The sequence below is a fragment of the Sideroxydans sp. genome, from assembly GCF_054604835.1.
In genome coordinates this window covers 169,058-225,357 of record NZ_JBTSFG010000005.1, presented here as the reverse complement: position 1 = coordinate 225,357, position 56,300 = coordinate 169,058, and the positions used below count along the sequence as shown (strand labels likewise).

General features: G+C 56.9%; 55 protein-coding genes and 8 tRNA genes (2 of these 63 running past the window's edge). 11 read left to right on the top strand and 52 right to left on the bottom strand.

Features of this window, described 5'->3' with window-relative positions:
* The 3 genes from ACYCZ5_RS10160 to gltX form a co-directional block, all read right to left on the bottom strand.
* Window positions 1-47, bottom strand: a tRNA-Glu gene (locus tag ACYCZ5_RS10160) (it extends 29 nt beyond the left edge of the window).
* A 20-nt stretch (window positions 48-67) separates the two neighbouring features.
* Window positions 68-143 (bottom strand) — tRNA-Ala (locus ACYCZ5_RS10155).
* Window positions 144-209: 66 nt separating this feature from the next.
* Window positions 210-1,607, bottom strand: coding sequence for a glutamate--tRNA ligase (gene gltX / locus ACYCZ5_RS10150; protein WP_461544684.1), 1,398 nt, complete (start codon window positions 1,605-1,607; stop codon window positions 210-212).
* Between the two features lie 113 nt (window positions 1,608-1,720).
* Between gltX and ACYCZ5_RS10145 the strand changes: the two genes are divergently transcribed.
* A tRNA-Val gene (locus tag ACYCZ5_RS10145) sits at window positions 1,721-1,795 on the top strand.
* Between the two features lie 134 nt (window positions 1,796-1,929).
* On the opposite strand, the gene ACYCZ5_RS10140 is transcribed toward ACYCZ5_RS10145, so the two are convergent.
* From ACYCZ5_RS10140 to ACYCZ5_RS10080, 13 genes are all read right to left on the bottom strand, one after another.
* Window positions 1,930-2,694: a TatD family hydrolase gene (locus ACYCZ5_RS10140; RefSeq protein ID WP_461544683.1), complete on the bottom strand. Its 765-nt coding sequence runs from the start codon at window positions 2,692-2,694 to the stop codon at window positions 1,930-1,932.
* A 2-nt stretch (window positions 2,695-2,696) separates the two neighbouring features.
* Window positions 2,697-3,704 carry a DNA polymerase III subunit delta' gene (gene holB, locus ACYCZ5_RS10135; protein WP_461544682.1) on the bottom strand — a complete coding sequence of 336 codons (1,008 nt, stop codon included), beginning with the start codon at window positions 3,702-3,704 and terminating at the stop codon, window positions 2,697-2,699.
* 1 nt (window position 3,705) lies between these two features.
* Window positions 3,706-4,314 carry a dTMP kinase gene (gene tmk, locus ACYCZ5_RS10130; protein ID WP_461544681.1) on the bottom strand — a complete coding sequence of 203 codons (609 nt, stop codon included), beginning with the start codon at window positions 4,312-4,314 and terminating at the stop codon, window positions 3,706-3,708.
* A complete protein-coding gene (gene mltG / locus ACYCZ5_RS10125; protein WP_461544680.1) occupies window positions 4,311-5,315 on the bottom strand; it encodes an endolytic transglycosylase MltG in 1,005 nt (334 codons plus the stop codon). Before mltG ends, tmk begins: the two co-directional genes overlap by 4 nt.
* Window positions 5,302-6,108: an aminodeoxychorismate lyase gene (gene pabC / locus ACYCZ5_RS10120; RefSeq protein WP_461544679.1), complete on the bottom strand. Its 807-nt coding sequence runs from the start codon at window positions 6,106-6,108 to the stop codon at window positions 5,302-5,304. The genes mltG and pabC overlap by 14 nt, the downstream gene beginning before the upstream one ends.
* Window positions 6,109-6,121: 13 nt before the next feature.
* On the bottom strand, window positions 6,122-7,354 hold the full coding sequence (fabF, locus tag ACYCZ5_RS10115; RefSeq protein WP_461544678.1) for a beta-ketoacyl-ACP synthase II: 1,233 nt from the start codon (window positions 7,352-7,354) through the stop codon (window positions 6,122-6,124).
* Between the two features lie 35 nt (window positions 7,355-7,389).
* Complete coding sequence (gene acpP / locus ACYCZ5_RS10110; protein ID WP_461544677.1) at window positions 7,390-7,626, bottom strand: acyl carrier protein; 237 nt, start codon at window positions 7,624-7,626, stop codon at window positions 7,390-7,392.
* 78 nt (window positions 7,627-7,704) lie between these two features.
* Window positions 7,705-8,448, bottom strand: coding sequence for a 3-oxoacyl-ACP reductase FabG (gene fabG, locus ACYCZ5_RS10105; protein ID WP_461544676.1), 744 nt, complete (start codon window positions 8,446-8,448; stop codon window positions 7,705-7,707).
* Between the two features lie 10 nt (window positions 8,449-8,458).
* Complete coding sequence (gene fabD / locus ACYCZ5_RS10100) at window positions 8,459-9,391, bottom strand: ACP S-malonyltransferase (RefSeq protein WP_461544675.1); 933 nt, start codon at window positions 9,389-9,391, stop codon at window positions 8,459-8,461.
* Window positions 9,392-9,402: 11 nt separating this feature from the next.
* Window positions 9,403-10,374, bottom strand: a complete 972-nt coding sequence (locus tag ACYCZ5_RS10095) for a beta-ketoacyl-ACP synthase III (protein WP_461544674.1) — start codon at window positions 10,372-10,374, stop codon at window positions 9,403-9,405.
* Window positions 10,332-11,372 carry a phosphate acyltransferase PlsX gene (plsX, locus tag ACYCZ5_RS10090; RefSeq protein WP_461544673.1) on the bottom strand — a complete coding sequence of 347 codons (1,041 nt, stop codon included), beginning with the start codon at window positions 11,370-11,372 and terminating at the stop codon, window positions 10,332-10,334. The genes ACYCZ5_RS10095 and plsX overlap by 43 nt, the downstream gene beginning before the upstream one ends.
* An 82-nt stretch (window positions 11,373-11,454) precedes the next feature.
* The gene (gene rpmF / locus ACYCZ5_RS10085) at window positions 11,455-11,634 is read right to left on the bottom strand and encodes a large ribosomal subunit protein bL32 (RefSeq protein ID WP_459723243.1); all 180 of its coding nucleotides are present in this window, start codon (window positions 11,632-11,634) and stop codon (window positions 11,455-11,457) included.
* Between the two features lie 26 nt (window positions 11,635-11,660).
* Window positions 11,661-12,131 (bottom strand): YceD family protein, encoded by a 471-nt coding sequence (locus ACYCZ5_RS10080; protein ID WP_461544672.1) that lies wholly within the window; start codon window positions 12,129-12,131, stop codon window positions 11,661-11,663.
* 74 nt (window positions 12,132-12,205) lie between these two features.
* Between ACYCZ5_RS10080 and ACYCZ5_RS10075 the strand changes: the two genes are divergently transcribed.
* The gene (locus ACYCZ5_RS10075; protein ID WP_461544671.1) at window positions 12,206-12,790 is read left to right on the top strand and encodes a Maf family protein; all 585 of its coding nucleotides are present in this window, start codon (window positions 12,206-12,208) and stop codon (window positions 12,788-12,790) included.
* A 92-nt stretch (window positions 12,791-12,882) separates the two neighbouring features.
* Entirely contained in the window at window positions 12,883-13,305 is a 423-nt protein-coding gene (gene dksA / locus ACYCZ5_RS10070; protein WP_461544670.1) for an RNA polymerase-binding protein DksA, read from the top strand.
* A 46-nt stretch (window positions 13,306-13,351) separates the two neighbouring features.
* Here dksA and ACYCZ5_RS10065 read toward each other — a convergent pair whose 3' ends face one another.
* A complete protein-coding gene (locus ACYCZ5_RS10065) occupies window positions 13,352-14,275 on the bottom strand; it encodes a histone deacetylase family protein (protein WP_461544669.1) in 924 nt (307 codons plus the stop codon).
* A 74-nt stretch (window positions 14,276-14,349) separates the two neighbouring features.
* Here ACYCZ5_RS10065 and ACYCZ5_RS10060 point away from each other — a divergent pair, with 74 nt between their 5' ends.
* On the top strand, window positions 14,350-17,025 hold the full coding sequence (locus tag ACYCZ5_RS10060) for a bifunctional acetate--CoA ligase family protein/GNAT family N-acetyltransferase (RefSeq protein WP_461544668.1): 2,676 nt from the start codon (window positions 14,350-14,352) through the stop codon (window positions 17,023-17,025).
* A 12-nt stretch (window positions 17,026-17,037) separates the two neighbouring features.
* On the opposite strand, the gene hypB is transcribed toward ACYCZ5_RS10060, so the two are convergent.
* The 8 genes from hypB to ACYCZ5_RS10020 form a co-directional block, all read right to left on the bottom strand.
* Window positions 17,038-17,814 (bottom strand): hydrogenase nickel incorporation protein HypB, encoded by a 777-nt coding sequence (gene hypB, locus ACYCZ5_RS10055; protein ID WP_461544667.1) that lies wholly within the window; start codon window positions 17,812-17,814, stop codon window positions 17,038-17,040.
* Window positions 17,814-18,155, bottom strand: coding sequence for a hydrogenase maturation nickel metallochaperone HypA (hypA, locus tag ACYCZ5_RS10050; RefSeq protein ID WP_461544666.1), 342 nt, complete (start codon window positions 18,153-18,155; stop codon window positions 17,814-17,816). The genes hypB and hypA overlap by 1 nt, the downstream gene beginning before the upstream one ends.
* Window positions 18,148-18,618, bottom strand: coding sequence for a hydrogenase maturation protease (locus ACYCZ5_RS10045; RefSeq protein WP_461544665.1), 471 nt, complete (start codon window positions 18,616-18,618; stop codon window positions 18,148-18,150). The genes hypA and ACYCZ5_RS10045 overlap by 8 nt, the downstream gene beginning before the upstream one ends.
* Window positions 18,618-20,105: a Ni/Fe hydrogenase subunit alpha gene (locus tag ACYCZ5_RS10040; RefSeq protein ID WP_461544718.1), complete on the bottom strand. Its 1,488-nt coding sequence runs from the start codon at window positions 20,103-20,105 to the stop codon at window positions 18,618-18,620. The genes ACYCZ5_RS10045 and ACYCZ5_RS10040 overlap by 1 nt, the downstream gene beginning before the upstream one ends.
* 164 nt (window positions 20,106-20,269) lie before the next feature.
* A tRNA-Arg gene (locus tag ACYCZ5_RS10035) sits at window positions 20,270-20,346 on the bottom strand.
* Between the two features lie 45 nt (window positions 20,347-20,391).
* A tRNA-Arg gene (locus tag ACYCZ5_RS10030) sits at window positions 20,392-20,468 on the bottom strand.
* A gap of 22 nt (window positions 20,469-20,490) precedes the next feature.
* Window positions 20,491-20,583, bottom strand: a tRNA-Ser gene (locus tag ACYCZ5_RS10025).
* Window positions 20,584-20,627: 44 nt separating this feature from the next.
* Complete coding sequence (locus tag ACYCZ5_RS10020) at window positions 20,628-21,860, bottom strand: aspartate kinase (RefSeq protein WP_461544664.1); 1,233 nt, start codon at window positions 21,858-21,860, stop codon at window positions 20,628-20,630.
* Between the two features lie 105 nt (window positions 21,861-21,965).
* On the opposite strand from ACYCZ5_RS10020, the gene recJ reads away from it, so the two are divergent.
* The 5 genes from recJ (at window position 21,966) to ACYCZ5_RS09995 (ending at window position 28,260) form a co-directional block, all read left to right on the top strand.
* The gene (gene recJ / locus ACYCZ5_RS10015) at window positions 21,966-23,648 is read left to right on the top strand and encodes a single-stranded-DNA-specific exonuclease RecJ (protein WP_461544663.1); all 1,683 of its coding nucleotides are present in this window, start codon (window positions 21,966-21,968) and stop codon (window positions 23,646-23,648) included.
* Between the two features lie 12 nt (window positions 23,649-23,660).
* Window positions 23,661-24,929 carry an MgtC/SapB family protein gene (locus ACYCZ5_RS10010; protein ID WP_461544662.1) on the top strand — a complete coding sequence of 423 codons (1,269 nt, stop codon included), beginning with the start codon at window positions 23,661-23,663 and terminating at the stop codon, window positions 24,927-24,929.
* Between the two features lie 37 nt (window positions 24,930-24,966).
* Window positions 24,967-26,071, top strand: a protein-coding gene (prfB, locus tag ACYCZ5_RS10005) for a peptide chain release factor 2 (RefSeq protein ID WP_461544661.1) whose coding sequence is annotated in 2 segments (ribosomal slippage) — window positions 24,967-25,047 and window positions 25,049-26,071 — 1,104 coding nt in all. Because the reading frame shifts where the segments join, the coding sequence is not laid out codon by codon here.
* Window positions 26,072-26,084: 13 nt separating this feature from the next.
* Complete coding sequence (gene lysS, locus ACYCZ5_RS10000) at window positions 26,085-27,587, top strand: lysine--tRNA ligase (RefSeq protein ID WP_461544660.1); 1,503 nt, start codon at window positions 26,085-26,087, stop codon at window positions 27,585-27,587.
* A gap of 10 nt (window positions 27,588-27,597) precedes the next feature.
* Entirely contained in the window at window positions 27,598-28,260 is a 663-nt protein-coding gene (locus tag ACYCZ5_RS09995) for a Crp/Fnr family transcriptional regulator (protein ID WP_461544659.1), read from the top strand.
* On the opposite strand, the gene ACYCZ5_RS09990 is transcribed toward ACYCZ5_RS09995, so the two are convergent.
* The 25 genes from ACYCZ5_RS09990 to ACYCZ5_RS09870 form a co-directional block, all read right to left on the bottom strand.
* Window positions 28,261-30,177: an ATP-binding response regulator gene (locus ACYCZ5_RS09990; protein ID WP_461544658.1), complete on the bottom strand. Its 1,917-nt coding sequence runs from the start codon at window positions 30,175-30,177 to the stop codon at window positions 28,261-28,263. It abuts the gene before it with no gap.
* Window positions 30,174-31,106: an ABC transporter substrate-binding protein gene (locus tag ACYCZ5_RS09985; RefSeq protein WP_461544717.1), complete on the bottom strand. Its 933-nt coding sequence runs from the start codon at window positions 31,104-31,106 to the stop codon at window positions 30,174-30,176. Before ACYCZ5_RS09985 ends, ACYCZ5_RS09990 begins: the two co-directional genes overlap by 4 nt.
* Window positions 31,075-33,207, bottom strand: a complete 2,133-nt coding sequence (locus ACYCZ5_RS09980) for a TonB-dependent receptor plug domain-containing protein (protein ID WP_461544657.1) — start codon at window positions 33,205-33,207, stop codon at window positions 31,075-31,077. The genes ACYCZ5_RS09985 and ACYCZ5_RS09980 overlap by 32 nt, the downstream gene beginning before the upstream one ends.
* Window positions 33,208-33,259: 52 nt before the next feature.
* Window positions 33,260-33,336 (bottom strand) — tRNA-Pro (locus ACYCZ5_RS09975).
* Window positions 33,337-33,397: 61 nt separating this feature from the next.
* Window positions 33,398-33,781, bottom strand: a complete 384-nt coding sequence (locus tag ACYCZ5_RS09970) for a MerR family transcriptional regulator (RefSeq protein ID WP_461544656.1) — start codon at window positions 33,779-33,781, stop codon at window positions 33,398-33,400.
* Window positions 33,762-34,073 (bottom strand): integration host factor subunit alpha, encoded by a 312-nt coding sequence (locus tag ACYCZ5_RS09965; protein ID WP_461544655.1) that lies wholly within the window; start codon window positions 34,071-34,073, stop codon window positions 33,762-33,764. The genes ACYCZ5_RS09970 and ACYCZ5_RS09965 overlap by 20 nt, the downstream gene beginning before the upstream one ends.
* Window positions 34,073-36,430, bottom strand: coding sequence for a phenylalanine--tRNA ligase subunit beta (pheT, locus tag ACYCZ5_RS09960; protein WP_461544654.1), 2,358 nt, complete (start codon window positions 36,428-36,430; stop codon window positions 34,073-34,075). The genes ACYCZ5_RS09965 and pheT overlap by 1 nt, the downstream gene beginning before the upstream one ends.
* Before the next feature lie 2 nt (window positions 36,431-36,432).
* Window positions 36,433-37,443, bottom strand: coding sequence for a phenylalanine--tRNA ligase subunit alpha (gene pheS / locus ACYCZ5_RS09955; RefSeq protein WP_461544653.1), 1,011 nt, complete (start codon window positions 37,441-37,443; stop codon window positions 36,433-36,435).
* A 67-nt stretch (window positions 37,444-37,510) separates the two neighbouring features.
* Window positions 37,511-37,870: a 50S ribosomal protein L20 gene (gene rplT / locus ACYCZ5_RS09950; protein ID WP_461544652.1), complete on the bottom strand. Its 360-nt coding sequence runs from the start codon at window positions 37,868-37,870 to the stop codon at window positions 37,511-37,513.
* A gap of 11 nt (window positions 37,871-37,881) precedes the next feature.
* The gene (rpmI, locus tag ACYCZ5_RS09945) at window positions 37,882-38,079 is read right to left on the bottom strand and encodes a 50S ribosomal protein L35 (protein ID WP_461544651.1); all 198 of its coding nucleotides are present in this window, start codon (window positions 38,077-38,079) and stop codon (window positions 37,882-37,884) included.
* Window positions 38,080-38,213: 134 nt separating this feature from the next.
* The gene (gene infC / locus ACYCZ5_RS09940; RefSeq protein WP_461544716.1) at window positions 38,214-38,735 is read right to left on the bottom strand and encodes a translation initiation factor IF-3; all 522 of its coding nucleotides are present in this window, start codon (window positions 38,733-38,735) and stop codon (window positions 38,214-38,216) included.
* Between the two features lie 20 nt (window positions 38,736-38,755).
* Window positions 38,756-40,669, bottom strand: coding sequence for a threonine--tRNA ligase (gene thrS / locus ACYCZ5_RS09935; protein WP_461544650.1), 1,914 nt, complete (start codon window positions 40,667-40,669; stop codon window positions 38,756-38,758).
* A 96-nt stretch (window positions 40,670-40,765) separates the two neighbouring features.
* Window positions 40,766-41,548, bottom strand: a complete 783-nt coding sequence (locus tag ACYCZ5_RS09930; protein WP_461544649.1) for an ABC transporter permease — start codon at window positions 41,546-41,548, stop codon at window positions 40,766-40,768.
* A complete protein-coding gene (locus ACYCZ5_RS09925; RefSeq protein WP_461544648.1) occupies window positions 41,548-43,332 on the bottom strand; it encodes a CHASE2 domain-containing protein in 1,785 nt (594 codons plus the stop codon). Before ACYCZ5_RS09925 ends, ACYCZ5_RS09930 begins: the two co-directional genes overlap by 1 nt.
* 5 nt (window positions 43,333-43,337) lie before the next feature.
* On the bottom strand, window positions 43,338-44,135 hold the full coding sequence (locus ACYCZ5_RS09920; protein ID WP_461544647.1) for a tetratricopeptide repeat protein: 798 nt from the start codon (window positions 44,133-44,135) through the stop codon (window positions 43,338-43,340).
* On the bottom strand, window positions 44,135-45,082 hold the full coding sequence (locus ACYCZ5_RS09915) for an MlaD family protein (RefSeq protein WP_461544646.1): 948 nt from the start codon (window positions 45,080-45,082) through the stop codon (window positions 44,135-44,137). The genes ACYCZ5_RS09920 and ACYCZ5_RS09915 overlap by 1 nt, the downstream gene beginning before the upstream one ends.
* A 5-nt stretch (window positions 45,083-45,087) precedes the next feature.
* On the bottom strand, window positions 45,088-45,642 hold the full coding sequence (locus tag ACYCZ5_RS09910; protein ID WP_461544645.1) for a P-loop NTPase family protein: 555 nt from the start codon (window positions 45,640-45,642) through the stop codon (window positions 45,088-45,090).
* Window positions 45,643-45,680: 38 nt separating this feature from the next.
* Window positions 45,681-45,757 (bottom strand) — tRNA-Val (locus ACYCZ5_RS09905).
* A 211-nt stretch (window positions 45,758-45,968) separates the two neighbouring features.
* Entirely contained in the window at window positions 45,969-47,354 is a 1,386-nt protein-coding gene (dnaB, locus tag ACYCZ5_RS09900) for a replicative DNA helicase (RefSeq protein ID WP_461544644.1), read from the bottom strand.
* Window positions 47,355-47,455: 101 nt separating this feature from the next.
* Entirely contained in the window at window positions 47,456-47,902 is a 447-nt protein-coding gene (gene rplI / locus ACYCZ5_RS09895; RefSeq protein WP_461544643.1) for a 50S ribosomal protein L9, read from the bottom strand.
* A 10-nt stretch (window positions 47,903-47,912) separates the two neighbouring features.
* Window positions 47,913-48,182 (bottom strand): 30S ribosomal protein S18, encoded by a 270-nt coding sequence (gene rpsR, locus ACYCZ5_RS09890; RefSeq protein ID WP_461544642.1) that lies wholly within the window; start codon window positions 48,180-48,182, stop codon window positions 47,913-47,915.
* Between the two features lie 9 nt (window positions 48,183-48,191).
* Window positions 48,192-48,488, bottom strand: coding sequence for a primosomal replication protein N (priB, locus tag ACYCZ5_RS09885; protein WP_461544641.1), 297 nt, complete (start codon window positions 48,486-48,488; stop codon window positions 48,192-48,194).
* A gap of 6 nt (window positions 48,489-48,494) precedes the next feature.
* The gene (gene rpsF / locus ACYCZ5_RS09880) at window positions 48,495-48,887 is read right to left on the bottom strand and encodes a 30S ribosomal protein S6 (protein WP_461544640.1); all 393 of its coding nucleotides are present in this window, start codon (window positions 48,885-48,887) and stop codon (window positions 48,495-48,497) included.
* 123 nt (window positions 48,888-49,010) lie between these two features.
* Window positions 49,011-51,485, bottom strand: coding sequence for an ABC transporter permease (locus ACYCZ5_RS09875; RefSeq protein ID WP_461544639.1), 2,475 nt, complete (start codon window positions 51,483-51,485; stop codon window positions 49,011-49,013).
* A complete protein-coding gene (locus ACYCZ5_RS09870) occupies window positions 51,482-52,150 on the bottom strand; it encodes an ABC transporter ATP-binding protein (protein ID WP_461544638.1) in 669 nt (222 codons plus the stop codon). Before ACYCZ5_RS09870 ends, ACYCZ5_RS09875 begins: the two co-directional genes overlap by 4 nt.
* Between ACYCZ5_RS09870 and ACYCZ5_RS09865 the strand changes: the two genes are divergently transcribed.
* Both ACYCZ5_RS09865 and ACYCZ5_RS09860 read left to right on the top strand, forming a co-directional pair.
* Window positions 52,149-52,757: an arylesterase gene (locus ACYCZ5_RS09865; RefSeq protein WP_461544637.1), complete on the top strand. Its 609-nt coding sequence runs from the start codon at window positions 52,149-52,151 to the stop codon at window positions 52,755-52,757. The two genes, ACYCZ5_RS09870 and ACYCZ5_RS09865, sit on opposite strands and share 2 nt — an antisense overlap.
* Window positions 52,757-54,790 carry a thioredoxin domain-containing protein gene (locus ACYCZ5_RS09860; protein ID WP_461544636.1) on the top strand — a complete coding sequence of 678 codons (2,034 nt, stop codon included), beginning with the start codon at window positions 52,757-52,759 and terminating at the stop codon, window positions 54,788-54,790. The genes ACYCZ5_RS09865 and ACYCZ5_RS09860 overlap by 1 nt, the downstream gene beginning before the upstream one ends.
* Here the strand turns inward: ACYCZ5_RS09860 and ACYCZ5_RS09855 are convergent.
* Complete coding sequence (locus ACYCZ5_RS09855) at window positions 54,782-55,735, bottom strand: S49 family peptidase (protein WP_461544635.1); 954 nt, start codon at window positions 55,733-55,735, stop codon at window positions 54,782-54,784. The genes ACYCZ5_RS09860 and ACYCZ5_RS09855 overlap by 9 nt on opposite strands.
* Window positions 55,736-55,757: 22 nt before the next feature.
* Window positions 55,758-56,300: the 3' portion of an HAD-IA family hydrolase gene (locus tag ACYCZ5_RS09850; RefSeq protein ID WP_461544634.1), read on the bottom strand. Its footprint extends 114 nt past the window's final position; 543 of the gene's 657 nt are visible here — the last part of the coding sequence; its start codon lies off the right edge, out of view — the gene reads right to left on this strand; it ends in the stop codon at window positions 55,758-55,760.

Here is a 56,300-nt window from a genome sequence, read left to right as displayed (position 1 = left end):
TTATCGCCGTGAAAGGGCGGTGTCCTAGGCCTCTAGACGAAGGGGACTGCGGTACTACTTCTTTTCTTGGTGGAGGTAAGCGGGATCGAACCGCTGACCTCTTGCATGCCATGCAAGCGCTCTCCCAGCTGAGCTATACCCCCCAGGTGGTCCCCGAAAAGAGCGCGCATTATATTGACGCACCCTTACCTTGTAAAGCGCTGGGGCAGTTATTTTGCGAGATTCTTCTCGATGCGCTGCAATACCATCTCACGCGGGAACAATACGACCAAAGCATCGACGGATGGCGCTTGCGTCTGACCGGTGAGCATCACGCGCAAAGGCATGGCAAGTTTGGGCATCTTCAGTCCGTGTTGCGTGATGACTTCCTTGATCAAAGCACTGATCGAAGGCGCCTCCCATGTTGCGGTTGTCAACTTGGCGGCGAAGTCGCGCAGGGCTGGCAAGGCTTCCGCACTGAGCTGTGCTTCCATCAACGCTGCATCGGGATGCAGGTCGATATAGAACACTTCGGCCGCATCGGCCAACTCGTTCAAAGTGGAGACACGCTCCTTATATAAGCCGACCACAGAGGCGAGGGCGGGGCTGTCAACGACGGTGATGCCGCGCGACTCCAGACGCGGACGCACCATGGCTGCCAGCGCGTCGTTGTCCATCTGTTTCATATAGTGGTTGTTCAGCCATTTCAGTTTCTCGGTGTTGAACTGGGCGGCGGACGGCGTGATGTGGTCCAGATCGAACCACTGGCAGAACTGCTCGACCGAGAACACTTCTTCATCGCCATGCGACCAGCCGAGGCGGGCGAGGTAATTGATGACCGCTTCGACCAGATAGCCGTCTTCGTCGTATTGCATCACGCTGACCGCACCGTGGCGCTTGGACAGTTTGGTACCGTCGTCGCCCAGGATCATGGACAGGTGGGCGTAGCTGGGCACTTTAGCGCCCAATGCTTTGAGAATATTGATCTGGCGCGGGGTATTGTTGACGTGGTCGTCGCCCCGGATGACCTGGGTGATGCCCATGTCCCAGTCGTCTACCACCACACAGAAGTTATAGGTTGGCGTGCCGTCGGAACGGGCGATGATCAGGTCGTCCAGTTCACTATTGCTGAATTCGATGTGACCTTTGACCATGTCGCTCCAGCCGACGACGCCTTCGGTCGGGTTTTTGAAGCGGATCACCGGCTTGATGTCTACCGGGATGGTCGGCAGGGTCTTGCCGGATTCAGGACGCCAAGTGCCGTCATAACGCGGTTTCTCACCACGGGCGCGCTGTGCTTCGCGCATGACGTCCAGTTCTGCGGGCGAGGTGTAGCAATAATAGGCATGGCCGGATGCCAGCATCTGCTGGATGACCTCTTTGTAACGCGGCATGCGTTGCATCTGATAGAACGGGCCTTCGTCGTAGTTCAGACCCAGCCAGTTCATACCGTCCAGAATGGCCTGTACCGCTTCCGGTGTGGAACGCTCGACATCGGTATCCTCGATCCGCAGGATGAACGTGCCGCCGTGCTTGCGTGCATAGGCCCAGGAGAACAGCGCGGTGCGCGCGCCGCCGATATGCAGATAGCCAGTTGGACTGGGAGCGAAACGGGTACGGACTGTCATGTTGCTTTCCTGATTCTGACTTTAAATGAAGGCGCGCATTCTACAGTGTTGGATTAGCCTGAGAAACAAATTGACCGGTATGGGCGGCTGTGATTAAATGCGCGCCCTAAATTGGGCGGTTAGCTCAGCGGTAGAGCACTGCCTTCACACGGCAGGGGTCACTGGTTCGAACCCAGTATCGCCCACCAATTTAAAAAGCCAGCAGGCGACCCTTGCTGGCTTTTTCTTTATCTGCTGCTTGCGCATCTTTCATTTTACATAATATACATTATGCGCAATAAACAATAATGTGAGAAATGGCAGGATGCTCAGGTTTGAGCCGTTATCCCAATTTAAACAGTCTGTTGAAGTTCTGGCTCGTAGCCACCCCGACTTCGTCCACCGTGATGTTGCGCAGTCTGGCGATCTCCTCGGCGACATGCTTCACGAAAGCCGGCTGATTGGTTTTGCCCCGATGCGGTGTCGGAGCCAGGTATGGCGAATCTGTCTCGATGAGCATCTTATCCAGCGGGATGCTCTGCGCGACTTCTTTGATGCTGGTCGCTTTCTTAAAAGTCAGAATGCCCGAGAACGAAATATGGAATCCCAGATCGATGGCGGCTTTGGCCACATCCAGACTCTCAGTGAAACAATGCATCACCCCTCCGACCTCGCCGGCCTTTTCCTCGGCCATGATGCGCAAGGTATCGTCCGCAGCCGACCGGGTGTGGATAATGAGCGGCCTGCCGCTTTCGCGGGAAGCGCGAATATGGGTGCGAAAGCGCTCCCGCTGCCATTCCAGGTCGCCGGTCAGGCGGTAATAGTCCAGACCCGTCTCGCCGATCGCGATTACTTTGGGATGTTGGGCCAAAGCTACGAATTGAGCCTGGGTAGGCTCATCGTCCAACTCATAGTCAGGATGAACACCTACAGAGGCATAAAGATTGTCATGCGCCTCTGCTAGCGCCAATACAGCGGGGAAACTGTTCAACTCGACCGACACGCACAGCGCGTGGCTGACCTGGTTGTCTTGCATGTTGGCCAACAGCTCGTCGAGCTGTTCGACCAAACCCGGGAAATTCAAATGGCAGTGAGAATCTATGAACATGGTCAGACAGCAAATAGCTGGCGATATGACATCAACAGGGATTCGAGGAAGAGTCTGGGATTGAGTGGATGGTAGGCGGCCCGGCGCGCTTCCTGCAATTCCTTCTGGAACCGCAACAAGGCTTGCGTGGTGGTGCTTTGCGCCAATTTCTCCAATTCCTTTGATTGTTCAGGGAAATATCGGACGGATCCGACCAGCTTGGCCGAAGTCAGATCATGGCTCCATTGCTGCAGGCAATGGATGATGTGCACCGGAATGCCGCGTTGTAATTTCTCGGCCAGTGCCAATGCATCCATCCTTGATGGCTGGCGGATCGCTTCCAGCAAGGTAGCGCGCTCTTCGGCACCCTCACCCGATTCTGCCCAACCCAGAGCCTGCAACGGGGCGAAACCGGTTTGGGCCAACGCTTGCGCCGGGTTCTTTACCCCCTGTTGCGACAGCCATGCCGTACCGGCTTCCTTGGTAGGCGTGGCGACCGGGAATGCCAGGCAGCGACTGAGGATGGTAGGCAGCAGTTGTTGCGGCTTATGTGAGACCAACAGGAACAACAACTTGTCAGTCGGCTCCTCCAGCGTCTTGAGAAGGGAGTTTGCCGCATTATTGTTCATCGATTCAGCGGGATAGACGACCACAACGCGATAACCACCGCGGTGGGCAGAAAAATTGGCGAAGCCGGACAAAGCGCGTATCTGATCGACCGAGATCTCACGAGACGGCTTTTTGCTGCTCGACTTTTCTTCTGCTTCATCGGAATTAGACAAGGCATCCGGCTGCACCAGACGGAAATCCGGATGGCTTTCCTGCTCGAACCAACGGCAAGCGTCGCAACTTCCGCATGGCATGCCTTGTGCAGTCGGGGCGTCACACAGCAAAGACTGGGCGAAATTCAAAGCCAGATCCAGCTTGCCTATCCCTTGAGCGCCCTTCAGCAACACGGCGTGCGGCAACCTGCCGCGCAAGTTGTTCAGCGCTTGCCAGGATTCAGATTGCCATGGATAGAGTTGTTTCATATCAGAGCGCTGCAAGCACATCTGCAAGTTGTTGCTGAACTTCTTTCAGCGACTTTTCTGCGCGTATCACAGCGTAACGATCGGGTTTTTTCGCGACTCGCGCCAAGTATGCCTGACGTACCTTGTCGAAGAACTCGCCTTGTTCACGCTCGAATTTATCCAGGCTCACATTATTGGACAATCGCTCTCTGGCCACTTCGATAGGAATATCGAACAGTAAGGTAAGGTCAGGCTGCAGGTCGCCGTGCGTCCATTGCTCGAGCTGCTCTAGCTTGGCGACTGGCACCCCCCTGCCCCCGCCTTGGTAGGCGAAGCTGGCATCACTGAAGCGGTCGGAAATGACCCAAGTACCGCGCTGCAATGCGGGACGGATCACTTGCTCTACATGCTCGCGGCGGGAGGCGAACATCAGCATGGCTTCGGTCTCGGCATGCATGGATTCATGCAGCACCAGTTCGCGCAGCTTCTCACCCAGCGGCGTACCGCCCGGTTCGCGCGTCACCAGCAGGTCGACACCCCGCTCACGCAGGGCATTGGCGAACCACTCCAGCCCGGTGCTCTTCCCTGCTCCGTCCACACCTTCAAATGTGATGAATCTAGCTCTATTCATTTTCTCTTCAGTTGGTACTGTCTGACTGCATCGTTGTGCTCTATCAGGTTTCTGGAAAAATGCGAACTACCATCCCCTTTTGCCACGAAGTACAGCTCTTTGCCCAAGGGCGCGTGCATCACCGCCCGTATCGACTCCAAACCCGGCAATGCGATCGGCGTGGGTGGCAAACCGTAGCGAGTATAGGTGTTGTAAGGCGTATCCGCTGTCAGATCACGCCTGCGTAGATTGCCATCGAAGGACTCTCCCATGCCGTAGATCACCGTCGGGTCGGTCTGCAGACGCATCCCCCGCTTTAAGCGATTAAGGAATACGGTGGCGATCATTGGACGGTCGCTGGCCTTGCCGGTCTCTTTCTCAACGATGGAAGCAAGGATCAATGCTTCATAGGGGGAAGTTAGCGGACTCTGCGGGTCATGCTGCAGCCATGCTGCTTCCAGATGGCTGCGCAGGGTGTGATAGGCACGCTTGTATACAGCCAGATCACTGCTGCCGGTTGAAAAATAATAGGTATCAGGGAAGAAGAGCCCCTCGGCAGCCTGCTCGGAAGCGCCGATACGTTGCAGCAACTCGGCTTCCGACAATGAAGCGCTGTCATGCCGCAATTTGGGATGCGCATCCATCAGTTTGCGCAGGTCTTTGAAGGTGGTGCCCTCGATGATGCGGATCTGGATCTGACTCTGGTCGGTCTTCCCTTCGCTGATCATATCCAGCAACCCGTATCGGGAGATGGGCTTATCCAACAGATAGTTGCCGAATCTGATCTGTGTAGCTTTTCCAGTCAAGCGAGCGAGCGCGACAAACGACCATTCGGTCTCGAGCACGCCAGCCTGCTTCAATTTTGCAGCCGTGTGTTTCAGGCTGCTGCCTTGAGCGACCTCGAACTCGATCGGCAGTTGCCCCAAGGGCAAGTCCGAAAACAGGTGATAGCTTATGAATGCCATGACCAAGATCAGAGCAAGAAGCAGTTTGCCTAAGGCGTTCGGTTTAGTTCTTCGCATCATTCAACCAAGTTTGGATAGCCAGCGACATCTGGCGCTGATCAAAGTTTTTTTCTTGTATACGGGCGACCGGCCACAGGCCGAATACGCTATTCACCAGGAATATCTCCTCGGCCTGCAGCAGATCGCCCAATCTCAATCGAGCGACTGCGCATTGCACCCCATGCTGCTCAGCCCAAGCAATCACGCGATCCCTTTGCACGCCTGCCACGCCACTTGCAGACAGATCCGGGGTCGACAATCTTCCGCCGATAACCGCAAACAAGTTGGATCGGGCACCGGAGATGATAAAGCCTTCCTCGTCCTCCAATAGTCCCTCGGCTGCGCCGGCGGCCTGACACTCGGCTGCCGCAAGGACGTTCTCCAGGCGGTTAAGATGCTTTATGCCTGCCAATCGTGGCTGGCGGGAAAGCTTCAAGTCGCACAGATGGGGCGTGATGCCATGCGCATAGAAGGCAGCGTCATACACCGGGGCAGGATGGAAACCGACTACACGGGTGGGAGTGGAACGCAACGAAGGGGCATAACCGCGCTCCCCGATACCACGCGTCACCATGATCTTGACGACGCCGCTTCCTGTCCCGGACAACTGCGCTATTTCCTGCAGGAGGATGTCTTCACCGGGACACTGGATCTGTAAAGCGTGACAGTCGTGATGCAACTTTTCGAAATGTCGCGGCCAGCAAAATGGGCTTCCCTGCTGGACACGGAGTGTTCTAAACACGCCGTCGCCATAGGAAAGCCCACGATCTGCTACTGCAATGGTGTCAGCCGGATTGCCGTTGACCAGCATCACGGTCTGAGGGTCAGACCTTACGGAACACCAAGGTGCCGTTAGTCCCGCCAAAGCCGAAGTTGTTATTCACCGCCACATCGATCTTCATATCGCGCGCGGTATTGGCACAGTAATCCAGATCACATTCCGGATCCTGCTCGAAGATGTTGATGGTCGGCGGGGAAACCTGATGATGGATCGCCAGTACGCAGAACAGTGATTCGATACCGCCTGCACCGCCCAGCAAGTGACCAGTCATCGACTTGGTGGAGTTCACCACCAGTTTCTTGGCGTGATCACCGAAGGCGGCCTTGATGGCATCGGATTCGTTCTTGTCGCCGAGCGGGGTTGAAGTGCCGTGCGCATTGACGTACTGCACGTCGCTTGCATTCAAACCCGCGTCGCGCAATGCATTCTGCATGCTGCGCTTCGGACCGTCCATGTTTGGCGCGGTGATGTGATAAGCGTCAGCACTCATGCCGTAACCAGCCACTTCGGCATATATCTTGGCGCCGCGCGCCTTGGCATGCTCATACTCTTCCAGCATCAATACGCCTGCACCCTCACCCATTACAAAACCATCGCGGTCCTTGTCCCAAGGACGGCTGGCAGTCGCAGGATCATCGTTACGAGTTGAAAGTGCGCGGGAAGCGGCAAAGCCTCCAACCGCCAATTGGCAGACGGTAGCTTCGGCGCCACCGGCAAGCATTGCGTCGGCATCACCATACTGGATCATGCGCATTGCTTCGCCGATGCTATGGGTGCCGGTTGTACAGGCAGAGACCACAGCAAAGTTCGGGCCGCGCAGGCCAAACATGATGGATAGGTTGCCGGAGATCATATTGATGATGGTTCCGGCAATGAAGAATGGGGATATCTTGCGCGGACCACCGGCAAGATAATCGTTCTGCGTTTGTTCAATGTTAGGCAGTCCGCCGATACCCGAGCTTACGCAGACGCCGATACGGTCTGCATTCGCTTCAGTTATCTCGATCCCGCTATCCTTGAACGCTTCTATACCGGCAGCCATACCCAAGTGGATGAAACGATCCATCCGCCGGGCATCTTTTGCCGGAATATATTGCGTCACATCGAAATCCTTGACTTCGCCCGCTATCTGGCTGGCCAATGCGGAAGGGTCGAATTGGGTAATTCGAGCGATTCCAGACTTGCCTGCCACGATGTTTTGCCATGTTGCAGCCACCCCGTTACCTACGGGAGTGAACGCACCAAGGCCGGTCACTACGACTCTACGCTTAGTCAAACTGGACTCCGATGATATTTAGGAATGATTGAAAATTACTTGGAATGCGTGTTGACGTAGTCCAGCGCCTGCTGAACGGTCGTGATCTTTTCTGCGTCTTCATCAGGGATCTCAACGCCGAATTCTTCTTCCAGCGCCATCACCAGCTCAACGGTGTCCAGAGAGTCAGCGCCCAGATCGTTCACGAAGGACGATTCGTTCTTGATCTCGGACTCATTCACGCCCAATTGTTCTGCGACGATTTTTCTAACGCGTTGTTCGTTGTTGGACATTTTGTAGTGCTCCCATTTAGTTAAAGTATAAAAAGCGCGGGCATTCTACCAAACTCGCGCCGAATTCCAAACTACCGCTTACTCCATGTACATGCCGCCATTGACATGTACTGTTGTACCTGTGATATAGGCAGCGCCGGGGCCTGCCAGGAAAGCTACAGCCTCCGCGATATCTTCCGGTTTTCCCAGACGCTTCAGCGGCACATGCTCGACCAGTTTGGCGCGCTGTTCTTCGCCCAAAGCCTGCGTCATATCGGTATCGATGAAACCCGGTGCGACACAGTTCACGGTGATGTTGCGGCTGCCGATCTCTTGCGCCAGCGACTTGCTGAAACCGACCATGCCAGCCTTGGAAGCCGAATAGTTGGTCTGGCCGGGATTGCCGCTGCTACCAACCACCGATGAGATGTTGATAATGCGACCGGTACGCGCTTTCATCATTGCGCGCAGCACAGCGCGGGAAAGACGGAATACAGACTTGAGGTTGGTCGTCAAGACGTCGTCCCACTCTTCTTCGCTCATGCGCGCCAGCAGGTTGTCCTTGGTGATGCCTGCATTGTTGACCAGGATGGAGACTTCGCCGAACTGCTTGCGCAGAGTGTCCAGCACCAGATCTATCTGGGCGGCGTCATTCACATTAAGCGCCAGACCGGTGCCTGTCACCCCCGCAGCGGCCAGATATTCACTGATCGCCTGCGCACCCTTATCGCTGGTGGCCGTACCGATCACGGTCGCGCCCTGCTTGCCCAGCTCCAGAGCGATGGCTTGCCCGATGCCGCGTGAAGCGCCGGTCACCAGAGCGATTTGTCCTTGCAATGTCATAACTCCCCCTTTATGCGAGTGAGGCCAAAGCTGCCTTCAGCGCTTCGCCGTCGTTGATGGCCATGGCCTGCTGATTGGTGTCGATGCGCTTGTTCAGACCGGCCAATACCTTGCCCGGTGCGCATTCCACGTTGTGCGTGATGCCTTGCTTGCCGAATGCCTGCACCGTCTCGACCCAGCGTACCGGGGAATACAACTGACGCACCAGTGCATCCTTGATCTTGGCCGCATCGCTATAGGCTGCGACATCGGCGTTATGCAGCACCGGGACGGCAGGCGCATTCACCGTCACGCTCTCCAGATAGGTGCGTAATTTGTCTGCCGCACCCTGCAACAGACTGCAATGCGACGGCACACTCATCGGCAGCATCAAGGCACGCTTGGCGCCCTTGGCCTTGGCCAACTCCATACCGCGCTCGACTGCAGCAAGATTGCCTGCGATGACCACTTGTCCCGGAGAGTTGTAATTCACGGCCTCCAGCACTTCACCCTGCGCACCTTCAGCACAGACTGCGCGCACGGCTTCATCATCCAGCCCCAGAATAGCGGCGATACCGCCCACGCCTTCCGGTACAGCTTCCTGCATGCATTGCGCGCGATAGCGCACCAAAGGCAATGCATCAGCGAAATCCAAGGCACCCGAAGCGACCAGCGCGGTGTATTCACCTAGGCTGTGACCGGCCATCATCGTCGGCTTGGCGCCGTTCTGAGATTGCCAGGCACGAAATACCGCCACACCGGCGGTCAGCATGATGGGCTGAGTGTTGACCGTGGCGTTCAGGTCGGCATCTTCGCCTTCGGTGACCAACTGCCACAGATCCTGCTTCAGCACATCCGATGCTTCAGTGAAGGTATCGCGTACAGCAGAAAAATCGGCATAGCCGTTCATCATGCCGCGCGATTGCGAGCCCTGACCGGGAAATACGAATGCGAATCGAGTCATTTATATATGCCCTACCACTTGATGAGTATCGCGCCCCAGGTGAACCCGCCACCTACGGCTTCAATGAGTATGTTCTGTCCAGGTTTGATATCCCCGGCGCGGACTGCGGCATCCAGCGCCAAGGGAATGGATGCTGCCGAGGTATTGCCATGCAAGGAAACGGTCTGCACCACATTGTCCATGGACAGACCCAGTTTTCTGGCAGTCGCTTCGATGATGCGGATGTTGGCCTGATGCGGCACCAGCCAGTCTATGTCGGTGCCAGCAAGCTTCTGCTCCTCCAGCAATTCCTCAACAACATCACTTAACACTTTGACTGCAAACTTGAATACGGACTGGCCATCCATGGATATCTTCGGATCTGCCTTGAGCATATCGCGATGGCGACCATCAGCGTGCAGCTTGGCACCGATGATGCCGGGCTCCTCGGAAGCGCGCAAAACGACAGCCCCCGCACCATCACCGAACAGCACGCAAGTAGTACGATCGTTCCAATCCAGCATGCGGGACAGAACTTCGGCACCAACGACCAAAGCCGTCTTCGCCTGACCGCCACGGATATACAGGTCAGCGGTATTCAATGCGTAGACGAATCCGCCACAGACTGCCTGCACATCGAAGGCTGGGGAGCCGTTTCGGATCCCCAGCTTGTCCTGAAGGATGCAGGCGGTACTCGGGAAAGGCATATCCGGCGAAGTCGTGGCGACGATGATCAGGTCGATCTCGTCGGCAGCGATACCTGCGGCTTCGATGGCTTTAAGACTGGCCTGACAGGCCAGATCACTGGACATCTCGCCTTCAGCCGCCACATGGCGCTCGGAGATGCCACTACGGGAAAATATCCAGTCATGCGTGGTATCGACCGTCTTTTCGAGGTCGAAGTTGGTCACCGTATTGGCTGGCAGGTAGCTACCTGTGCCGATGATTCTAGAATAAGTCTTCAAGCAGCCTCCCCTACATTGGCCTGGCGCGCGTTGTGCCATTTTTCTACGTGCTCGCTTATGTGTTCCAGCATACCACCTCGCGCCTCCTCTGCCGCGCGCTCGATCGCGCACTCGAAAGCGAAGGCATCAGCCGAACCGTGGCTCTTGACCACGATACCCTTCAAACCCAGGAAGCTGGCACCGTTATAGCGACGGTGATCGAGACGATGCTTGAAAGCTTTCAATACCGGCAGAGAGACCAAAGCTGCGATCTTGGTCAGTGCATTGCGTCCAAAACCCTCTTTCAGGAAGCCGCCCATCATCTTGGCCACCCCTTCTGCGGTCTTCAACGCGACATTGCCGACGAATCCGTCGCATACCACCACATCCGTGACACCCTTGAAGATGTCATCGCCCTCTACGTTGCCGTAGAAGTTCAGATCGCTGGCCTGCAGCAGTTCCCCGGCTTTTTTGACGGTTTCATTGCCCTTGATGTCTTCACTGCCGATGTTCAGCAGGCCGACAGTCGGATTCTCTTTGTGTTCCAGCGCGGTGACCAGCGTGCTGCCCATCAAGGCGAACTGCAGCAGATGCTCCGCCGTGCAATCGACGTTAGCGCCCAGATCGAGCATGCAGACCTGGCCGGAGTGGGTTGGCAAGTAGGAAGCGATCGCCGGACGGTCGATGCCAGGCAGTGTCTTCAACACGTAACGCGCCGTCGCCATCAGCGCACCTGTGTTGCCGGCACTGACACAAGCGGACGCCTCGTTGCTTTTGACCAGATTGATGGAAACGCGCATGGACGAGTCCTTCTTGCCGCGCAAAGCGGACTGCGGCTGCTCATCCATACCCACCACTTCAGTGCTGTGATGGATACGCAGATTCTGGCGGTCATGAGGAACGCCCAGCTTATCCAGTTCGGAACGGATCGCGTCAGCCAAACCAACCAATACGACGACATCTTCCGCATGCTTGTCGAGATAGGACATCGCAGCCGGTACCGTAACGGATACCCCATGGTCGCCGCCCATGGCATCAATAGCGATCGTGACACCCATCAATCATCCCCAAGTACAAAAAAAAGTCGAACGCAAGCCATCCCTGCAATCGAGGGATGGCTTGTAAGCTTGAACAAAAAACTTATTCTGATTTGGTGTTGACGACCTTCTTGCCACGATAGTAGCCGCTCGGGCTGATATGGTGGCGCAGATGCGGTTCGCCGGTGGATGGCTCGATAGCCAGTGCCGGGGCTGTCAGGAAATCATGTGAACGATGCATCCCGCGCTTGGACGGGGTCTTCTTGTTTTGTTGAACGGCCATGCTAACTACTCCTCGAAAAAACCTACTTAAAATTTATTCTTCAACTGGGCCAACATACCGAATCGGTCGTCAGCCTTTCCCGAACCTTTGCTTGCCAGCTCACAGACACCTTCGTCATGCCTGGGCGCAAAAGGCAACGAGAGCAGAAGCTCATCTTCTACCAGACCGAGAACATCAAGCTCTTTGCCGGCCTCGATCCCGTCGACTTCATCCGAATCATCATCCTGCATCAGGTCAACCCCCTCAAGCAGTTGCAGCCTTGAGGCGATGTCGACCGGATATACCAGATCTCCCAGACAACGCTGGCAACGCAAATGACAGATTCCGCTCATATCCAACAGCAGGAACGACATGCCATCCGCTTGCATGCCTCGCACGGTATATCGAATGGATCCCTCGGAACTGGCCAGCGATTCAGCCAGTCTAGGCAGGTCCACAACAGCGATTTCCCCGTTCAAAGTCCTGCCGTTACGGGCAAATTCAATACTGTCGATCAAAGGCCGTGCAAACATGAGGCGCGCATGATATATATTCCCCCCTCCCCTGTCAAAGACACTGTACAAGGAACATCTTGAATTCCCAGCCCCTCGTTCTGGCCTCGACTTCTATATATAGGAGTCAGTTACTGTCAGTCCTGCAAATACCTTTTCTGACCGACTCACCAAATGTCGATGAAACTCCGCTCCCAAACGAGGATGCGAGACAGACATCATGGCGCTTATCCCGTTTAAAAGCAGAGGCCGTCACCGCACGCCACCCCGATGCCCTGATCATAGGTTCCGACCAGGTTGCCCTGCTGGATGGTGCGCAACTCGGCAAGCCCATGACCCACGATAACGCCGTACGCCAGCTGCGGGCCATGCGCGGCAAGACGGTCAGTTTCTTCACAGCCTTGAGTCTACTCAATGCCCGCACCGGCGATATGCAGACCGAAGTGGCCGAGACACATGTCACCTTTCGCCAGCTCAGCGACCAACAGATCGAGGACTATCTGCTCAAGGAACAACCTTACCATTGCGCGGGCAGCGCCAAGTCAGAGGGATTGGGAATAGCGCTGATCCAGCGCATCGAAGGAAACGACCCAAATTCCCTGATTGGACTGCCCTTGATAGCCCTGATCGATATGCTTGAAAAACAAGGCGTTAAAGTTATTTGAAAATTTTGGCACGAATTTATCGTTGCAGCCACAAACGCTTTCTGATATTAAAGCGCGCTTGAAAAATTCAGCCCAACTTGGAGATATACGCAATGCCAGTGCAAGCGAATAAGAACACCGCCCCGTACAAGCCCAAAAAGGGCGAGGCATACATGAGCGCCAAACAGCTAGAGCATTTCCGCTCTGTGCTGGCCGGTTTGAAGCTCGAATTGAGCCAGGATATCGACCGTACCGTGCATACCATGCAGGATGAGGCTACCGTATTCGCCGACCCGAACGACCGCGCAACACAGGAATCAGACATGAGTCTGGAATTGCGCAGCCGTGATCGTGAACGCAAGCTGATCAAGAACATCGACAAGATGCTGGGACGTATCGATTCCGGCGATTATGGATATTGCGATAATTGCGGCATCGAGATCGGCCTGAACCGCCTGGAAGCGCGTCCGACCGCAACCCTTTGCATCGATTGCAAGACGCTGGACGAGATCCGAGAGAAACAAGTAGCCAAGTAAGTCCGGCTACAAAAATGAAAGACCGGCTCAGGCCGGTCTTTTACATTTATAGACCGCTCAGAACCTTGATGTGTGCCGCTGCGCTGCGCCCAAGCGCATGCAGCTCATAGCCCCCCTCAAGCACCGACACGATGCGCGCCTGCGCATGATGCCCGGCGATGCGCTTGATCTGTTCGGTCACCCATATGTAGTCAGCCTCCACCAAACCGATGGAGGACATATCATCTTCCCGGTGGGCATCGAAGCCAGCGGAGATGAATACCATCTCCGGCTTGAACGCTTCCAATGCAGGCAACCATCTTTCCGTCACCGCATTTCGAAAGACCACCCCGTCAGAGCCCGCCGCCATTGGCACATTCACGATATGGGGCTTACGGGTCTCGGCCCCGACATACGGGTAGAACGGATGCTGAAAGGTCGAGCACAGCATGACTTGCTGATCGTCACTGAAGATATCTTCAGTACCGTTGCCATGATGGACATCGAAATCGACGATGGCGACACGTGACAAGCCATGCGCGGCCAGCGCATGGGCCGCCCCGACAGCGACATTATTGAAGAAGCAGAAACCCATCGCTTTTCCCCGCTCGGCATGGTGCCCGGGTGGACGCACATTACAGAACGCGTTCTCCACTTTGCCGCCCATCACCAGATCGACCGCCAGCACCACTGCGCCTGCTGCGCGCAGTGCCGCCGGATAGGTATAGGGATTCATAAAGGTGTCACCATCCAGAGAGATGATGCCCTCGGCGGGTGCTGCAGCCTCGATAGAGTCGATATGAGCCTCATCGTGTACGCGCAGCAGTTGCTCGCGCGTGACGTCCGGTGCATCGTGATGTTGCAGAAAGCCGTACAGACCGGAGGCGATCAATTGATCTTCTATGGCATGCAAACGCGCCGGGCATTCCGGATGATGGGCACCCATATCGTGCTTCAGGCACAAAGGATGACTGATAAAAGCGGTCTGCACAGTGATCTCCGATGGTGTTTGACTGCTATGATAGCGCTCGCAGGAAATACCTCCAACTTACCCCGACCTCCATCATGAGCCAGCATTACCTCAATCCCTTGTTCGCCCCCAAATCCGTAGCCGTGATCGGCGCCAGCGAACGTGCCGATTCGGTCGGCCAGATCGTTTTTCAGAACATGCTGGAGGGCGGTTTCAAGGGAGAGCTGTATCCGATCAACGCCAAGAGCGAACAGATACAGGGGCAGCGCGCCTACCCGTCCATTGCCAGTATCGGCAAACCGGTGGATCTGGTGGTGATCGCCACACCGCCGCAGACTGTGCCCGGCATCATCGAGGAATGCGGCATCCATGGCGTCAAGGCTGCCGTCATCATCACCGCAGGTTTCGGTGAGACCGGCCATGAAGGTGCTGCCCTTGAAAAGCAACTGCTGGAGAATGCCCGCCGCTACGGCATCCGACTGATCGGGCCAAACTGTCTGGGCATCATGCGCCCCTCGCTCGGGCTGAACGCCACCTTCAACAAGGGCGCTGCCGATACCGGCAATATCGCCTTCATCTCCCAGTCCGGCGCGCTGTGCACCGCCATTCTGGACTGGGCACAAAGCAACGACGTCGGTTTTTCCAGCGTTGTATCCATGGGCTCTTCGACCGATGTCGACTTCGGCGAGATCCTTGATTTCCTGGTGTCGGATGCAAAGACCCAAAGCATCCTGATGTACATCGAAGGCATCCGCAATGCACGCACCTTCATGAGCGCTCTGCGTGCCGCTGCGCGCATCAAACCGGTGATCCTCGTCAAAGTGGGCCGCCATGCCGCCGGCTCCAAGGCGGCGATGTCGCATACCGCTTCACTGGTCGGCGCGGACGATGTGTTCGATGCAGCAGTGAGCCGTGTCGGTGTGGTGCGCGTGCAGACTGTCACGCAACTGTTCACGGCTGCACGCGCACTTTCCTGCGGCTTCAAGCCGGTGGGAAATCGACTGGCTATCGTCACCAATGGCGGCGGTCCCGGCGTGATGGCGACCGACCGCGCGGTCGACCTTGGCCTCAATATCGCAGAACTGTCCGACGGCACCATCGAATATCTCAACCAGCATCTGCCATCCAACTGGCCGCACAGCAACCCCGTGGACATCATCGGTGATGCCCAGGCCGACCGCTATCACCATGCCGTGAAAGCCTGCCTGGAAGACGACAACGTGGACGGCGTATTGGCCATCCTCACGCCGCAAGCAATGACCAAACCACTGGAATCGGCCGAAGCACTGATCGAACTGGGCAATACCCACAGCAAACCGCTGCTGACCTGCTGGATGGGCGAAGTGCAAGTCGCCGAGTCACGTCAGGCGTTCACCAAAGCGCACCGTCCGCACTTCCGCACACCGGAACCGGCGGTTGAAGTGTTCTCACACCTGTCCGCCTACTACCGCAACCAGAAGCTGCTGATGCAGATGCCGGGCCCGTTCTCGCACCATGTCGAACCGGATGTGGAAAGCGCTCGCCTGATCATCGAAGGCGCGATGCAGGAACACCGAAAAGTATTGAGCGAGATGGAATCCAAGGCATTGCTGTCCGCCTTCCACATCCCGGTCGCGCGCACCATGGTCGCCCACACCGGCAACGAAGCACTGCTCATCGCGCAGCAACTCGGCTATCCGGTAGCGATGAAGATCAACTCTCCAGACATCTCGCACAAGAGCGATGCCGGTGGTGTGATGCTCAATCTGCGCAATGCGCACGAGGTACGTGCGGCATACCAGCACATCATCGATACCGTGAAGCTGAACCGTCCGAACGCAACCGTGGATGGCATCTCCATCGAACCGATGATCGTCAAACCGAACGGGCGCGAGCTGATGATCGGCGTGACCAGCGACCCCGTGTTCGGCCCGGTCATCACTTTCGGCGCGGGCGGTACCGCAGTCGAGATCATGGGCGACCGCGCTGTCGCCCTGCCGCCGCTGAACCGTTTCCTGGTCAAGGAATTGATCCGGGATACGCGCATCTCCAAGATGCTGGGCGCCTTCCGCAATATGCAACCGGCCAACATGGATGCGCTGGAAGACGTGTTGCTGCGCGTTTCCGAGATGGTGTGTGAACTGCCGCTGCTCAAAGAGATGGATATCAACCCGCTGATACTGGACGAGCACGGCGCGCTGGCTGCCGACGCACGCGTGGTGGTGGAATATCGCCAACCCAGTTCAGACCGCTACGCGCACATGGCGATCTATCCTTACCCCACCCATCTGGTGAGCAGATGGCAATTGGCCGACGGGACAGACATCGTGATCCGGCCGATACGTCCGGAAGATGCCGAGCTGGTGAAACGTTTCGTGCACGACCTCTCGGATGAATCGAAATACTTCCGCTTCATGAACAGCGTGCAGGAGCTGACTGAAGAGATGCTCGCCCGTCTGACGCAGATCGACTACAGCCGCGAGATGGCGCTGGTGGCGGTCACTGGTGAAAAGGAAGAAACCGAGCTGGGCGTGGCACGTTACTCCATCAATCCGGATGGCGAGACATGCGAGTTCGCACTGGTCGTCGCGGACAACGTGACGGGCAAAGGATTGGGCCAGAAACTGATGGTGTCATTGATGGAAGCGGCTCGCTCCATCGGCTTGGCGACCATCGAAGGTGAAGTGCTCAGCCACAACCACAACATGCTCAAACTGATGACACGTCTGGGCTTCACAACCAAGCCGAGCAGCGAAGATCCCGGCATCATGAAAGTCAGCAAGGCTTTGTAAGCCTGCGCAGTGCTAGCCTAGATGCTGTTCTTCCAGCCAGGACAGCCACGCGTCCATCCCTTCTCCGCTGACAGCGGAGAGGCGGATGATGCGGATATCAGGATTGACGCGACGCGCGTACGTTTCTGCAAGCTCCACATCAAAACTGAGATAAGGCAGCAGGTCGCACTTGTTTAGCAGCATCAACTCGGCAGCACGGAACATGTCGGGATACTTGAGCGGCTTGTCCTCGCCTTCTGTCACCGACAGCACCACCACCTTGGCGAACTCGCCCAGATCGAAACCGGCCGGACATACCAGATTGCCGACGTTCTCGATGAACAGCATGCCCCCTTCAGGCAAAGGCATCTCCGGCAAAGCACGTTCTATCATCTGAGCATCCAGATGGCAGCCTTTGCCGGTATTGATCTGCACGGCAGGAACGCCGGTCGCACGGATACGATCCGCATCCTGCTCTGTCTGCTGGTCACCCTCGATCACCGCCAGGGGATAGCGACCTTGCAGGGCCTGCAGCGTACGCACCAACAGCGTAGTCTTACCTGAACCAGGGCTGGAAACAAGGTTCAGCGCGAGCATGCCATGCTGCTTGAACAGCTCACGATTGCCCTGAGCGTGCAGATCGTTCTTGTGCAGGATGTCCTGCTCCAGCTTGACGATGCGCTGCGTATCTTCAGCGACCTTCGCTTCAACTCGGTGCAACTTGAAGCTGACTGGTGCCTTCGGCTTGTTTAAAGGTTTCCTGCCGCGTATCAGCACTTCATCCGAACCACATCCGCAAGTCATACACATCACACCACCTCCAGCTCTTTTACGCGCATCGCATCACCGGCGACCAGTTGCAGACCGTAACTGCCGCACTGCGAACACGCGTCATACACATTCTCGATCTCCGCCTCGTGGCTGCATTTTGGGCAAAGCCCCCTGCCCGGCGTATCGATGATCTCCAATCGCGCGTCCTCCGCGACACTGCCTTGCATCGCGGCAGCGAAACAGAACCGCATCGCCTCCTGCTCCACGCAAGACAGCCGCCCGATCTCCAGCCACACCGTCGTCACTTGGGAGAAGCCTTGATCACGCGCGGCCTGCTCGATGATCTCGCGCACGCTCTGCGCCAATGACATCTCATGCATGACGCGCCTGCGCAGGCTCGACGTTGCTCGCCAGCCATGATTGTAGAAATGCAGTGGCCTGTTCCAGATTATCTGCTGCCTCTGGGCTCAGATCCTCCCCCAACTCAAAACCATACCCCCTGATGCCCAGCACATAACATTGCGGAAGCGGGTCTGTATAAACCTGTCCAAAAGTATGCAGCAGCGCGGCAGGCGATTGCGCATGACTGGAATAACTCTGATCGTGCACCGCCTCCAACTCGGAAAAACGGAAAGGAGGCTCACACGAGACATCGGCATCCACGAACACGACTTGCCGCCGTCCAAGCAGATCGGCTGAATGTTCTACCTGTAGCTGGAAATCCTCTAGGCACTCGACAGCGTCGGAAATGTTTTCCTGAATCTGCCTCAGCAGCAAGGGCCCCAGCGCATCATCCCCGCGCGATTCATTGCCGACCGCAAAGATCAGAACGGGCGCGACCATCACAGCTGCGCGGCACAGAAACCATCAGAGCCGCGTGACAACATATCGACCCGCTGCCCTTCGGCATCCAGCAGCTCCACTTCCAGTGGCATCTTGCCCAAGGCATGGGTCGCACAAGAGAGGCAGGGATCAAATGCCCGGATGGCGACCTCAATGTGGTTGAGCAATCCCTCGGTGAGTTTCTTGCCATCGATATATTGGCGAGCAACCTGACGGATAGCTTCATTCATCGCCTGATTGTTATGGGTCGTGGAGACGATCAAGTTGCAGCGAACGATCTGGTCGTTCTCATCGACCCGGTAATGATGGATCAATGTCCCGCGGGGCGCTTCGATCACCCCGACGCCGCGCTCCTGGCGCTGACCAATGTTGACCAGATCCGTCCCCTGCAGATCGGGATCATGCAGGATGTCGCGAATCAATTCGGCCGCATGTAGCATCTCGATCATGCGCGCCCAGTGGAACCCCAGCGTCGCCTTCGCGGCTTTGCCATGCTCGAACGCCATGAATGCCTTGCGTTGTGCTTCGGCCAGCGGGGTGGAGATGAAGTCACACTGCGTCACGCGCGATAGCGGTCCCACCCGGTACCAACCCTGCTCCGGCCCCAGACGACGTAGGAACGGGAATTTCATATAGGACCACGGCTTCACGTCTTCCAATATCTCATCCCAGTAACGGCTGGGATCGAAATGATCGAATATCGTCTCGCCATCCATCGAACGCGCCCGCAAACCGCCGTCATAAAGCTCCAGCGCACCATCGGGTCGCACCATGTTGAGCGTATGCGCATCGAAACTGCCGAAGCTGCTGTACATCGCCAGATCCTGCTCGAACAGATTGCGTACGATGCCGATAGCCGCCTCACTCCACGCCACCATCTGGTCGACATCCTTCAACAGGTAGTCGCGCTCCTCAATACTGACGTTCTTGTTCACACCGCCGGGAATGGAGCCTGTGCCATGGATACGCTTGCCCGCCGTGACGCGGATCACCTCTTGGCCAAACTTGCGCAACAGCACGCCCTGTTTGGCGATCTCAGGGAAGGCTGCGGCGATACCAACGATGTTGCGCTTGGCCACATCGGAGCCAAATCCGAACAACAGATCGGGGGAACACAAATGGAAGAAATGCAAGGCATGCGACTGCAGAATCTGCCCATAGTGCATCAAGCGGCGCACCTTCTCCGCCGTGGGTGTCAGCGTAGCGCCCACCACCATATCCATCGCCTTGCTCGCAGCCAGATGGTGGCTCACCGGACAGATGCCGCAAAGACGCTGCACCATCACCGCCGCTTCCCAGTAAGGACGTCCCTGGATGAATTTCTCGAACCCTCTGAACTCGACGATATGCAGCCGCACCTGATGCACGCGGTCGTTCTCATCAAGCAATAGGGTCACCTTGCCATGCCCCTCCACACGGGACACCGGATCGATAGCGACGCGTCGGAGCTTTTCGGGAAATGAAGCGGTTTCCAGCGTATCAGTCATAGCGCACCACATGGACAGTTCATTGATGTCGCAATGATGGCGCAGTGCGGCCTGACAAGCAAACGGGATGCGCATGTTGCTGCAATATTAAGGTCGATATTGTCTGCACGAATGATTTATGCAGGAGTAATAGAAAAGGCTTCCATTTCTGGAAGCCTTTGAGTTGGTGCGCCCGAAGAGATTCGAACTCCTGACCCCTTGGTTCGTAGCCAAGTACTCTATCCAGCTGAGCTACGGGCGCATGTATTGCTTGGTGTTGCCTATTGCCAGTCTGAAATCGTTTTATTGGTGCGCCCGAAGAGATTCGAACTCCTGACCCCTTGGTTCGTAGCCAAGTACTCTATCCAGCTGAGCTACGGGCGCCTCAAAACGACTACAGTTACTTTGGCGGAGAAGGAGGGATTCGAACCCTCGATCCAGGTTTTGCCCGGATGCACCCTTAGCAGGGGTGTGCCTTCGACCACTCGGCCACTTCTCCGAAGGGCGCGAATACTAATGTAATCGCTCCGCTTCGTCAAACTATCATGCGCTTTCTTGATCGAGATCGAAAGCTTTGTGCAAAACACGCACAGCAAGCTCCAGATACTTCTCGTCGATGACCACTGAAATCTTGATCTCGGAGGTGGAGATCATCTGGATGTTGATACCCTCTTCCGCCAAAGTGCGGAACATCTTGCTGGCGATGCCCACATGCGAACGCATACCGACACCGACCACGGACACCTTGGCCGTCTTGTTGTCGCCTACGACGTCGCGCGCGCCGATATGTGGCTGCACCTTGCTCTTCAGCAATTCCATCGTCTTGCTGAACTCGTTGCGATGCACGGTGAACGAGAAGTCTGTGGAACCGTCCACGCCGACGTTCTGAATGATCATGTCCACGTCGATGTTGGCATCACTGACCGGGCCCAACACCTGATAGGCTATGCCCGGCTTGTCCGGCACGCCGAGTACGGTGATCTTGGCTTCGTCGCGATTGAATGCGATACCTGAGATGATGGCCTGTTCCATTTTGTCGTTTTCCTCGAATGTGATCAGCGTTCCCTCGCCATCCTCTTGGAAGCTGGAAAGTACGCGCAGTTTGACTTTGTATTTGCCGGCGAATTCGACCGAGCGGATCTGCAAAACCTTGGAGCCGAGGCTCGCCATCTCCAGCATCTCTTCAAAAGTGATGCTCTTCAGGCGACGCGCTTCGGGTACCAGACGCGGATCGGTGGTGTAGACGCCATCCACGTCCGTATAGATCTGGCATTCGTCCGCCCCCAGTGCGGCAGCGATCGCCACGCCGGTGGTATCAGAACCGCCGCGTCCCAGCGTGGTGATGTTGCCATCCTCGTCCATGCCCTGGAAACCGGCGACGACTACGACCTTGCCTTCGTCCAGATCGTTACGGATGTTCTCCTCGTCGATACTGACGATGCGCGCTTTGGTGAATGCGCTGTTGGTGAGTATCTTGACCTGGGCGCCGGTGTAGCTCTTGGCTTTGAGTCCGGCATCGATCAGTGCCATGGAGAGCAAACCGATGGTGACTTGTTCGCCGGTGGAGATCACCACATCCAGCTCGCGCGGATCGGGATGCTTTTGGATCTCGTGCGCCAGTCCGATCAGACGATTGGTCTCGCCGCTCATTGCCGAGACCACGACAACGATCTGATGGCCTTGTGCCTTGAATCTTGCCACACGCTGCGCAACGCTCTTGATGCGCTCCGGACTGCCCATAGAGGTGCCGCCGTATTTCTGAACTATCAGTGCCACAATATTGCTCGCAATGGATTTTTAAGTGGCGCGCATTCTACCCGAGTTACTGGGAAATTACGATCTCTGCTCTGCTACACTGAACAGCAAAAGAAGCCCAAAAACATGACCAGAATCGACCAGCGTAGCTACCCTGAAAACACCGCCCAGCGGCTTGCCGAATCCGGCATCCCTGCTTTGCTGGCACGCATCTATGCCGCGCGCGGCATCGAACAGACGGAACAGCTTGAGACCGACCTGAAAAAGCTGCTGCCGTTCCAGCTATTGAAGCAGGCGGAGACCATGGCAAGCGCATTGGCCGATGCCATTTCCGCCGGCAAAAAGCTATTGATCGTGGCCGATTACGATGCCGACGGTGCCACCGCCTGCGCCGTGGGTATGCGCGGCCTGTCTGCACTGGGTGCCAATGTGGATTTCATCGTGCCCAACCGTTTCGAGTACGGCTACGGATTGACCCCGGAGATCGTCCGCCTCGCTGCACAAAGCAAGCCCGACATCCTGCTCACCGTGGATAACGGTATAGCCAGCGTGGAGGGAGTTTCCGAAGCACACAGACTCGGCATGCAGGTATTGGTGACCGATCACCACCTGCCCGGCGACTCCCTGCCGGATGCGGAATGCATCGTGAACCCAAACCAGCCTGGCTGTTCATTCCCCAGCAAGAATCTGGCAGGGGTGGGCGTGATGTTCTATGTGTTGCTAGCGCTGCGCGCAGAACTGCGCAAGCGCGGGACTTTCGCCGACAAGCCGGAACCCAATCTTGGCAATCTGCTCGATCTCGTCGCGCTCGGCACGGTGGCGGACGTTGTGAAGCTGGATGACAACAATCGCATCCTGGTGCATCAGGGTTTGCAGCGCATCCGCGCCGGACGCGCCTGCCCCGGCATCATGGCTTTGTTGCGCATCGCGCGCCGACCGGCGGCGCAAGCTTCCTCCTATGAACTGGGTTTCATCGTCGGCCCGCGCCTGAATGCTGCGGGCCGACTGGAAGACATGGGTCTCGGCATTCGCTGCCTGCTGACCGACGACGCCAACGAAGCCAACGAGATCGCCGCCAAGCTGGATGCGCTCAATCAGGAACGGCGCAGCATCGAGGCCGACATGCAAGACAGCGCACTGGCGGCACTGGAAACGTTCGACCCAGCGGAAAGCTATTCACTGGCCCTGTTCAATGATGAATGGCACCAGGGCGTGATCGGCATCCTCGCCTCGCGCCTGAAGGACAAGTTCCATCGCCCGGTCATCGCCTTCGCCCGCGCGCAGACTGGCGAGCTGAAAGGATCCGGGCGCAGCATCGTCGGCCTGCATCTGCGCGATGCACTCGATCTCGTTTCCAAACGTCAGCCCCACCTGATCCTGAAGTTCGGCGGCCATGCCATGGCGGCTGGATTGAGCATCCCGGAACAGGCGCTGGATGAATTCCGTAGCGCGTTCGAATCCGTCATACAGGAGATGCTGGATAGTGAAGCACTGGTGCGCAGCATCGCCACCGACGGTGAACTGGAAAATGCGGAGTTTTCCCTGCGCATGGCACGCGAGCTGCAAGCGCAAGTTTGGGGACAGGGGTTTCCCGAACCGTTGTTCGAAGGCGAGTTCCGCGTTCAAACACAACGTATAGTCGGCGAAAAACATCTGAAGCTGAAGCTCTCCTCGCCTGTCGGCAGTTTCGATGCCATCCGTTTCTTCCACGCCGATCCCGCTCCGGACACCGTGCATGCCGTGTACAGCTTGAGCATCAATGAATACAATGGTTCCGAGACGCTGCAACTGATCGTGCGTCACTGGTAAGGAGAAGCAACGATGGAATTCGCTTTCCTGCAAAACAACGGTATCGAATTGCTGCCGAAATTCCTCACCAGCATCGCCATCGGCCTGCTGATAGGTCTGGAACGCGAACGAAATCCTTCTGCCAAGGCGGGTCTGCGCACCTTCGCGCTGGTTGCATTGTTCGGCACCATGATGGGCATGCTGGGCGATCATCTGGATATCCAGTGGCTGGTGATAGCCGGATTGATCGCCGTCGCGCTGACCATCATCGCCGCCTACCTCGGCGACGAACCCGACAAGCCGGATGCCGACCCCGGCACGACGACCGTGATCGCGCTGCTGCTGTGCTACGCGCTGGGGGTGATGATCTGGCTAGAAATGTCCAAGCTGGCGGTGATGCTGGCCATCGGCATCACCGCCCTGCTCTATTTCAAACCCGAGTTGCGCGGCTTCTCCCAGCGCCTGACACGGCGTGACTTGGTTGCGGTGCTGCAGTTCTCGGTGCTCACCTTCATCGTGCTGCCCATCCTGCCCGACCAGAACTACGGCCCCTACGGTGCGTTCAACCCGCATCAGGCATGGTTGATGGTGGTGCTCATCTCCGGTTTGAGTCTGGCAGGTTATACCGCGTTGCATCTGGTCGGCACGCGCTACGGCGCGCCGTTACTGGGTTTCTTCGGCGGTTTGGTGTCCAGCACCGCCACTACCCTGATCTACTCGAAACACGGCAAGGCCAGCCCCGCCCTCTCCAATCTTGCCGCGATGGTGATCGTGATCGCCAGCATGGTGGTGCTGCTGCGTTTGCTGGTCGTGAGCTCCATCCTGGCCTTCGGTGCCTTGCCTAGTCTCGCGCCTGTCTATGCGGGCGGCCTGATCGCCGGGCTCATCGCTTCCGTGTATGCATGGAGACAGACCAGCAAGGGTCAGGAACTGCTGGTGCCAGAAACCTCGAACCCGGCCGAATTGCACACCGCCCTCGGTTTCGGATTGCTTTACGTCGTGGTGCTGGTCGGCTCGGCATGGATGGCAGACCTTGCCGGCAGTCAGGGCTTGTATGCCGTCGCGCTGGTTTCGGGATTGACCGATGTGGATGCGATCGCCCTCTCCAGTTTGCGCCTATTCAATCTGGGACAGCTCAGCGAAGAACAGACCGTGACAGCTATCGCCATCGCCTTCCTTTCCAACATCGCGTTCAAATTCGGCATGGTCGTTTTCATCGCGGGTCCGGCACTGGCACGCCAGGTCGCGATCGGCTTCGGCGCTATCGCCGGCGGCGTCCTGTTGGGGCTGTTTGCGCTATAATCGCGACCCTTTAAAGCAGCGACAGACAGAACCGATCATGGAAGCCGAACAACTCAACGCCCTCACCGCCAAACTGCAAGACTTGCGCGCCCGCAACCTCGAACTACGGAGGTATCTTTGACTTCGACGGCAAGCAGGAACGCCTGGACGAAGTCGCCGCACTAGCCGAAGACCCTGCCATCTGGCAGGACGCCAAACGCGCTCAGGATCTGGGCAAAGAGCGCAAGATGCTGGAAGGCATCGTGCACAATCTGCAAAAGATCAGCCAATCGGTCAACGACAACAGTGAACTGATGGAAATGGCGCTGGCCGAGAACGATGACGAGAGCTTGATGAGCATCGTCAACGATGTCGAGCAGATCGAGAAGCTGGTCGCCGACCTTGAGTTCCGCCGCATGTTCTCCGGCGAGCTGGACTCTGCCAACTGCTTCCTCGACATCCAGGCCGGTTCCGGCGGCACCGAAGCACAGGACTGGGGTTCCATGCTGTTGCGCATGTACATCCGCTATGCCGAGCGCAAGGGTTTCACTGTCGAAGTGTTGGAACAGTCCGACGGCGAAGTGGCCGGCATCAAAGGTGCATCGCTCAAGATCAGCGGTGATTACGCCTATGGTCATCTGCGCACAGAGACCGGCGTGCATCGTCTGGTGCGCAAGTCACCGTTCGACTCCGGTAATCGTCGCCACACCTCGTTCTCCAGCGTGTTCGTCTACCCGGAAGTGGATGATTCCATCGAGGTCGACATCAACCCGGCCGATCTGCGCATCGACACCTATCGCGCCTCCGGCGCGGGCGGACAGCACATCAACAAGACCGACTCGGCGGTGCGAATCACCCACATCCCGACCAACATCGTGGTGCAGTGCCAGAACGACCGCTCGCAGCACAAGAACCGCGCCGAAGCGATGTCCATGCTGAAGTCGCGCATGTACGAAGAAGAGCTGCGCAAACGCAACGCGGAGAAGCAGGCACTGGAAGACACCAAGTCCGACATCGGCTGGGGTCACCAGATCCGCTCCTACGTGCTTGACCAGTCGCGCATCAAAGATTTGCGCACCAACTTCGAAGTGGGCAACACCCAAGCCGTGCTCGACGGCGACCTCGACGATTTCATCGCAGCCAGCTTGAAGCAAGGCGTTTAACCAGGAACACAACATGACAACCGAACAAAACATCCCGCAAGTAGACGAGAACCAGATCATTGCCGAACGCCGCAGCAAGCTGAAGGCACTTCGCGAACAGGGCGTCGCCTTTCCCAATGACTTTGACCGCAAGAATCTGGCTGCCGACTTGCACGCCGCTTTCGGCGAGAAAAGCAATGATGAGCTGGAAGCCGAGCAGATCCCGGTTGCCGTCGCCGGACGCATGATGCTGAAGCGGGTGATGGGCAAGGCCAGTTTCGCCACCATTCAGGATGTGAGCGGTCGTATGCAGCTGTTCATCAGCAACGACATCACCGGCGAAGATGCGCACACCGTGTTCAAGCATCACGATCTGGGCGACATCCTCGGCGCGACCGGTGTGCTGTTCAAGACCAAGACCGGCGAATTGTCGGTACGCGTCACCGAGGTGCGCCTGCTGACCAAGGCTTTGCGTCCGCTGCCGGAGAAGTTCCACGGCCTGACCGACCAGGAGCAGAAGTATCGCCAGCGCTATGTCGATCTGATCACCAACGAACAAACGCGCAAGACCTTCCTGATCCGTTCCCAGATCATTCAGGCCATACGCGATTTCTTCACTCGCCACGATTATCTGGAAGTCGAGACACCGATGCTGCACCCCATACCGGGCGGCGCTTCGGCCAAACCTTTCGTCACTCACCACAATGCGCTAGATATGGAGATGTATCTGCGCATCGCGCCGGAGCTGTATCTGAAACGACTGGTGGTGGGCGGTTTCGAGAAGGTGTTCGAAATCAACCGCAACTTCCGCAACGAGGGTTTGTCGACACGCCACAACCCCGAGTTCACCATGATCGAGTTCTACGAAGCCTATCGTGACTACAAGTATCTGATGGGCTTCACCGAGCGTCTGTTCGCCGAGGTGGCACAGAAGGTACTGGGCACGACAGTCATCAGCTATCAGGGCAAGGAACTGGATCTGGGCAAGCCGTTCCACCGTCTGACCATGGTGCAGGCGATCCAGAAATATCATCCGCAGTTCACCGATGAGCAGTTGAACAATCGCGATTTCCTGGTCGGCGAACTGCAGGACCTGAAAGCCAAGTACAAACCCGAGGACGGTGTCGGCGGTCTGCAACTCTCTTTGTTCGAGGAACTGTCCGAACATCTGCTGTTCGAGCCGACCTTCATCGTCGATTACCCCGTCGAGGTGTCGCCACTGGCGCGCGCTTCGGACAAGAACGCCGGCATCACCGAGCGCTTCGAGTTGTTCATCGTCGGCCGCGAGATTGCCAACGGCTTCTCCGAGTTGAACGATCCGGAAGACCAGGAAGCGCGTTTCGATGCGCAGGTTGCCGCCAAGGATGCCGGCGACGAGGAAGCGATGTTCAAGGATGCCGACTACATCCGCGCACTTGAACACGGCCTGCCACCTACCGCGGGCGAAGGCATCGGCATCGACCGCCTGGTGATGCTGCTGACCGATGCCGCCAGCATCCGCGACGTCATCCTGTTCCCGCATCTGCGTCCGGAGTGAGCTGACTGCCATGCCAGCCAGCGAAAGCACACGCCTGCTAGAACGCTACCCGCTGTTACGCGAACTGGCACCCGCACGTTTCGCGGAACTGTTCGACCAGACGACGGTGATGCGTCTCCCTGCAGGCACGGTAATCTTCGACGAGAACCAACCCTGCCAAGGATTTCCGTTGTTACTCTCGGGCAGTGTGCGCGTCATCAAGTCTTCCGCGAATGGACGTGAATTGCAGCTCTACCGTGTCGGTGAAGGTGAAAGCTGCATACTGACCAGCAGCTGCCTGCTCGGCCACAGCAACTACCGCGCTCGCGGGATCGTAGAACAAGATGTGGAAATGATCGTCTTGCCGCCCGCCTCGTTCCGCACCTTGATGGCGGATTGCCAACCATTCAGGGACTACATCTTCAGCCTGTTCGCGGAACGGCTCACCGACCTGATGGAGCTGGTCTCCGCTGTTGCTTTCCAGAAGTTGGATCAAAGATTGGCAGCATTGTTGCTATCACGCCCCAGTCCACTCCATCTGACTCACCAGGTCGTGGCAGATGAACTAGGCAGCGCGCGCGAGATGGTCAGCCGCCTACTCAAAGGATTTGCGGATCAGGGCTGGGTCAAACTGGCTCGGGAACAGATCGAGGTTATCGATCGCAGTGCGTTGGAACGCCTGGCCTCGAACTGATCATTTAGCCTTCAACGCAAAAGCCATCATCGAGCGCAACTTGGCCGGACGCACCGGCTTGTGCAGCAAGTGCATGCCCTTGTCCGCCACGAGCTTCAACACCTCGGGTGATGTGTCACCACTGACGAGTATGAAAGCCGGCTGTTGTTTGCCTTGCATGTGGATGCGTTCCGCCAATTCAACCCCGTTGCCGTCCGGCAAGCGGAAGTCACAGATCACCAGCTCGAATGACGATTGCTCGAAAAGCTGCTCAGCCTCGGCCAGGCTTTCAGCCATCGCTACCCTGCATCCCCACGCTTCGATAAGCCCAGCCGTCCCGTTGCGTACCAGTTCATCGTCATCCACCACCAGCACGCTGCGCGCCGTGAACGAATCCTCGTTTTCTGTCGGAGGAGTACGGCTGACTGTGCTTCCCTGAGCCAGAAGATCTTTCAAATCGGGGACGCGCGGCACATCAAGAGCAAAGATTGAACCCCGCCCGGGGTTAGAGCATAGATACAAGGGGTGATTCAACAGCTTGGCCGAACGCTGGACGATAGGCAGCCCCAAACCCAATCCTTTACTCCTGTCGCGGGCAGTATTTTCCAGTTGCACGAATTCCCTGAAGATATTCTCCTGTTCCTCCAAGGGAATGCCGGGGCCATTGTCGCGCACTTCGAAGCGCAACCTGTCACCACGCTTGCGACATGCCAGCAACACACAACCATGTTCCTGCGTGTAGCGGATGGCATTGCCCAGCAGGTTCATCAGGATACGTTCGAGCAGGATGGGGTCGCTTCTCACGCGCCAATTGCATGTGTGAATTCGCAACCTGATGGATTTCACCTTGGCCGAAGGTACATAAGCTTCAGACAGACGCCTTAGCAGCGTAGCGATCTCTATCTCCTGCACCTGCGGCACGATGACGCCGGCATCCAGCTTGGAGATATCCAGCAGCGAATCCAGCAAACCGGACATCGCGGTCACGGACTCCTCCACCTTTTCCACTATTTTGCGTTGCTCGGGTGTCTCGAGGCGATTCTGCAACTCACCCATGAACAGGCCAAGCGCGTGCATGGGCTGGCGAAGGTCATGACTCGCCGCAGCCAAAAAACGGGTCTTGTCGAAATTGGCCTTCTCCGCCTGTTCCTTCTGACTGCGCAAAGCGGTCGTCGCATCCTCGATGCGCTGCTTCAGTTGGTTCCGCTCTTCCTGCAATTGTGACGCCATCTCATTGATGCCTTGTGCCAGCTCGTTCAGCTCGAGCACTTGCATCTCTCCGATACGCGTTGATAAGCGCCCCTCACCCAGATCGCGCACGGCAGTACGCATCCCCATGATCGGCAGCGTGATCCTGCGCGCAACGCGCGTCGCTACTAACACCGCAAGCAACAGCACCAGTGCGGTAAGGATCAGGTTCATGATGACCATCCGAACCTTTTCGCTATTGAGCCTTTGTTTGCCCAGCACCAGATAGACCCCCCCCAGAGATGCCCCCGTATTTGAGGTAGAGGCAATTTCAGTATCGTCCAATGACAATTGGGTAGTCACAATGGCGTGATACACGGCCAGCGAACGCTTGTCCTCACGCAATGTCTGGCCGGATCGCCAATCGGGGGGAATGATCTTCAAATCCGTCACGCCGCTCGCACTCGCCAGAACCCGGCCTTCAGCATCAAGGATGAACACCGCTGTCACATCCTGCTGTGCAAGCGTCACTTCTGCCTGCTGCTGCAGCAGCACACGATTCCCGGAGAACGCCGCATACTCACTGGAAGACGCGAGCTGCCGTGCTATCAGACTCGCCCTGTCCTTTAGCGCCTGATCGAGATCGGCGATACGCGCCAGAATGAACGAGGTTTCCAGCAGTACAGCCAGTATCAATATGGGGATCAGCGCAACTGTCATAGTCTGTCGCTCGATACCGTACTTCTTCATGGTCTCCCCCCGATCTCGTTGCGCAGTTGTTCTGCGCTTATTATCGTCAGCCCGAGCGAACGGGCGACTTGCGTGTTCACTGCAACTTCAAATTCCTGAGGATACTGGTAGTCAGGCAGCTTACCGGTCTTGGCAAATTGGGCGACTACTTTGGCAGCCTGCTCGGCGATTTGCAGCGGCGTACTGTACACAGCGCACAAGGCACCGGCTCGTACATAGTTCTGTGACAATCCAATCATAGGCACTTGCTGCCGGTAAGTCTCCAACAATATGTTGCGAATGGTATCCGAACGGTATATCTCCGCGTCGGGCAAGACCAACAATACATCACTGTCCGCTAGCAACGCCGAAAGACTGCTCGCAAGATGATCCGGTGTCGCCACGGTCTGAATGTGCAGCCTGTATCCCGAAGCTGATGACAGTTGTTTGGCTGCTGCCAGTTGGGGGGACTCATTCGATATCAGCACACCTACTGACTTTGTCTGAGGCAAGGCCGCGCGGAGTAGCGAGAATCTGCGCGCCATAGGCTGATCCATGTAGATGCCGGATGATCCTGAATTACTGTCTCGCCCGATCTTTTCAAGTCCGGCTCGGCTGACCATCACGTTCAATACCGGAATAGATGAACCTCTGAAGTCGTCTGCCGCCTGAGCACCGATCGCCACGATCAGTTCTGCCTGCGCAACGTTGCCCGACGGCAATATCTGAATCTCCTGGTGTGCGTCGAGTGAATCTCGCAGTGCCGATTCAAATGCGCGATATACCTCGCGCTCCTCACTCAAAGCCAGGGAGACCTTGAGCGGCGCGGCTTGCAGCGTTTGGAAGCTGAGAACGCTGCAAACCAATACCAGCCACCGGATCAGGGCGATCTGGCGCTCGCTCTTGCGAGGCAAGATATTAGTATAGGAAAGTGGCGAGAAGGTAGGCACGGCGGTCAAGAGAGGGATAGCCCTGCTGTGGCAAGTTTGCGTATTCCGTATGGGTGTCCCGGAACATATTCTGCATCACCAATGCCACTTCTCCTCCACTTGCGACGCCACGTTTCCCGAAGGAACGGGTTATTTTTATATCCATCCTGTGCATAAATGTTTGCGGTCTTTGCGCATCCAATACCTGCACTTCATCCTGGTAGTAATAGCCGGCACTGATTGCCAATGTCTGCGTTAAGTGATGTTCGGCAAGCACACTCCCCGCATTGGTAGGCACGGCTTTGGGACACTGCCGCAACCACTCATCAAACCAGCCCCTTACCCGTGCATCGCTGATCCAGGTGGGCAGGCCATCTGCTTCACAGGCGGCTTGTTGACGCGAAAAGTTCACGGTCAGTGCGTTGCCCTCCTGCTGGTATTTCAGGCTTCCCTCCCATCCGGAATATCGAACCAAATAAAGATTCTTGAAGCTCGCATTGTTGAACCCGCCACTCGCGTTACGGAGCGGATCAAGAAAAATCTGACCTCGCAGGTGATCACTGAAAAGGCGTGCTTCCACCATCCAGCCAGTCTCCGGGAAGTGCCCAAGGTAGGCAATTTCGCGTGCCAGCATGCGTTCTGGCTGTAAACCGCCAGAGGCGAGGAAGCCGCCCGGGGTGAGCGGGTCGGTATTGCCATACTCTTCAATTACTGCCGGATTGCGATAGGCCAGCGAAGCACCAATACGCAGCGTATGGTTGGGCGTGAAGTGGTAATTCAGCGCCACGCGCGGCGAAACATTGTGATGGCCCATGCCGTCGTCCTCCCACATCGCCCCCACATTCAGCAACCAATCATGCTGCATGCGCCATTCATCATGGGCAAACACACGCCATTGACGCAGGGTCGGTGCGGGATGGTAATAGAACAGAGACGTGGAGCTCACACCGTCCAGCCTCGCGCCGCCGCCCCAGACCAAGCGATGCCCTGTTGACCAGGACGCAGTATGCTGGGCTTCGATGTCGTGACGCCGGGTCTGGACGTTGACTTTGGGATACAGGTTGACGCCATCGCGGTAATAGGACACCTGATCGTCATCGTAAGCGGAATGGGTATAGTGATAGCGAAGCTGCCATTCGGCACCGTCCGCCAGCGCACGCGTCCAGATCAGTTGTGCGTAATCATGTTCCGTAAACAAATTGCGATCCGGTGCCTGATTGCGCCCGACGATTCCGTCCCTGCGCACAGACTGGCTGTAACCTGTCTGAAAATCGAATGTGTCCTCGCCATTCGGATGGTAAGCCGCACGCCAGTTGAACATGCTGGTACGGTTGTCGTCGGTGAACTGCGGCAGATCATAGCCACCGTCTGCCCGGTATCCGGCACTGAGCCGCTGGCTGAAGGATTCTCCGCGCTGGGCGAAGGTCATCGAAGCATCTTTGATGCCGTTTCCGCCTTGGCGTACTGTGACTTCGTTCGGCACAAAACTATCTGCCTCGCGGGTGATGATGTTGATGACGCCCTGCGTTGAGTTGGCACCGTGCGATGCAGCAGCAGGGCCGCGGATAACTTCGATCCGTTCAATGTCTTCCAGCAACACCGGCAGATCGTCCCATATGACCATGCTGTAGGGCGGCAGGTAAACGCTGCGCCCATCCACCAGCACCTGCATGCGTCGTGAGAAGTTGTCCGTTGTACCGTGGTAAGAGGCGAACATGCTGTGACCGTTCTGGCTCCCCACATACATACCGGGCACCAGTCGCATCAGTTCTGGAATCCTTCTGAATCCCGACGCCTTGATCATCTGTCGATCAATGATGGTGATGGCATTGGGCGCTTCGTCAACCGGCTGGGTAAGCCGTGAAGCCGTCAGAACGACAGGAAGTTCGAGAAAAAAAGCCTGCTCGGAATCCAAATCCTCGGCAGCCTGAACCGTGCTGAAAAACGGCAGCATCGCCAGCGTTGCGAGCAAAAACTTATGGGAACTAGTATGAAGAGATGTCAATCCGCCCTGCCCCTTGCCGGTTAAATTGAACTTTTTTCTAATTAATTTTTTTCTAATTGTAGAGTAATTGTCCAAATCCCTTGAAAGAATTTGGATAGGTGACCAGAACCAGCGCATCGCGCAAATGAAAAATCCGGCAGAGCCGGATCTTCTTTAACTGCTTTTGTTCTGGTCGGGGCGAGAGGATTCGAACCTCCGACCACTTGGACCCCATCCAAGTACGCTACCAGGCTGCGCTACGCCCCGAGGGCGCGGATTATAGCAGAGCACATTTATTTTGTAGCGCGATTTGAAACGAATTTAGCAATCAAGCGCGCAAGGATTTAAGTATGTCGCTCAACTCTCTACGCAGCTGCGGAATGGCCATGACAGACAGTTCTGAACTTGCATGCACTGCATGCACAGTATCCGATTCCTGCGTATGTGCTTGATCGAGTCTGCTACGCGCACCACTGATGGTAAATCCTTCCTCGTACAGCAACTGGCGGATGCGACGGATGAGCAGAACTTCATGGTGCTGGTAATAGCGTCGGTTACCGCCGCGCTTGAGCGGCTTGAGTTGTGTGAACTCCTGCTCCCAATAACGCAATACATGAGCCTTCACGCCACACAGGGCGCTGACCTCGCCTATCGTAAAATAGCGCTTGGCCGGGATCGGCGGCAAGCTGGAATCAGTTAACTGCAGTTCCATGATAGGTCGTCTCTACCATGCTCTTGAGCTTCTGGCTGGGATGGAAAGTGACCACTCGGCGAGCTGTGATCGGAATCTCTTCACCGGTCTTGGGGTTGCGGCCCGGACGCTGCGGTTTGTCGCGCAACTGGAAGTTGCCGAATCCGGAAAGCTTTACGCTGTCACCTTGGGCTAGCTGCACCCTGATCTCCTCAAAAAACGCTTCCACCATATCCTTGGCTTCGCGCTTATTCAGGCCGACCTTCTCAAACAGCAAATCAGCCAGCTCGGCCTTCGTCAATGTAGTTGTCATCATTTCCCCCTTAACTTCGCGCCGATTTTATGCAATGCCTCAACCAGCATGGCGATGCTCGGCTCTATCTCAGAATCTGTAAGTGTTTTTTGAGTATCTTTTAATAACACACGGAATGCAAGGCTTTTTTTCCCTTCCTCGACACCCTGCCCACGATACACATCGAATAATGCCAACTCTGTTACATAGGGGGCATTTTGACTATTCAATACATCCAAAAGTGTCTGTACATCGACTTTCTCATCGACCAACACAGCGATGTCTCTACGTACCGCCGGGAATTTTGAGACATCTTCGACTCTTGGAACAGCTGATTGTATCAAGGCGCTCAATTGCACCTCGAACCAGACCGCTGGCAATGGCATATCGTACTGCTGCTGCCATTGAGGATGCAGTTCACCCACCCAACCGATAGCGTTGTTATCGAGCAATATCCGAGCCGATCGGCCCGGATGAGAGGCTGGGTGTTCCGCAGCTTGAAAGGTCAAGGCGCGGGGAGCGAACAAGGCTTCAAGATCGCTCTTCACATCATAAAAATCTACGTTGCGTGCAGCTGCACCCCACTGCTCCGGGAGCACAGCACCGTATGCCAACCCCGCCATTCGTTCTTCCTGGGAATAATTCCCCACCTCTGCTTTGAAACAGCCGCCGATCTCGAATATGCGGACGCGCGTTTGTTTGCGCGCAAGATTGGTACGCAATGCGCCCAGCAAGCCGCCCAGCAGACTGCTGCGCATCACACTCATCTGGCTGGCTATCGGATTCATCAAGGTAACAGGTGCCGTGTTTCCACACAGGTCTCGCTCCCACTCCGCCTCAACGAAGGAATAGTTGATGGTTTCCTGGTAATCGCGCAGCACCATGACTTGACGCACTTTTGACAACGGGCGATCAGCTTCGAAATCAGGCAGGATAGTCATGCTTGCCTGAATAGGCGCAGGCTGTATCTGCTCATAGCCGTGCACACGGGCAACTTCTTCTACCAGATCTTCTTCGATAGCGATGTCGAAACGGTAACTCGGCGGTGTAACAGTGAAATCATCACCATCTTGCCGAAATGCCATACCCAGACTTGCAAGTATCTGCGCGATCTCATCAGACTTCAGTGCAATGCCAAGGACTCGCAGGATGCGGGAACAGCGCAGCAGCACTGACGGGCGTGATGGTAAATCAGCCTGCACTGCAGTTACCGGCCCGGCTGCTCCGCCGCAAATCTCGAGGATCAATTGTGTTGCGCGATCCAGAGCTACCTGCGTTGTCAAATAATCAACACCTCGCTCGAAACGATAGGAAGAATCGGAACTAAAACCAAGACGACGGGATTTTCCCACGATCACACTGGGTGCAAAGAATGCACTCTCAAGGAAGATATCGGTGGTCGCCTCATCAACAGCTGAGTCCATGCCGCCCATCACGCCTGCCAAGGCGACAGGCCCCTTGCTGTCTGCGATTACCAGCATATCGTCTTGCAGCGCAACCATCTGCTCGTTCAGCAGCGTCAATTTTTCACCCGCAAGGGCAAAACGCACATTGATATCGCCACTCAATTTATTCAGATCGAAAGCATGCAGCGGCTGCCCCAACTCAAGCAACACATAGTTGGTCACATCCACCAAGGCGCTAATACTACGCAGGCCGCAACGCTCCAGTCGTTGCACCATCCACGACGGTGTGGCGGCCTTCGCGTTCACCCCGGAGATTACACGCCCCGTATAGCGCGGACACGCTGCCGGAGTAGCCACCTTCACGTTGAGAGTTATGCTGCCTGTCTGCGCGAAGTCAGCTGCGGGGATGGCCTGCAAGGGAGAATTCGTCAGTGCCGCCACTTCGCGCGCAATGCCATTCACTGACAAACAATCGCTGCGATTCGGAGTGAGTTTAAGCGTGATCAGATGATCATCCAGATCGAGATGCTCGCGGATACTTTGGCCGACGACTGCATCAGCAGACAATTCCAGCAAACCGTCGCTCTCATCGGCCAGACCAAGTTCTTTATCCGAACACATCATGCCGAAAGAGGCGATACCGCGCACCTTGGCCTGCTTGATCTCGATACCCGGCAATTTTGCACCGACCAGCGCACATGGCGCTTTCATGCCGACAGTCACATTGCCGGCACCGCACACGATAGTAAGCGGCTCAGCCTGCCCGATATTCACCGTCAGCACGTTCAGACGGTCTGCATCGGGATGTTTTTCTTTACTCAACACCTGCGCGACGACGACCTTCTCGAAAGCAGGGGCGACAGGCGTCATCTCCTCCACTTCCAGACCTGCCATAGTCAACAAATGAGACATTTCCCCGCTGGACAGCGAGGGATTCACAAGGGTGCGTAACCAGGATTCGGAGAATTGCATGTTCAGTTGAATTGTTTCAGGAATTGCAGATCGTTCTCGAAGAACAATCTGAGGTCGTTGACGCCATAGCGCAGCATAGCCAAACGCTCCACACCCATACCAAAGGCGAAGCCGATGTATTTCTCGCTATCGATACCGACATGCTTGAGCACGTTCGGATGCACCATGCCGCAGCCGCCGATCTCCAGCCAGCCGCCTTTCCAGCTCATATCCATCTCGGCTGAAGGCTCGGTGAATGGAAAGAACGAAGGGCGGAAGCGCACCTGCATATCTTTGGTTTCGAAATAGTTCTGCAAAAAGTCGGCGATCACGCCTTTCAGATCAGCGAAGCTCACACGCTCTCCGATCCACAATCCTTCCACCTGATGGAACATCGGCGAATGGGTGGCGTCCGAGTCCACACGGTAGACACGTCCCGGCGCGATGATGCGAATGTCCGGCATCGCATCCAGATGTTTGTACTTCTCCATATGTGCCTGCATGTAGCGAATCTGGATAGGAGATGTGTGCGTGCGCAGCACATGCTGCTCATCGATATAGAAAGTATCATGCATCGCACGCGCCGGATGATCCTCGGGGATATTGAGCGCAGTGAAATTGTAAAAATCGTTCTCGATCTCAGGGCCTTCTGCCACGTCGTAACCGACGGAATGGAACAGATTCTCGATCCGCTCCAGCGTACGAGTGACTGGATGCAAACCACCCACACCTAGACCACGTCCGGGCAATGTCACATCCAAGGATTCCGCTGCCAGTCTCGCATTCAAGGCATGTAACTGGATAGCATCGCGCTGCGCCTGCAATGCGGCTTCCAGCTGCTGCTTCACCAGATTGATACGCGCCCCCGCAGCAGGGCGTTCTTCGGCAGACAGTTTGCCCAAGCCCTTCAGCATGGCGGTCAGGCTGCCATCTTTGCCCAAGTAGCGCGCTTTGATGTTCTCAAGCTCGGCTGCATCTTCAACGGCAGCGAAACTTTCCAAAGCTTCTTCGAGTATGGTTTGAAGTTCTTGCATCGTATGATCGTTTAGTCTTAAAACAAAAAAAGGAGGCTTTCGCCTCCTTTTTTATATAGCGCAATAATTACGCGCCGAGGCTGGCTTTGGCTTGCCCGACGATCTGCGTGAATGCAGCTTTGTCGAACACGGCCAAGTCGGCCAGCACTTTGCGGTCGATATCGATCGCTGCCTTTTTCAGACCGTTCATGAACACGCTGTAGCTCAGACCCTGCTCACGCGCAGCAGCATTGATACGAGCGATCCACAGAGTGCGGAACTGACGCTTCTTCTGACGACGGTCACGATAGGCATATTGACCAGCCTTCATCACCGCTTCTTTGGCGACACGGTAAACGTTCTTGCGACGGCCGCGGTAACCCTTGGCTTTGTCTAAGATCTTCTTATGGCGCGCACGCGCCGTTACACCACGTTTTACTCTTGGCATTTTCTAACTCCTTATGCGTAGGGCATCATGGCGCGAACGGACGCCGTGTTGGTTTCATGGACACCTGTAGAGCCACGCAGTTGACGCTTGTTCTTGGTGGTTTTCTTGGTAAGGATGTGGCGCTTGAACGCTTGGCCGCGCTTGATGCTGCCCCCCGCACGAACGCGGAAGCGCTTCTTCGCACTGCTCTTGGTCTTCATCTTTGGCATAACGACTCCGTTTATTTTATGACGTCGGGAGGTTCCTGACAGGAACACTTAACGACCCGAAATCACTTGTTTGGGGCACTTTTCACAACCACCGTAACGACAGCCCCTTGCTTCGTCACGATGCAACTTGATTCTTAGATCTTCTTCTTCGGCGCAATCACCATCACCATCTGACGGCCTTCCATCTTCGGGAACTGCTCTACTACGCCATGCTCTTCCAGATCGGCCTTGATGCGCTCGATCAAGCGCATACCGATTTCCTGGTGGGCCATTTCACGACCACGGAACCGCAATGTGATCTTGGTCTTGTCGCCGTCAGCAAGGAAGCGCGTCAAGTTACGTAACTTGATGTTGTAATCACCTTCGTCCGTACCGGGACGGAATTTGATTTCCTTGACTTGCACCTGTTTTTGCTTAAGTTTGGCTTCGTGCTGCTTTTTGCTTTCGGCATACTTGAACTTGCCGAAATCCATGATGCGGCAAACTGGTGGCTCCGCCAAAGGCGCGATCTCCACCAGATCCAGTTCCGCTTCATCAGCCATGCGCAGTGCTTCCGCTACTGCCACGATACCAACCTGCTCTCCCTCCGCGCCGATGAGCCGCACCTGTGGTGCCGTTATCTGCTCATTCAAACGCTGCGACTTATCCTGTGCTATTGCAATTACTCCAATAAAAATTAAACCGCGCTTCCCGCATGCAGCTCGGTATTCAAGCGCTCTATGAACGCCTCCACCGATATCTGCCCAAGGTCTTCACCTTGGCGGTTCCGCACGGCAACGAGGCCAGCAGCCATTTCCTTATCGCCGATGATCAGCTGGTAAGGCAACTTCTGCAAGCTATGTTCGCGGATTTTATAGGTAATCTTCTCATTGCGCAAATCAGATTGCACTCTGAACCCTGCATCTCGCAAAGCATCGGCTGTTTTAGCCGCATACGCCTCCTGCGCCTGCGAGATGTTCATCACCACCATTTGCACCGGCGCCAGCCACAACGGCAGGGCTCCTGAGTGATTCTCCACCAGAATCCCGATGAAGCGCTCCAGAGACCCCAATACCGCACGATGCAACATCACCGGCACTTTTCGGCTGTTGTCCTCGTCGACATATTCAGCCCCCAGGCGGCCCGGCATGGAAAAGTCCACCTGTATCGTGCCGCACTGCCAAGAGCGGCCGATGGCGTCCTTGATGTGGAATTCGATCTTAGGACCGTAGAACGCTCCTTCACCCGGCAGTTCCACCCATTCCATGCCTGATGCAGTCAATGCAGCACGCAATGCATTCTCCGATTTATCCCAAATCTCGTCCGAGCCGACCCGTCCTTCCGGGCGCAGGGCGAGTTTGACCACCACATCATTGAAGCCAAAGTCCTTGTAGACCTTCAGCACCAGTGCATTGAATGCCGTCACTTCCGATTCGATCTGCTCTTCTGTACAGAACACGTGTCCATCGTCCTGCACGAAACCACGCACACGCATCAGGCCATGCAGGCCGCCGGAAGGCTCGTTGCGATGGCAGGAGCCGAATTCGCCGTAACGCACAGGTAATTCACGGTAGGAACGCAGATCGGAATTGAACACCTGCACATGGCCGGGACAGTTCATCGGTTTGATCGCATAGTCGTGTTTCTCCGACTCAGTGGTGAACATATTGGCCTTGTAGTGCTCCCAATGGCCGGACTTCTCCCACAACACGCGGTCTATGATCTGCGGGCAGCGGATCTCCTGATATCCGTTATCGCGGTACACGCCGCGCATGTATTGTTCGATCACCTGCCACATCGCCCAGCCTTTCGGGTGCCAGAACACCATGCCGGGCGCCTCGTCCTGCATATGGAACAGATCCAGCTGCTTGCCCAACTTGCGATGATCTCGCTTCTCGGCTTCTTCCAGTTGATGCAGGTAGGCTTCCAGGTCTTCTTTCTTCGCCCAAGCCGTGCCGTAAATGCGTTGCAGCATCTCGTTCTTCGAGTCGCCGCGCCAATAAGCACCGGCAACCTTCATCAGTTTGAAAACCTTGAGCTTGCCAGTGGATGGCACATGCGGGCCGCGGCACAGATCGGTGAATTCACCCTCGCTATACAGCGAAACCTCCTGATCCGCAGGAATGGACTCGATGAGCTCGGCCTTGTACTTCTCTCCGATGGATTTGAAATAGGCCACTGCCTCGTCGCGCGGCAATACATTGCGCGTCACCGGCAGGTCTTTCTTGGCCAGCTCCGCCATGCGCTTCTCGATGGCGGCCAGGTCTTCCGGTGTAAAAGGCCGCGAATAGGCGAAATCGTAGTAGAAGCCATTCTCGATCATCGGGCCGATGGTCACCTGCGCCTCGGGGAACAACTCCTTCACCGCATAGGCCAGCAGATGAGCGGTGGAATGGCGAATAAGATCAAGACCATCCGCATCCCTGTCCGTGATGATGGCCAGCTGCGCATCGCCAGATATCTGGTAGGAAGTATCCACCAAGGCTCCATCCACTTTGCCAGCCAGCGCGGCACGCGCCAGACCGGCACCGATGCTTTGCGCAACCTCGGCAACCGTTACAGGACCTTCGAAACTGCGTTGAGAACCATCCGGTAGTGTTATGACAGGCATTTCGATCCACTCTTTAAAAAGCAAGTGCGGCCTGCGCCGCACTATCAATATTTGTTCAGGCGCACATACGCCACAGGGCGCGCAGTATATCGCAACTCACCAGCTCATGTTCAGGTAGGCGATCAGCGCATCCAGCGCAAACACGAACAGCAGACTCTGCAGAACTGCCTTGATGGCGACCTTGGGCACCTCGGTCACAGAAGACTGTGCCTGCATGCCGTTGTAGCAAGAGATGCTGGAGATGGCCAATCCGAACAGACAACCTTTGAAAGCCACCACCGCAAACTCGCTCAACTTCACCGTCTGCAGGAAGCGGCCGACCTGGTCCAGCCAGGATACGTTCTGGAACAAAGCACTGATCGCCAATCCGCCACCGATGGCGACGAGCTGGAAGTAGATGGTCAAGGCCAGCACGGCCAGCGTCACACCCACGATACGGGGTACCAGCAGATAATCTTGCGGGGAGATGCCCATCCGCTCCAGACTCTTCATCTCGCCGCGCGTCTTCATCAAGGCAAGTTCGGAAGCGATGGCCGCACTGCTACGCGCGACGATGATGATGGCGGCGAACAAGGGGCCGATCTCGCGCACGATGGTCCAGATCAATATCTTCACTGCCAGCGTGCTATCCCCGCCGATGAGGGAGGTGATCTGCGTGATGACGAGTGCGCCGCTCAGCAAGCCAAAGATCGCCACGATACCGAGCGCCTCGACACCGGTAAAGAACAGTTGGCGCTGGAACACGGCGTTCACCGGCGAAAGGCGCAAGACATGAAGGTTATTGAACGCATACCACAGCAAGGCAAGCGAACCGAATATCGTCTGCCGGACTTGCCGCATCTGCAGCCTGACCAGCACGCGCCTCCAGAAGCCGCCCATCACTGCCCCCCGAGCAAGGGCGGCGTCCATGCGTAGACATGAAGGTCCGCGCCACCGACCTGCCTTATGCCAACTTCCGAGATACCGCCCGCAACCCTGACCGCTTCAGCCACTTCTGCGGAGCAGACCACAGGACATCCCGCGCTCTTCGCCAATTCCACGAGCGCTTTCACGACATCGATTTCGGAGCCGAGTACCGTGTAATCCTTGCGCGCAGACGATCCGACATGCCCGACCACCACCTGCCCCACATGTAAGGCGATCTCGATCTCGATCGCGGGCATTCCGCTCTCCAGCAATCGTTCATTCACTTCGCGCTGCCGCTGCAACATCTCCTGTGCCGCCTCGAGCGCATTCCGCTCCGGACTTTCAAGTGTTTGTGGCGCCCCAAAGAAGGCCCCCAGCTCGCTCCCAACGAATTTATCGAGCGTGCCCTTGTGCTGATGTACCGCAATAGCCATTTCGGAGAAGTAGTCATTCAACAGCGACACTGATGCCTGCGGCTCACACTCCTGCACCCGCCGACTGAAATCTTTGATACGCGCATGCAACAGGCACACCCGCACACGCTCCCCATCCGTGCGTGAATCGATCTTGCCACTCATGATCCCGTTCAACGCCTCGCGATTGACATAACTATCGAAGAGCTCCCGCAATCCTTCACGGCCGCGTATCTGCATCACCGATTCATACCCAAGCCGCGCCATGAATGCGAACAAACCGGAAAGCAGAATGCCCCCCAAAGGCAGATAGATACCGACCCCCAACATCCAGGTTGCCAGCAGCCAAAGCGCGACTGGAGTCACTGCGAATACCGCCAGCTTGATCCAGCCTGTACGTCCCAACCACAGCAAAGCAGCGGCTAGCACAAGAATTACACTACCCCACAGCGGCAGCTCGCGGATCAAGCCTTTCCCTGTCATTGAACGCAAAATCTGCGCCTGCACCAACACTTCCGACACACGCTTATCCATCGGTGACCATACCGCCATGGGCACTGGAACTCGCACCTTCTCAGCACGCGCAGAAACAACGCCCAACAGCACGGTTCTACCGGAAAAAGTGGCAACTAGTCGCTGCTTGTCAGCCTGCCCCTGCCATTCCAGCACGCGTGAGAATGGAATGTAGTCGAACTTCTGGCCCGCACTGAAATCCACAATGCCGACTCCCGGATGCGCCACGCCCAGCCGGGCAGCGACCTTTTCAGCGAAGCTGGTTCCCTGCGCGTTCACAGTGCAACGATTGAGATCGAAACGTCGGAGCACACCATCCCCGTCAAGGCAGAGCATGACCGAAGCCGGGGCATCCGCGACCGAGGCAGCCAACGCGCCATCCACAGGGCGTAAAGCACCTTCAGCATCCGGCTTGCGTGCCAGCACGACAGGGGTCTGTGCGCTGAGCGCTTGTAACGCCTTAACCAGTCCATCTTCATAGTGAGGCAGCATGAATTGGTAGGATCGTTCAGGTAAGGCGATATCAAGCCCGAGCACGCTGGGCTTGGCCGACTCCATGGCCTGCAGAAAACTGGCCAGATGGGGATGCCACAACTCGAAGGGTTCCTTGAATTTCCTGAAGCTATCCTCGTCGATGCCGACGATGACCACATCGTTCTGTATCGGATGCGCGGATCGTTGATGCAGAAGATCGAACTGACGATCCAGTATCCTCCTGCTCAGGCCGTCTCCGGTTTGAAAATATGAAATACCCAAGGCGACTACCAGACAGATAGCCAAACCCAGCAGCCATCTGAATCGCGGATCCTGCAAGCGCTCAAGCATGCCCATGCCGCTCACCTTGCAACGATGCGCGAGGCGCGCTCGCGGTATCGCTTAGCCTGTTCGGTGTCGCCCTGCCCCTCGTATGCAGCGGCCAACAGCAGCAGGTCCACCTTGATCTTTTCAGGCAATCCCAGTGATTTATCCACCACCAGCGCCTCATCAGCCAATCGCGAAGCTGTCGCGAACTCGGCACGCATCAACTGAGCTTCGCTCATATAGCGCAGGGCGTTGGCATATTCCAGGGGCGAATTGCCACGACTGGCTGACGCGGCTCGCTCCGCCCAATGCAAAGCCCGATCACTATCCTTTTCACGCAATGCGATCGCGGCACGAGCATTGTCGATCACGCTCGCGAGCGAGCATTCCGCGACGCACCATGCCGATGCCTTTTCCAACCAGAGTCGGGCCCCCTTCACATCCCCTTGTTGCAGTAGCAACAAGGACTTTTGAGTCGCAGCGGTTGCCAAATAGGGCGTCCCATATTCCAACGCACTGTCTTGCAGCAACTTGTCCAGATACGCATTGGCAACTTCCCAACGACCCAGCATCTGGTTCACGCGAGCCAGATTCAACATATCAATAGCGATACCAGCGATGTTCTCAACGGCGACATCCACCTGCAAGGCCATTTCATATTGCCTTAGCGCTACATGGTAGTCGCCTCGATCATACGCACGCTGCGCACTCTGGCTATATTCTGCCGCCAGTTCCAGCCTTGCGTTACGCAGGGGTGCCGTCTGTCCGCAGGCCGTCAGAAATAACAGACCAGAAAGCACAATCGCCGAGGAAAGTCGCAGCCGGTCCATCATCAGGGTTTCTCTGGTGGCACATAACCGTCCACCGGCAACACTTGAGCCTCAGGCTTGCGGAACCAGCCGCTGAACGGCCACGATTGCTTCGCGCCTTCCAGCATGTCCTGGCTGTCCTGCACCAAAGCATTGCTGTTATGGATGAATGCCGGCAACTCGCCAGCCGTATCGGCAGTCATCCGTTTGATGTCCGTGGTGGCGGTCTGCACGTTATCCAGCGTTGCATCGGCCTTGTCGACCAGACGCGGGATCGCCTTGTCCATCACCTCCAGATTGGCATTCACACTATCCAGCGCCTTGTCCAGCTTGCCATGTACGCTGTCCAGCTTCTGATTGCCGCTGACCCCAAGTTGGGTGAATTGTTTAACTGTCTCGCGCAGATCACCTGTCACCTGGTTCAGGTTCTTCAGCGTCTGCTGGATCTCGCCATTCGGATTGTTGATGCTGGCAGTGATCTGGCGGATATCGCTCAGGATAGGTTGAAGCTGCGCAGCCATACTCTCGGCGATACTACTGGCATCCTGCCCGCGTTCGAACTGGAGCACGCTGTTCTGTGTCACCTGCTGCACCTGCTGCGAGCCGGGAATGATCTCGACCACACTCTCGCCGACCAGCGCTTCCTTGATCAGACGCGCTCTCGCATCCAAGCCGATCAGGTGCACATATTCATCGTCCAATGACACTTTTACGCGCACGGTCGCATTGGGCTGCATGCTGACTTCCTTGACACTCCCTACCTTGAAACCGATGAACTTGACTGCCATCCCCTGATTCAGTCCCTGCGCATTGGGCGCAAAGAAGTAGATGGCTGTGCTGCGCACCAGATAGTCCTGCTTGATGGCGATCAACAGCAAGGCCAGCAACATCGCCCCGAGCGCACCCAGCAAAAAGCGCTTGGTACGCTGTTCGATATTCAGCAAACGTTGATTGTAGTTGTTCAGTTTCATGGTCGTTACAGATGGATCAGCAACTGATCCGGATCGCTCTTTTCGCTGTCTTCCTCAAAACTGACCAGAACAGAAGTCCTGAACGGGAAGTGCAAACGGAATACCGCATCGAACTTGTTCACCATCACCAATTCCTTGCGCGACAAACCTTCATTCAGACCGTCGTAGATGATAAGTTCCGGCCCCATCAACATGGCCCTTACAAAACCTACCAGGCGCTTCTCGTACAAAGTGAGCTGGTCGGGCAACTTGAGCATCAGCGCCGACAAGACGGTCTCGTCCGACAAACCGCATTGATCTAGCAAGGCAGTCACGTTGTCTTTAAGTTTTCCCGGCAGCTGGATGCCATGATACTGCACGGGCAGGATGATGTTCTCCCAAACCCGGAGATTACTGATGAGACCGCCGTTATGCGGCACGATGACCACGCCGGCCTGCTCGCCCAGATTCTTGAGCAAAGCGGCGCGTTGAGATTCAGAACGGACGATGAGGCAATAGGAACGGCCCGATTGCAGCAGGGCCTGAGTACTTTCTTCTCCATGTAGACTCAATGTGAACATGAGCTTCTCGAAAATGTTCGTAAAGGAGAAGAAGAAATTGGTAGGCGCGATTGGACTCGAACCAACGACCCCCACCATGTCAAGGTGGTGCTCTAACCAGCTGAGCTACGCGCCTGTAAAAGGACGCGCATTGTAACCGAACCGCGCAAACGCGCAAATGAATTATGCAAAGAATCGCGAATATTTTTCGTTCGCAGCGACACGACCGTGCACTTGGGCACCCGCTATCGATTCGTGCGGCAGATCAATACTGGGCAGGCACCACATAGTTTTGGCTACGACTAACATGCTGCGCATGTGAGTCTTCGCCGAAATTACGCATCAGCTCAGTATTGAGCTGGCGCGTAATTTTCAAAGCGGGTGAATTCACCACGGAAGGTCAGGTTGACCGAACCGATCGGGCCGTTACGTTGCTTGCCGATGATGATCTCGGCTTTTCCCTTGTCCGGCGTGTCCGGGTTATAGACCTCGTCACGATAGATGAACAGGATCAGATCGGCATCCTGCTCGATAGCACCGGACTCGCGCAGGTCAGACATGACCGGGCGCTTGTTCGGACGTTGCTCCAAACTACGATTGAGCTGGGACAGCGCAATCACAGGCACATGCAATTCCTTGGCCAGCGATTTCAGCGAGCGCGATATCTCCGAGATCTCGGTTGCGCGGTTCTCGCTACCCTTGCCGGCGGGCGACGACATCAGCTGGATATAGTCGATCACCACCAGACCCAGACCATCGTTCTGCCTATGCAAGCGTCGTGCGCGGGAACGCAGTTCCAGCGCATTCAAACCAGGTGTCTCGTCGATGAAAATGGGGGCGTCATTGAGCAGACCCAACGCATGCGTCATGCGCGACCAGTCTTCATCTTCCAGACGGCCCGTGCGCAAAGTATGCTGATTGAGCCGCCCCACAGAGCCGATCATACGCATCGCCAACTGGGCACCGCCCATTTCCATACTGAAGATGGCGACCGGCTTGCCTTCCAAGGCCACTGTCTCGGCGATATTGATGGAGAACGCGGTCTTACCCATACTCGGGCGTCCCGCCACGATGATGAGGTCGCCGGGTTGCAGGCCGGAAGTCTTGCTATCCAGATCCGTAAAGCCGGTTGAAACACCCGTCACCTCGCTGGCGTCGTCGCGCCCGTACAAAGTCTCGATGCGTTCGACCACTTGGGTCAGCAGGGGCGGGATCGCAATGAATCCTTGTTTTCCTCGCTCGCCCTGCTCCGCTATCTGCATGACTTTGCTCTCGGCCTCGTCCAGTAATTGGCCGGCATCGCGCCCGCTCGGATTATAGGCACTGGTAGCGATCTCGCTGCCGACTTCCACCAGCTTGCGCATGATAGCGCGCTCGCGCACGATCTCGGCATAGCGGCGGATGTTGGCGGCTGAAGGCACGTTCTGCGCCAGCGATCCCAAATAGCTCAGGCCGCCCGCCTTCTCCAGTTCGCCGTTACTCTCCAGCGATTCGGCCAGCGTGATCACATCTACCGGACGCGCCTGCTCGTTCAGACGGCCGATATGACGCCAGATCGAACGATGTTCAGAACGGTAGAAGTCCGTCTCGTTCAACAGGTCGGTGACTTTATCCCAGGCACTGGTATCGAGCAGGATGCCACCCAACACCGACTGCTCCGCTTCAACGGAGTGAGGCGGGAGCTTCAGCGCTTCTAGCTGGGCATCGGCGACGGGAGCTGAAAAATTCTGCATGGCTGGGTGACAAATAACGGGAGGGAGATTCTACACTTTTCAGACAACAAAAAAGGACTGTCGCCAGTCCTTTCTTGTAACTACCTGATCGAACGGTATTACTATTCGCCAAGCACCGAAACGGTCACGTCAACCACCACATCGGGATGCAGCGCGATGCTCACCGCATGGTCGCCGATCTGTTTCAGGTGACCTACGGGCATACGCACTTGGCTCTTCTCGACCTTGTGGCCTTCGGCAACCAGTGCTGCAGCGATGTCAGCGTTGGTCACGGAACCGAACAGCTTGCCGTCGACACCGGCCTTCTGCACCATTTGAATGGTCAGACCTGCCAGCTTCTCGCCGCGAGTCTGTGCATCCGCCAGCTTGGCAGCTTCACCAGCTTCCAGTTCAGCGCGACGTGCAGCGAAATCCGCCACGTTGCTTTCCGTCGCACGCTTGGCCTTGCCTTGCGGGATCAGGAAGTTGCGCGCGAAACCGTTCTTCACTTTGACCACATCGCCCAGTTGGCCGAGGTTGACCACTTTTTCCATCAGAATAACTTGCATGGTCTACTCCTTAGTGCAAATCGGTGTAAGGCAACAGTGCCAGGAAGCGTGCACGCTTCACTGCTGTGCTCAACTGACGCTGATAACGCGCCTTGGTGCCGGTGATACGTGCCGGGATCAACTTGCCATTCTCGGAAACGAATTCCTTGAGGATGTTGATGTCCTTGTAATCCACTTCCGCGATCTTCTCGGCAGTGAAACGGCAGAACTTGCGGCGCTTGAACAGCTGACGCGAAGAACTGTTCTTCTTGTCGTCTTTTTTCTTAAATACACGAGCCATGATGTGCCCCTATTTCAATGTAACGTTATCAATATGCAGAACCAGTTGCGTACTCTTCAGACTGCGCTGCGCCAGGAAACCTTCAGCCCTTAATCGCTGACCAGGTTGCAAACCGCCCAGTTTCTGGGCCATCTCACCAAGTGCCAGTGCCGGAACTTCACACTGCACCTGTCGCTGCAACCCTGCTTCCTGCTGCATCGAGGTATGGCGCATTCTGAACGCCAATCTCGCCAATCCTGCCGGGGTGTGTCGCAAGCCTTCCGACTCGATCACTTCCCCGTCGATCACACAACGGTTACTGCTCAATCCAAATTACGCTGCGGCGGCTGGCGCTTCGGCTGCTGGAGCCGGCGCTGCTGTAGCAGTGTCTGTCAACGAACGCGACTTCTCTTCCTTCATCATCACGGAAGGCTCGGTCACAGCAACCTTGGTCTTGATGGTCAGGTGGCGCAGTACGGCGTCGTTGAACTTGAATGCGTGCTCGAGCTCGTCCAGGGTCTCCTGATCGCACTCGATATTCATCATCACGTAGTGTGCTTTGTGGATCTTCTGGATCGGGTATGCCAATTGACGGCGGCCCCAGTCTTCCAGACGGTGGATGTGACCGCTCTTGCCGGTCACCAACGTGCGATATCGCTCGATCATCGCGGGCACTTGCTCGCTCTGGTCGGGATGCACGATAAATACGATTTCGTAGTGTCGCATTACATCTCCTTGTGGATTAAAGCCCCCCGGCACGCTATGGACGGTGGAGCAAGGTTAAAAACCCCCTTTTTCAGGGAGGCGGGCATTATAGGGATATTGAGCCCTGCGTCAAGCGCCAAGTCATTAATCTGCCGCGAGAATCCTGAGTGGAGGCCGTTGTGTCAGTTTGCGCGTCGCCAGCCAGCCGGACAGCGTCACGATCAAGATGCCCCCGCCGATACCGACCAGCCAGATAAGCGGATCGAAGCTGGCGGGTATCTCCAAAACGAAGCGCGCCAGTACCCAGCCCAGCAACACCGCCCCACCTGCTGCGAACAAGCCGCTCAAGCCGCCCAGCACCGCGAACTCGGAAAGGTGCAATCTACGCAGATAGCGGCTGTCCGCCCCCAACGTACGCAGGATCGCCGCTTCGTGGCTGCGCTCGTCCTGCGTGGACAGCAAGGCGGCATACAACACCGCCAGCCCGGTCAGCAGCGTGAACAGGAAAACCGCACTGACCGTCTGCGCGATCTGGTCCATGATGCCGCGCACCTGCGCGATCACCGCACCTGTATCGATCAGCAATAGATTGGGAAACTCGCGCGACAATTCGTCCCCCGCCCGCACCTTGTCAGAAGGCAGATAGAAGCTGGACAGATAACTGGATGGATAATCCTCCAGCAATTCCGGGGTCGTGATGACGAAGAAGTTCACCTTCATCGAATCCCATTCGACCTTGCGCAAGCTGGTGACTTTGGCGGTAAAACGGCTGCCCGCCACATCGTAGGTGAGCGCATCGCCGAGCTTGATACCCAAAGTCTTGGCGATACCCTCCTCCACCGAAAGCTCGCCCTTGCCATCCTCGGCCCACCAATTCCCGCTCACCAGTTGGTTCCAGGACGGCATCTGCGTCATATATGAAAGATTGAATTCACGTTCCACCAGGCCGCGCGCCCGCGGATCGGGGTAATCGTCACCGCTGATGGCGCGTCCACCGATCTCGACCAGCCTGCCGCGCACCATCGGCTGCATCTCGGGGGAAGGCAATGATTGCTGCTTGAAGAAATCGCGGATCGGCTCGACCTGGTCGGGTTGGATGTTCACTACAAAACGGTTCGGCGTCTCGGGCGGCAACTTGCTCTGCCAGCCCTGCAACAGATCGCCGCGCACCATTGTCAGCACCAGTAGTGCCATGCCGCCCAGACTCAGCGCCACAACCTGCACCGCCGCACTGCGCCCGTGACGGGACAGGTTATTGAAAGCATGGCGCCACTGCGAACGCATGAAGAATACGTTGCGTGCCAGACCGTGCAACATCAGCCAAGCCAGCCAGCCGAACAGCATCAATCCCGCCAGCAGCCCGCCAAGCACTGCCAGCCCCAGCTTCAAGGAACCGGCATGCCACAGGAACAGACCTGCCAACACCAGCGTCGCCACGCCATAGACCAACCAGCCACTCGCTTCCGGTGCACCCAACTCACGGCGCAGCACCCGCAACGGAGAAACCTTGCGCAGTTGCAACAAAGGCAGAAAAGCAAAACCCAGCAGCAAGGCAAAACCACTCACCGACGCCTGCAACAGCGGTAACACACTTGGTTGCGGCAAGTTCGCATCGCGCATGCTGGCGATACTCTCCACCAGTAACGCCTGTGTGCCGTAACCGAGCAGACTGCCCAGCAGCACGGCGACCAACCCAAGCAGGATGAATTGATTCAGGAACAACCACAGCACCTGCCCCTGTTGCGCGCCCAGACAACGCATCACCGCGCAACCATCCAGATGACGCAGCACGAAACGCCGCGCCGCCAACGCCATCGCGGCACCGGCCAGGATCGCGGCTGTGAGCGCCGCCAAACCTAGGAAGCTCTCGGCGCGTTCCAATGCCGTGCGGATCTCGGGCCGTGCATCGCGCACATCCTCCAGCTTCTCGTTGCCGGACAATCTCGCTTGCAGCGCGACCTTCAATGCCGCCACTTGCTTCGCCTCGCCCGCGATCATCAAACGATAGGAGAGCCGACTTCCCTCCTGCAGCAGACCGGTGTCAGCAAGGTCTTGCTCGTTCATCAGCACGCGCGGCGCGAAACTCGCGAAGCCGATGGACTGGTCGATGTCCTTCACTATGCGTGCCGCCACCTCGAAACGGCGCGCACCGATACCTACTTCGCCACCGACTTCCAGCCCGAGACTCCGCAACAGGCGTTCGTCCACCCACACTGTCCCCGAGGACGGGATCGCTTCTGCCACATGCAACGTTCCATCATCGATCTCGATCTTGCCACGCAAGGGATAACCACGCTCCACCGCCTGCAACTCACTCAGCAACACCCGCTCCCCATGCGACACCATACTGGGGAATGTCCGGCTCTGTACCACCTGCAGACCCTGCGCCAATGCCTGCTGGCGATAGTCGGGAGAGAACGGGCGTGTGGAGGTGATGCGCAGATCGGCTCCGATCAAACTCTGCGCCTGTTCCTGCAACGCCTGCCGCACACGGTCGGCGAACAGCCCGACTGTGGCCAAACTGCCGACCGCCAGCACCAGTGCCAATAGCAACACACGCCATTCCCCGGCACGCCAATCGCGCCGCAACAGATTGAGGGAGAGGCGCAGCAGATTCATTGCACCACCCCCCCTGCCGCCAGGCGCAATTGCCGCTTGCAGCGCGCAGCCAGTTTGTCGTCGTGCGTCACCAGTATCAAGGTCGTGCCCTGCGCGCGATTCAGTTCCAGCATCAGGTCGATGACCTGCGCGCCGGTGGCGGCATCGAGGTTGCCGGTGGGTTCATCGGCGAACAGTATCTTGGGTTGTGAGACGAAGGCTCGGGCGAGTGCCACCCGTTGCTGCTCGCCACCAGAAAGATGCTTGGGCAGATGGTGCGCGCGGGCGGTGAGGCCAACTTGCTGCAATGAGGCTTCCGCGCGCTGGCGCGCATCGCTCACTCCGGCCAGTTCCAGCGGCAGCATCACGTTCTCCAGCGCATTCAGCGCAGGCAGCAACTGAAAGGACTGGAATACGAAACCAGCCAGTTCGCCGCGCAAACGTGCGCGACCATCCTCGTCCAGCGCGAAGATGTCCGCGCCGTTCAGGGACACACTGCCACTGGTCGGCACATCCAGCCCGGCCAGCAGGCCGAGCAAGGTGGACTTGCCGGAACCGGAAGCCCCAACGATGGCAAGGCTATCGCCTGCTTCCACCACAAAACTGACATCATGCAGGATAGTGAGCGGACTATCGCCGCTTAACACTTGCTTGGTGAGCCCTGCTGCTTGCACAATCGTTGCCATGAACTTCATCCTCAATCTCGTTTTACTGCTCGCCGCCTTGGCGCTGCCCGGCTTCGCGCAGGCCGCCAACAACATACTCGTATTCGGTGATAGTTTATCAGCCGGCTACGGCATCGCGCGCGAAGCTTCTTGGCCGCATCTGCTGCAACAAGCATTGCAAGCGGATGACCAGCCCTACAACGTGGTCAATGCCAGCATCAGCGGCGAGACCACTTCCGGCGGCATACGCCGTATAGATAAGGCACTGGCCAAACATAAACCTGCTGTGGTGATCGTCGAACTGGGGGCCAACGACGGACTGCGCGGCTCGCCACTGACGGATACCGAGCAGAATCTGGATGCCATCATCGAACGCGCGAAGAAGGCCAATGCCAAGGTGTTACTACTTGGCATCCAGTTGCCGCCCAACTATGGCGGAGCCTACACAGAACGCTTCCGCAGCATATACCCCAAACTTGCGAAGAGACACGCTATCGCCTTGCTGCCCTTCATGCTGGAGGGCATCCCGCCCGAACAGTTCCTGCCGGACAACCTGCATCCGAACGCAGCTGCGCAGCCGCGCATCCTGCGCAACGTGATGCCTCACCTCAAGCCACTCCTGAACTGATGCCTAACCACCTCATCCGCGAGACCAGCCCCTACCTGTTGCAGCACGCCGACAACCCGGTGGACTGGCATCCCTGGTCGCCTGAAGTCTTGCAACTGGCACGTGAGCAGGACAAGCCCATCCTGCTCTCCATCGGCTACTCGGCCTGTCACTGGTGCCATGTGATGGCGCACGAATCGTTCGAGGACGATGACGTCGCAGCCGTGATGAACGCGCACTTCATCAACATCAAGGTGGACAGAGAAGAACGTCCCGACCTCGACCAGATCTACCAGAACGCGCACTACCTGCTGTCGCGCCGCAGCGGCGGCTGGCCGCTGACCATGTTCCTGTCGCCGGACGGAACTCCGTTCTACAGCGGCACCTACTTCCCCAAACAGCCGCGTTACGGCCTGCCTGGCTTCCCGCAACTGCTGGTGCAACTCGCACAAGCCTATAAAGAGAAGCGCAAGGAACTCGCCGCACAGAGCGAGCAACTCATCAACGCCCTCGCCGCATGGCAGCCGCAACCGGGCAGTGATGAAACGACGCTCGACGCCTCACCGCTCGCCAGTGCGGTGCAGCAACTGAAAAAGGATTGCGACCGCGTGAACGGCGGCTTCGGTGATGCGCCGAAGTTTCTGCATCCGGCCGAACTCGATCTGCTGTTGCGGCAAGCCCAAGCACCTCAGAACGAGGACGCGCGCCACGTCGCACTGTTCACCCTGCAGCAGATGGCGCTGGGCGGCCTGTACGACCAGCTCGGTGGCGGCTTCTGCCGCTACAGCGTGGATGCCAACTGGGACATCCCGCATTTCGAGAAGATGTTGTACGACAACGGCCTGTTGCTCGGCCTGTACTGCGACGCCTGGCTAAACAGCCGCGACCCGCTGTTCGCACGCATCGTGGAAGAGACGGCTGGCTGGGTGATGCGCGAGATGCAATCCCCGCTCGGCGGCTACTACGCCTCGCTGGATGCCGATTCGGAACACGAAGAAGGCAAGTTCTATGTGTGGCAACGCAACGACATCCGCGACCTGCTGAGCGAAGCGGAGTACGCCATCGTCAAACCATATTACGGCCTGGACAGCACACCCAACTTCGAGAACCACGCATGGAACCTGCGCGTGAGCCGTCCTCTGAACGAGATCGCGCAGTCGCTGCAACTTGATCAGAAACAGGCGACCGCGCTGCTCTCATCCGCACAGGCTAAGTTGTTTGCCGCACGCGAACAACGCATCCGTCCCGGTCGCGATGAAAAAATATTGGGTAGCTGGAACGGGCTGATGATCGCCGGCATGGCGAAAACGGCGCGCGTGTTCGGACGTGATGATTGGAAAGTTTCCGCGCAGCGCGCGCTCGATTTCGTACGCGACACCTTGTGGCAGGACGGCAAGCTGTACGCCACGCATAAAGACGGCAAGACGCATCTGAACGCCTATCTGGACGACCATGCTTTCCTGCTGGGTGCCGCGCTGGAGGTTATGCAGACAACCTATCGCGAGACGGATATGCAGTTCGCCGTGCAACTCGCGGATGCTTTATTGACTCGGTTCGAGGATGCCGAGCACGGCGGCTTCTACTTCACCAGCCACGACCACGAAGCGCTCATCCAGCGCAACAAGAGCGGACAGGACAACGCCACGCCTTCCGGCAACGGCATCGCGGCACAAGCCCTGTTGCGACTCTCTGAATTGACGGGCGACACGCGCTACCGCGAGGCCGCAGAACGCTGCCTGAAGCTTTTCTATCCACTGATGCAACAAGCGGCCAGCCAGTGTTGCAGCCTGAACACCGCGCTGGGCGAACTGCTGCAACCACCGTCATTGCTGGTGTTATGCGGCGCTGATAAAGAGACAGCCGCCTGGCGGGCGGCTGTCTCAGAAAACTATCGACCTGATTTGATGGTGATAGAGCTGAACGGTGCTGAACAGCACTTGCCTGCCGTGCTGGCAAAGCCAAAACAAACATCGACTACCGCCTGGCTGTGCCGCGGCACGCAATGCCTGCCGCCGATCACCGACTTGAACGCCCTAAAGGCCGAACTAGCGTAGCACCACGCCTTCGCCCTGCGCGCCGAATCCGGGGAACATACTCGCCACGCCTGCGCCCAGCTTCTTCGCCAGACGGTCTGCGATGTTCTCGCGTGCGGTGAAATCGACCACCGTCTCGGCCTTGATGATGTCGCGTGCCACGGAATCCACGCTGCCGAGGCCGTCGGCCAATCCCATCGCAATCGCCTTGTCGCCGGTCCAGAACAGGCCGCTGAACATCTCCGGCGTCTCCTTCAGGCGTTTGCCGCGACCGTCGCGCACCACGGCGATGAACTGTTGGTGGATGTCGTTCAGCAAACCTTTGGTGAATGCTTCGTGTTTAGGATCGCGCGGCGAGAAGGGATCCATGAAGCCCTTGTTCTCGCCCGCCGTCATCAGGCGGCGCTCCACGCCCAGCTTCTGCATAGTGCCGGTGAATCCGAAACCGTCCATCAGCACACCGATGGAGCCGACGATGCTCGCCTTGTTGACATAGATATTGTCCGCTGCCGCCGCGATGAAATAACCACCCGAGGCGCACATATCTTCCACCACCACATGCAACGGAATCTCCGGATGCAGCGCACGCAGCCGCTTGATCTCGTCATTCACCAGACCGGCCTGCACCGGGCTGCCGCCCGGACTGTTCACGCGCAGGATGATGCCCGCCGTGCGTTTGTCCTGATAGGCATCCTGCAAACTGCCGATGAGGTTGTCCGCATTGGCCATGCTGTCCGCAGCGATGACACCTTTCACCTCGATCAGTGCCGTATGTTTGCCACCGGCCAGTCCATCGCCGTTGTCGCCGACAAGATCCATCACCATCACGAACAGGAAGAACAGATAGGCGAAGGTCAGCAGCTTGAAGAATATCCCCCAGTGACGTGTCCGTCGTTGCTCCTGGATGGCGGACATCGCCAGTTTCTCCAGTACGTTGCGTTCCCAGTTATCACCCAGTTCAGACATATTGCACTCCTTGAAGAACGTTTCAGGCGTTGGCCTTCAGCCAAGCGCGCAATCCATGAAAATCACTCAGCAGCGCCAGCGGGTTCAGCGCACGTAGCTGCGCTTCCGGATGGGCGCCATAGCTCACACCCACGGCATCCACGCCGGCATTGATGGCCATCTGCAGATCATGCGTGGTATCGCCGATCATCAGCACCTGCTCCGGCTGCATGCCCAGCTCATCCATCAGTTCCAGCAACATGGCCGGATGCGGTTTGGAAAAAGTCTCGTCCGCAGTGCGAGAGGCATGGAAGTATGCGCGCAAACCGCTGCTATCCATCACCCGATCCAGCCCCTTGCGGCTCTTGCCGGTCGCCACCGCCAGCGCATGGCCGGCTTCGTGCAGTTCCGCTATGGTCTCGCGTGCGCCGGAGAACAGCGGGATGGATTGATCCTGAGCGAGGAAGTAATGGCGATAGCGATCTGCCAGCGGCTCGTACATATCTTCCGGCGCAGTCGGCACAGCATGCCGCAAAGCCTCGACCAAGCCCATGCCGATCACATGACGGGCATCCTCGTCGCTCGG

What these genes read in the sequence shown, in the direction of transcription:
- fabG (WP_461544676.1), bottom strand. Translation starts at nt 8,448, where the DNA reads ATGACATTGCAAGGACAAATCGCTCTGGTGACCGGCGCTTCACGCGGC.
- rplI (WP_461544643.1), bottom strand. Translation starts at nt 47,902, where the DNA reads ATGCAAGTTATTCTGATGGAAAAAGTGGTCAACCTCGGCCAACTGGGC.
- dksA (WP_461544670.1), top strand. Translation starts at nt 12,883, where the DNA reads ATGCCAGTGCAAGCGAATAAGAACACCGCCCCGTACAAGCCCAAAAAG.
- rpmI (WP_461544651.1), bottom strand. Translation starts at nt 38,079, where the DNA reads ATGCCAAAGATGAAGACCAAGAGCAGTGCGAAGAAGCGCTTCCGCGTT.
- fabD (WP_461544675.1), bottom strand. Translation starts at nt 9,391, where the DNA reads ATGACTCGATTCGCATTCGTATTTCCCGGTCAGGGCTCGCAATCGCGC.
- pabC (WP_461544679.1), bottom strand. Translation starts at nt 6,108, where the DNA reads ATGCTGGTCAACGGCAATCCGGCTGACACCATTGCAGTAGCAGATCGT.
- ACYCZ5_RS10010 (WP_461544662.1), top strand. Translation starts at nt 23,661, where the DNA reads ATGGAATTCGCTTTCCTGCAAAACAACGGTATCGAATTGCTGCCGAAA.
- ACYCZ5_RS09865 (WP_461544637.1), top strand. Translation starts at nt 52,149, where the DNA reads ATGAACTTCATCCTCAATCTCGTTTTACTGCTCGCCGCCTTGGCGCTG.
- ACYCZ5_RS09910 (WP_461544645.1), bottom strand. Translation starts at nt 45,642, where the DNA reads ATGTTCACATTGAGTCTACATGGAGAAGAAAGTACTCAGGCCCTGCTG.
- ACYCZ5_RS10060 (WP_461544668.1), top strand. Translation starts at nt 14,350, where the DNA reads ATGAGCCAGCATTACCTCAATCCCTTGTTCGCCCCCAAATCCGTAGCC.
- mltG (WP_461544680.1), bottom strand. Translation starts at nt 5,315, where the DNA reads ATGCGAAGAACTAAACCGAACGCCTTAGGCAAACTGCTTCTTGCTCTG.
- pheS (WP_461544653.1), bottom strand. Translation starts at nt 37,443, where the DNA reads ATGCAAGAACTTCAAACCATACTCGAAGAAGCTTTGGAAAGTTTCGCT.
- dnaB (WP_461544644.1), bottom strand. Translation starts at nt 47,354, where the DNA reads ATGCAGAATTTTTCAGCTCCCGTCGCCGATGCCCAGCTAGAAGCGCTG.
- ACYCZ5_RS09990 (WP_461544658.1), bottom strand. Translation starts at nt 30,177, where the DNA reads ATGAAGAAGTACGGTATCGAGCGACAGACTATGACAGTTGCGCTGATC.
- tmk (WP_461544681.1), bottom strand. Translation starts at nt 4,314, where the DNA reads ATGAATAGAGCTAGATTCATCACATTTGAAGGTGTGGACGGAGCAGGG.
- ACYCZ5_RS10040 (WP_461544718.1), bottom strand. Translation starts at nt 20,105, where the DNA reads ATGACTGATACGCTGGAAACCGCTTCATTTCCCGAAAAGCTCCGACGC.
- ACYCZ5_RS09855 (WP_461544635.1), bottom strand. Translation starts at nt 55,735, where the DNA reads ATGTCTGAACTGGGTGATAACTGGGAACGCAACGTACTGGAGAAACTG.
- rpsR (WP_461544642.1), bottom strand. Translation starts at nt 48,182, where the DNA reads ATGGCTCGTGTATTTAAGAAAAAAGACGACAAGAAGAACAGTTCTTCG.
- ACYCZ5_RS09925 (WP_461544648.1), bottom strand. Translation starts at nt 43,332, where the DNA reads ATGGGCATGCTTGAGCGCTTGCAGGATCCGCGATTCAGATGGCTGCTG.
- pheT (WP_461544654.1), bottom strand. Translation starts at nt 36,430, where the DNA reads ATGCAATTCTCCGAATCCTGGTTACGCACCCTTGTGAATCCCTCGCTG.
- ACYCZ5_RS09915 (WP_461544646.1), bottom strand. Translation starts at nt 45,082, where the DNA reads ATGAAACTGAACAACTACAATCAACGTTTGCTGAATATCGAACAGCGT.
- rpmF (WP_459723243.1), bottom strand. Translation starts at nt 11,634, where the DNA reads ATGGCCGTTCAACAAAACAAGAAGACCCCGTCCAAGCGCGGGATGCAT.
- rplT (WP_461544652.1), bottom strand. Translation starts at nt 37,870, where the DNA reads ATGCCAAGAGTAAAACGTGGTGTAACGGCGCGTGCGCGCCATAAGAAG.
- acpP (WP_461544677.1), bottom strand. Translation starts at nt 7,626, where the DNA reads ATGTCCAACAACGAACAACGCGTTAGAAAAATCGTCGCAGAACAATTG.
- ACYCZ5_RS10095 (WP_461544674.1), bottom strand. Translation starts at nt 10,374, where the DNA reads ATGGCACAACGCGCGCCAGGCCAATGTAGGGGAGGCTGCTTGAAGACT.
- ACYCZ5_RS10140 (WP_461544683.1), bottom strand. Translation starts at nt 2,694, where the DNA reads ATGTTCATAGATTCTCACTGCCATTTGAATTTCCCGGGTTTGGTCGAA.
- ACYCZ5_RS09995 (WP_461544659.1), top strand. Translation starts at nt 27,598, where the DNA reads ATGCCAGCCAGCGAAAGCACACGCCTGCTAGAACGCTACCCGCTGTTA.
- ACYCZ5_RS09920 (WP_461544647.1), bottom strand. Translation starts at nt 44,135, where the DNA reads ATGATGGACCGGCTGCGACTTTCCTCGGCGATTGTGCTTTCTGGTCTG.
- plsX (WP_461544673.1), bottom strand. Translation starts at nt 11,372, where the DNA reads ATGGGTGTCACGATCGCTATTGATGCCATGGGCGGCGACCATGGGGTA.
- gltX (WP_461544684.1), bottom strand. Translation starts at nt 1,607, where the DNA reads ATGACAGTCCGTACCCGTTTCGCTCCCAGTCCAACTGGCTATCTGCAT.
- hypA (WP_461544666.1), bottom strand. Translation starts at nt 18,155, where the DNA reads ATGCATGAGATGTCATTGGCGCAGAGCGTGCGCGAGATCATCGAGCAG.
- ACYCZ5_RS09930 (WP_461544649.1), bottom strand. Translation starts at nt 41,548, where the DNA reads ATGGGCGGCTTCTGGAGGCGCGTGCTGGTCAGGCTGCAGATGCGGCAA.
- ACYCZ5_RS09875 (WP_461544639.1), bottom strand. Translation starts at nt 51,485, where the DNA reads ATGAATCTGCTGCGCCTCTCCCTCAATCTGTTGCGGCGCGATTGGCGT.
- lysS (WP_461544660.1), top strand. Translation starts at nt 26,085, where the DNA reads ATGACAACCGAACAAAACATCCCGCAAGTAGACGAGAACCAGATCATT.
- ACYCZ5_RS10045 (WP_461544665.1), bottom strand. Translation starts at nt 18,618, where the DNA reads ATGGTCGCGCCCGTTCTGATCTTTGCGGTCGGCAATGAATCGCGCGGG.
- recJ (WP_461544663.1), top strand. Translation starts at nt 21,966, where the DNA reads ATGACCAGAATCGACCAGCGTAGCTACCCTGAAAACACCGCCCAGCGG.
- ACYCZ5_RS09860 (WP_461544636.1), top strand. Translation starts at nt 52,757, where the DNA reads ATGCCTAACCACCTCATCCGCGAGACCAGCCCCTACCTGTTGCAGCAC.
- rpsF (WP_461544640.1), bottom strand. Translation starts at nt 48,887, where the DNA reads ATGCGACACTACGAAATCGTATTTATCGTGCATCCCGACCAGAGCGAG.
- ACYCZ5_RS09970 (WP_461544656.1), bottom strand. Translation starts at nt 33,781, where the DNA reads ATGGAACTGCAGTTAACTGATTCCAGCTTGCCGCCGATCCCGGCCAAG.
- ACYCZ5_RS09980 (WP_461544657.1), bottom strand. Translation starts at nt 33,207, where the DNA reads ATGCGCTGGTTCTGGTCACCTATCCAAATTCTTTCAAGGGATTTGGAC.
- holB (WP_461544682.1), bottom strand. Translation starts at nt 3,704, where the DNA reads ATGAAACAACTCTATCCATGGCAATCTGAATCCTGGCAAGCGCTGAAC.
- hypB (WP_461544667.1), bottom strand. Translation starts at nt 17,814, where the DNA reads ATGTGTATGACTTGCGGATGTGGTTCGGATGAAGTGCTGATACGCGGC.
- ACYCZ5_RS09965 (WP_461544655.1), bottom strand. Translation starts at nt 34,073, where the DNA reads ATGACAACTACATTGACGAAGGCCGAGCTGGCTGATTTGCTGTTTGAG.
- thrS (WP_461544650.1), bottom strand. Translation starts at nt 40,669, where the DNA reads ATGCCTGTCATAACACTACCGGATGGTTCTCAACGCAGTTTCGAAGGT.
- ACYCZ5_RS09870 (WP_461544638.1), bottom strand. Translation starts at nt 52,150, where the DNA reads ATGGCAACGATTGTGCAAGCAGCAGGGCTCACCAAGCAAGTGTTAAGC.